This is a genomic window from Paraburkholderia sp. EG304 (assembly GCF_046543485.1).
Classification (GTDB): domain Bacteria; phylum Pseudomonadota; class Gammaproteobacteria; order Burkholderiales; family Burkholderiaceae; genus Paraburkholderia; species Paraburkholderia youngii.
Genome location: NZ_JBKGUA010000002.1, coordinates 169829 through 225905, shown reverse-complemented (window position 1 = coordinate 225905; position 56077 = coordinate 169829). Strand labels below are relative to the sequence as shown.

Annotated in this window: 53 protein-coding genes, 1 tRNA gene and 2 pseudogenes (2 of these 56 cut by a window edge); 22 read left to right on the top strand and 34 right to left on the bottom strand. The window is 63.9% G+C overall.

What is annotated here, in order from left to right:
• Positions 1–205 carry the 3' portion of a nuclear transport factor 2 family protein gene (locus tag ACLFKU_RS03645; RefSeq protein WP_013088304.1) on the top strand. Its footprint begins 179 nt before the window's first position, so the window shows 205 of its 384 coding nt (coding positions 180–384); its start codon lies off the left edge, out of view; it ends in the stop codon at positions 203–205.
• 191 nt (positions 206–396) lie between these two features.
• Here the strand turns inward: ACLFKU_RS03645 and ACLFKU_RS03640 are convergent.
• Positions 397–1383, bottom strand: a pseudogene (locus ACLFKU_RS03640) (2-isopropylmalate synthase); the annotation flags it as partial.
• Positions 1384–1760: 377 nt separating this feature from the next.
• Positions 1761–2732, bottom strand: coding sequence for a DNA-binding protein YbiB (ybiB, locus tag ACLFKU_RS03635; RefSeq protein WP_410848188.1), 972 nt, complete (start codon positions 2730–2732; stop codon positions 1761–1763).
• Positions 2733–2954: 222 nt separating this feature from the next.
• Between ybiB and ACLFKU_RS03630 the strand changes: the two genes are divergently transcribed.
• Complete coding sequence (locus ACLFKU_RS03630; RefSeq protein ID WP_368584412.1) at positions 2955–3653, top strand: fumarylacetoacetate hydrolase family protein; 699 nt, start codon at positions 2955–2957, stop codon at positions 3651–3653.
• 34 nt (positions 3654–3687) lie between these two features.
• A complete protein-coding gene (gene maiA, locus ACLFKU_RS03625) occupies positions 3688–4332 on the top strand; it encodes a maleylacetoacetate isomerase (RefSeq protein ID WP_410848187.1) in 645 nt (214 codons plus the stop codon).
• A 121-nt stretch (positions 4333–4453) separates the two neighbouring features.
• Here maiA and ftsY read toward each other — a convergent pair whose 3' ends face one another.
• Positions 4454–5596: a signal recognition particle-docking protein FtsY gene (ftsY, locus tag ACLFKU_RS03620; protein ID WP_410848186.1), complete on the bottom strand. Its 1143-nt coding sequence runs from the start codon at positions 5594–5596 to the stop codon at positions 4454–4456.
• A 249-nt stretch (positions 5597–5845) separates the two neighbouring features.
• On the opposite strand from ftsY, the gene rsmD reads away from it, so the two are divergent.
• Both rsmD and coaD read left to right on the top strand, forming a co-directional pair.
• Entirely contained in the window at positions 5846–6460 is a 615-nt protein-coding gene (gene rsmD / locus ACLFKU_RS03615; RefSeq protein ID WP_410848185.1) for a 16S rRNA (guanine(966)-N(2))-methyltransferase RsmD, read from the top strand.
• Positions 6461–6560: 100 nt separating this feature from the next.
• Positions 6561–7070: a pantetheine-phosphate adenylyltransferase gene (gene coaD, locus ACLFKU_RS03610; RefSeq protein ID WP_368584417.1), complete on the top strand. Its 510-nt coding sequence runs from the start codon at positions 6561–6563 to the stop codon at positions 7068–7070.
• A 57-nt stretch (positions 7071–7127) separates the two neighbouring features.
• Here coaD and ACLFKU_RS03605 read toward each other — a convergent pair whose 3' ends face one another.
• Positions 7128–7475, bottom strand: coding sequence for a winged helix-turn-helix domain-containing protein (locus ACLFKU_RS03605; RefSeq protein ID WP_368584418.1), 348 nt, complete (start codon positions 7473–7475; stop codon positions 7128–7130).
• Between the two features lie 982 nt (positions 7476–8457).
• Here ACLFKU_RS03605 and ACLFKU_RS03600 point away from each other — a divergent pair.
• Together ACLFKU_RS03600 and ACLFKU_RS03595 are read left to right on the top strand one after the other, a co-directional pair.
• Entirely contained in the window at positions 8458–9087 is a 630-nt protein-coding gene (locus ACLFKU_RS03600) for a hypothetical protein (protein ID WP_368584419.1), read from the top strand.
• Positions 9088–9189: 102 nt separating this feature from the next.
• Entirely contained in the window at positions 9190–9447 is a 258-nt protein-coding gene (locus ACLFKU_RS03595) for a YfhL family 4Fe-4S dicluster ferredoxin (RefSeq protein WP_090802933.1), read from the top strand.
• Positions 9448–9524: 77 nt separating this feature from the next.
• Here ACLFKU_RS03595 and hisC read toward each other — a convergent pair whose 3' ends face one another.
• The 8 genes from hisC to ACLFKU_RS03555 all read right to left on the bottom strand — a co-directional run bounded on the left by hisC (position 9525) and on the right by ACLFKU_RS03555 (position 16790).
• The gene (gene hisC, locus ACLFKU_RS03590; protein ID WP_410848184.1) at positions 9525–10604 is read right to left on the bottom strand and encodes a histidinol-phosphate transaminase; all 1080 of its coding nucleotides are present in this window, start codon (positions 10602–10604) and stop codon (positions 9525–9527) included.
• 44 nt (positions 10605–10648) lie between these two features.
• A complete protein-coding gene (pth, locus tag ACLFKU_RS03585) occupies positions 10649–11254 on the bottom strand; it encodes an aminoacyl-tRNA hydrolase (RefSeq protein WP_368588485.1) in 606 nt (201 codons plus the stop codon).
• Between the two features lie 148 nt (positions 11255–11402).
• Entirely contained in the window at positions 11403–12020 is a 618-nt protein-coding gene (locus tag ACLFKU_RS03580) for a 50S ribosomal protein L25/general stress protein Ctc (protein WP_013088318.1), read from the bottom strand.
• 163 nt (positions 12021–12183) lie between these two features.
• Entirely contained in the window at positions 12184–13140 is a 957-nt protein-coding gene (locus ACLFKU_RS03575; RefSeq protein ID WP_008921698.1) for a ribose-phosphate pyrophosphokinase, read from the bottom strand.
• Positions 13141–13216: 76 nt separating this feature from the next.
• Positions 13217–13293 (bottom strand) — tRNA-Gln (locus tag ACLFKU_RS03570).
• A gap of 52 nt (positions 13294–13345) precedes the next feature.
• A complete protein-coding gene (gene ispE, locus ACLFKU_RS03565; protein WP_410848183.1) occupies positions 13346–14227 on the bottom strand; it encodes a 4-(cytidine 5'-diphospho)-2-C-methyl-D-erythritol kinase in 882 nt (293 codons plus the stop codon).
• Between the two features lie 89 nt (positions 14228–14316).
• The gene (gene lolB, locus ACLFKU_RS03560; protein WP_368584423.1) at positions 14317–14949 is read right to left on the bottom strand and encodes a lipoprotein insertase outer membrane protein LolB; all 633 of its coding nucleotides are present in this window, start codon (positions 14947–14949) and stop codon (positions 14317–14319) included.
• Positions 14949–16790: a tetratricopeptide repeat protein gene (locus ACLFKU_RS03555; protein WP_410848182.1), complete on the bottom strand. Its 1842-nt coding sequence runs from the start codon at positions 16788–16790 to the stop codon at positions 14949–14951. Before ACLFKU_RS03555 ends, lolB begins: the two co-directional genes overlap by 1 nt.
• An 87-nt stretch (positions 16791–16877) precedes the next feature.
• On the opposite strand from ACLFKU_RS03555, the pseudogene mutM reads away from it, so the two are divergent.
• A pseudogene (gene mutM / locus ACLFKU_RS03550) lies at positions 16878–17708 on the top strand (bifunctional DNA-formamidopyrimidine glycosylase/DNA-(apurinic or apyrimidinic site) lyase).
• A gap of 7 nt (positions 17709–17715) precedes the next feature.
• Positions 17716–18849, top strand: a complete 1134-nt coding sequence (gene mutY, locus ACLFKU_RS03545; RefSeq protein ID WP_410848181.1) for an A/G-specific adenine glycosylase — start codon at positions 17716–17718, stop codon at positions 18847–18849.
• Positions 18850–18870: 21 nt separating this feature from the next.
• On the opposite strand, the gene ACLFKU_RS03540 is transcribed toward mutY, so the two are convergent.
• From ACLFKU_RS03540 to kdsD, 11 genes are all read right to left on the bottom strand, one after another.
• Positions 18871–19506: an LON peptidase substrate-binding domain-containing protein gene (locus tag ACLFKU_RS03540; protein ID WP_013088324.1), complete on the bottom strand. Its 636-nt coding sequence runs from the start codon at positions 19504–19506 to the stop codon at positions 18871–18873.
• A 39-nt stretch (positions 19507–19545) separates the two neighbouring features.
• The gene (gene rapZ, locus ACLFKU_RS03535; RefSeq protein WP_410848180.1) at positions 19546–20439 is read right to left on the bottom strand and encodes an RNase adapter RapZ; all 894 of its coding nucleotides are present in this window, start codon (positions 20437–20439) and stop codon (positions 19546–19548) included.
• 99 nt (positions 20440–20538) lie between these two features.
• A complete protein-coding gene (gene hprK, locus ACLFKU_RS03530; protein ID WP_008921706.1) occupies positions 20539–21507 on the bottom strand; it encodes an HPr(Ser) kinase/phosphatase in 969 nt (322 codons plus the stop codon).
• 80 nt (positions 21508–21587) lie between these two features.
• Positions 21588–22103 carry a PTS sugar transporter subunit IIA gene (locus tag ACLFKU_RS03525; RefSeq protein ID WP_013088326.1) on the bottom strand — a complete coding sequence of 172 codons (516 nt, stop codon included), beginning with the start codon at positions 22101–22103 and terminating at the stop codon, positions 21588–21590.
• 341 nt (positions 22104–22444) lie between these two features.
• Positions 22445–22801, bottom strand: a complete 357-nt coding sequence (gene hpf / locus ACLFKU_RS03520) for a ribosome hibernation-promoting factor, HPF/YfiA family (RefSeq protein ID WP_008921708.1) — start codon at positions 22799–22801, stop codon at positions 22445–22447.
• Between the two features lie 170 nt (positions 22802–22971).
• Positions 22972–24489 (bottom strand): RNA polymerase factor sigma-54, encoded by a 1518-nt coding sequence (locus tag ACLFKU_RS03515; RefSeq protein WP_368584512.1) that lies wholly within the window; start codon positions 24487–24489, stop codon positions 22972–22974.
• Between the two features lie 189 nt (positions 24490–24678).
• Positions 24679–25455 (bottom strand): LPS export ABC transporter ATP-binding protein, encoded by a 777-nt coding sequence (gene lptB, locus ACLFKU_RS03510; protein WP_176110652.1) that lies wholly within the window; start codon positions 25453–25455, stop codon positions 24679–24681.
• A 17-nt stretch (positions 25456–25472) separates the two neighbouring features.
• Entirely contained in the window at positions 25473–26144 is a 672-nt protein-coding gene (gene lptA, locus ACLFKU_RS03505; RefSeq protein ID WP_410848179.1) for a lipopolysaccharide transport periplasmic protein LptA, read from the bottom strand.
• Positions 26145–26183: 39 nt separating this feature from the next.
• Positions 26184–26771 (bottom strand): LPS export ABC transporter periplasmic protein LptC, encoded by a 588-nt coding sequence (gene lptC, locus ACLFKU_RS03500; RefSeq protein WP_368584428.1) that lies wholly within the window; start codon positions 26769–26771, stop codon positions 26184–26186.
• Positions 26768–27328 (bottom strand): KdsC family phosphatase, encoded by a 561-nt coding sequence (locus tag ACLFKU_RS03495; RefSeq protein ID WP_368584430.1) that lies wholly within the window; start codon positions 27326–27328, stop codon positions 26768–26770. The genes lptC and ACLFKU_RS03495 overlap by 4 nt, the downstream gene beginning before the upstream one ends.
• Positions 27328–28311, bottom strand: a complete 984-nt coding sequence (gene kdsD, locus ACLFKU_RS03490) for an arabinose 5-phosphate isomerase KdsD (protein WP_368584431.1) — start codon at positions 28309–28311, stop codon at positions 27328–27330. Before kdsD ends, ACLFKU_RS03495 begins: the two co-directional genes overlap by 1 nt.
• 205 nt (positions 28312–28516) lie before the next feature.
• Here kdsD and ACLFKU_RS03485 point away from each other — a divergent pair, with 205 nt between their 5' ends.
• From ACLFKU_RS03485 to purU, 5 genes are all read left to right on the top strand, one after another.
• A complete protein-coding gene (locus ACLFKU_RS03485; RefSeq protein ID WP_410848267.1) occupies positions 28517–30514 on the top strand; it encodes a cation:proton antiporter in 1998 nt (665 codons plus the stop codon).
• Positions 30515–30595: 81 nt separating this feature from the next.
• Complete coding sequence (locus ACLFKU_RS03480) at positions 30596–31162, top strand: adenine phosphoribosyltransferase (RefSeq protein ID WP_368584432.1); 567 nt, start codon at positions 30596–30598, stop codon at positions 31160–31162.
• Between the two features lie 171 nt (positions 31163–31333).
• Entirely contained in the window at positions 31334–31948 is a 615-nt protein-coding gene (locus ACLFKU_RS03475) for a LysE family translocator (protein WP_410848178.1), read from the top strand.
• Positions 31949–32018: 70 nt separating this feature from the next.
• On the top strand, positions 32019–32927 hold the full coding sequence (locus ACLFKU_RS03470) for an NUDIX hydrolase (protein ID WP_410848177.1): 909 nt from the start codon (positions 32019–32021) through the stop codon (positions 32925–32927).
• Between the two features lie 83 nt (positions 32928–33010).
• On the top strand, positions 33011–33880 hold the full coding sequence (purU, locus tag ACLFKU_RS03465) for a formyltetrahydrofolate deformylase (RefSeq protein WP_368584436.1): 870 nt from the start codon (positions 33011–33013) through the stop codon (positions 33878–33880).
• Between the two features lie 58 nt (positions 33881–33938).
• Here the strand turns inward: purU and ACLFKU_RS03460 are convergent, their stop codons facing one another.
• From ACLFKU_RS03460 to uvrA, 3 genes are all read right to left on the bottom strand, one after another.
• Positions 33939–35165, bottom strand: a complete 1227-nt coding sequence (locus ACLFKU_RS03460; RefSeq protein WP_410848176.1) for a PepSY-associated TM helix domain-containing protein — start codon at positions 35163–35165, stop codon at positions 33939–33941.
• 267 nt (positions 35166–35432) lie between these two features.
• Positions 35433–36518 (bottom strand): AI-2E family transporter, encoded by a 1086-nt coding sequence (locus tag ACLFKU_RS03455; RefSeq protein ID WP_368584438.1) that lies wholly within the window; start codon positions 36516–36518, stop codon positions 35433–35435.
• 34 nt (positions 36519–36552) lie between these two features.
• Positions 36553–39426: an excinuclease ABC subunit UvrA gene (gene uvrA / locus ACLFKU_RS03450; RefSeq protein WP_410848175.1), complete on the bottom strand. Its 2874-nt coding sequence runs from the start codon at positions 39424–39426 to the stop codon at positions 36553–36555.
• A 314-nt stretch (positions 39427–39740) separates the two neighbouring features.
• Here uvrA and ACLFKU_RS03445 point away from each other — a divergent pair, with 314 nt between their 5' ends.
• Together ACLFKU_RS03445 and ACLFKU_RS03440 are read left to right on the top strand one after the other, a co-directional pair.
• The gene (locus ACLFKU_RS03445) at positions 39741–40928 is read left to right on the top strand and encodes an MFS transporter (RefSeq protein WP_368584440.1); all 1188 of its coding nucleotides are present in this window, start codon (positions 39741–39743) and stop codon (positions 40926–40928) included.
• A 146-nt stretch (positions 40929–41074) separates the two neighbouring features.
• Entirely contained in the window at positions 41075–41605 is a 531-nt protein-coding gene (locus ACLFKU_RS03440; protein WP_152851823.1) for a single-stranded DNA-binding protein, read from the top strand.
• 142 nt (positions 41606–41747) lie between these two features.
• On the opposite strand, the gene ACLFKU_RS03435 is transcribed toward ACLFKU_RS03440, so the two are convergent.
• Positions 41748–42548 (bottom strand): hypothetical protein, encoded by an 801-nt coding sequence (locus ACLFKU_RS03435; protein ID WP_410848174.1) that lies wholly within the window; start codon positions 42546–42548, stop codon positions 41748–41750.
• A gap of 261 nt (positions 42549–42809) precedes the next feature.
• Between ACLFKU_RS03435 and ACLFKU_RS03430 the strand changes: the two genes are divergently transcribed.
• Positions 42810–44456, top strand: coding sequence for a methyl-accepting chemotaxis protein (locus ACLFKU_RS03430; protein WP_410848173.1), 1647 nt, complete (start codon positions 42810–42812; stop codon positions 44454–44456).
• Between the two features lie 365 nt (positions 44457–44821).
• On the opposite strand, the gene ACLFKU_RS03425 is transcribed toward ACLFKU_RS03430, so the two are convergent.
• The 7 genes from ACLFKU_RS03425 to ACLFKU_RS03395 all read right to left on the bottom strand — a co-directional run bounded on the left by ACLFKU_RS03425 (position 44822) and on the right by ACLFKU_RS03395 (position 51593).
• Positions 44822–45628, bottom strand: a complete 807-nt coding sequence (locus tag ACLFKU_RS03425; RefSeq protein WP_368584445.1) for a c-type cytochrome — start codon at positions 45626–45628, stop codon at positions 44822–44824.
• Complete coding sequence (locus ACLFKU_RS03420; RefSeq protein ID WP_368584446.1) at positions 45625–47250, bottom strand: b(o/a)3-type cytochrome-c oxidase subunit 1; 1626 nt, start codon at positions 47248–47250, stop codon at positions 45625–45627. Before ACLFKU_RS03420 ends, ACLFKU_RS03425 begins: the two co-directional genes overlap by 4 nt.
• Positions 47237–47809: a cytochrome C oxidase subunit II gene (locus tag ACLFKU_RS03415; RefSeq protein WP_410848172.1), complete on the bottom strand. Its 573-nt coding sequence runs from the start codon at positions 47807–47809 to the stop codon at positions 47237–47239. Before ACLFKU_RS03415 ends, ACLFKU_RS03420 begins: the two co-directional genes overlap by 14 nt.
• 2 nt (positions 47810–47811) lie before the next feature.
• On the bottom strand, positions 47812–47988 hold the full coding sequence (locus tag ACLFKU_RS03410; protein ID WP_410848171.1) for a hypothetical protein: 177 nt from the start codon (positions 47986–47988) through the stop codon (positions 47812–47814).
• Between the two features lie 52 nt (positions 47989–48040).
• Complete coding sequence (locus ACLFKU_RS03405; RefSeq protein ID WP_410848170.1) at positions 48041–49381, bottom strand: c-type cytochrome; 1341 nt, start codon at positions 49379–49381, stop codon at positions 48041–48043.
• A complete protein-coding gene (locus tag ACLFKU_RS03400) occupies positions 49378–50103 on the bottom strand; it encodes a c-type cytochrome (RefSeq protein WP_368584451.1) in 726 nt (241 codons plus the stop codon). The genes ACLFKU_RS03405 and ACLFKU_RS03400 overlap by 4 nt, the downstream gene beginning before the upstream one ends.
• A gap of 554 nt (positions 50104–50657) precedes the next feature.
• Positions 50658–51593 carry a LysR family transcriptional regulator gene (locus ACLFKU_RS03395; RefSeq protein WP_410848169.1) on the bottom strand — a complete coding sequence of 312 codons (936 nt, stop codon included), beginning with the start codon at positions 51591–51593 and terminating at the stop codon, positions 50658–50660.
• A 93-nt stretch (positions 51594–51686) separates the two neighbouring features.
• On the opposite strand from ACLFKU_RS03395, the gene ACLFKU_RS03390 reads away from it, so the two are divergent.
• The 5 genes from ACLFKU_RS03390 to aqpZ form a co-directional block, all read left to right on the top strand.
• Entirely contained in the window at positions 51687–53018 is a 1332-nt protein-coding gene (locus ACLFKU_RS03390; protein WP_410848168.1) for an MFS transporter, read from the top strand.
• A gap of 265 nt (positions 53019–53283) precedes the next feature.
• Positions 53284–53952, top strand: a complete 669-nt coding sequence (locus ACLFKU_RS03385) for a response regulator (protein ID WP_410848167.1) — start codon at positions 53284–53286, stop codon at positions 53950–53952.
• A gap of 136 nt (positions 53953–54088) precedes the next feature.
• The gene (locus tag ACLFKU_RS03380) at positions 54089–54778 is read left to right on the top strand and encodes a response regulator (protein WP_410848166.1); all 690 of its coding nucleotides are present in this window, start codon (positions 54089–54091) and stop codon (positions 54776–54778) included.
• Positions 54779–54886: 108 nt separating this feature from the next.
• Positions 54887–55531 carry a response regulator gene (locus tag ACLFKU_RS03375; RefSeq protein WP_368584514.1) on the top strand — a complete coding sequence of 215 codons (645 nt, stop codon included), beginning with the start codon at positions 54887–54889 and terminating at the stop codon, positions 55529–55531.
• 246 nt (positions 55532–55777) lie between these two features.
• Positions 55778–56077: the beginning of an aquaporin Z gene (gene aqpZ / locus ACLFKU_RS03370; protein WP_368584459.1), read on the top strand. The gene runs 447 nt beyond the window's last position; the window shows 300 of its 747 coding nt (coding positions 1–300); it begins with the start codon at positions 55778–55780; its stop codon lies beyond the right edge, outside the window.

The window sequence follows — 56077 nt, the reverse complement described above, 5'->3', positions numbered from 1 at the left end:
TCGTTATCGGCAAATCGAAGTGCAGTCGCAGGAAGTTTTGCCGGCCGGGCGCGAAACCTACGTGGTCACGGGCCGCGCGCTGATCGAGATGGAAGCGAACAACGGCGCGCTGCTGTTCCCGATTGCTTATACCGCGATCCACACGCACGAAGACGGCCAGTGGCGGCTGATTGCATGGCAGGCGACGCGTTGCGCGCTGGAGTGAGATTCTCATCGCGCGGGCGCGCCTCGTGAGCGCGCCCATCCTGGCGGCGGAATGCGGGGTGCGCACTCCTCCGCCGCAAGCTCAAGTCGGATTTACGCGATTACGCAATCCTCAGCTTTATCGCGGCTGTTTGCGCCGTATTCATCGCGCTCGGCATCTGCGTCGCGCGGCTCGCGTGTGCCGCGCATCGCCACTTCTCCCGCATATGGATGCCGCGCGGCCACGGGAAGCCCCGTGCAGTGCTCCGCCACACGCCGGATCGTCGCGAGATCCGAGAAATCCAGACCGCTGTCGATACCCATCGTGTCGAGATTCATCGCGAGCGTGACGAGATCGACGTTGCCGGTGCGTTCGCCATTGCCGAACAGACAGCCTTCGATGCGATCCGCGCCCGCCAGCAGCGCGAGCTGCGCCGCGGCCACCGCGGTGCCGCGATCGTTGTGCGGATGCACCGACAGCACAATGCTGTCGCGGTAGCCGAGGTTGCGGTGCATCCATTCGATCTGGTCGGCGAATACGTTCGGCGTGGCCGCTTCGACGCTCGCCGGCAGGTTGACGACCATCTTGTGATGGCGCGTCGGCCGCCACATTTGCGCGACCGCGTCGCATACCTCGCGCGCGAATGGCAGCTCGGTCGTGTTGAAGGTCTCGGGCGAGTACTGGAAGATCCAGTGTGTGCCCGGCCGCGCCTGCGCATGTTCCTTGATGACGCGCGTGCCTTCGACTGCGAGCGCCTTGATCTCGTCCTTCGATTGCTGAAACACGATGCGCCGGAACGACGGGCAGATCGCGTTATACAGATGCACGATCGCGCGCGGAGCGCCGTCGAGCGCATCGAACGTGCGTGCGATCAGCTCCGCGCGCGACGGCACGAAGACCTCGATCGTGACGTCGTCGGGAATGCGCCGCTCGTCGATCAGCTTGCGCACGAAGTCGAAATCGGTCTGCGACGCCGACGGAAAACCCACTTCGATTTCCTTGAAACCGATGGCGACCAGCATCTCGAAGTACTCGAGCTTCTGCGCGGCGTTCATCGGTTCGATCAGCGCCTGGTTGCCGTCGCGCAGGTCGGTGCTCATCCAGACGGGCGCGGCGTCGATCGTGCGACTCGGCCACTTGCGACCGGTCAGGCGCACGGCGGGAAAAGGGCGGTACTTTTCAGCGGGATTGCGCAACATGGTGAAGTGCCTCATTCGTGGTGTCGTCGGCGGAGGTTGGGACGTCGAGCGGTTGGCCGACTGTCACGCATGCACGATGCGGATGCCCGAGGCAACGTGCATTTGATCCTCTCGCTTCGTCCGCGCGGTAAACGGACGAATACAAACGACGACAAGGTTGTGGAGAACTACGACGGGGTGAAGCGAAACTGCGGGAACTACCGGGAGGACCGCCGACGGCAACCGGAGCTGCCAGCGCGCGGCGCTACGCGTGACTTACGCCAGGCGTAGCGATAGGGGCCGCGCTAGGCGGCCGGAGATAATTCGGAGGGTGTTCGGAAGGGGACGCATGGGGCCAAATGTATGACGGCGTGTGCTGGCCTGTCAACCCGCGACCGTCAGGCCGCCGTCTTCGCGATATCGACGATCAGCTCGACCTGACGTTCGATCGCGCCAGGCGCCGGTGCTTCGCCGCGCAGCACGGCGTCGATCCAGGCGGCCGTGGTCGCGGCGTCGCGCGCTTCGGGCAGCTCGACTTCGGGCGCATCGGGCGACGAGCGCTCGTGCGGCAGCCGCGTCTCGCAGATGCCGTCATGCAGCCAGTCGACCTGCACCTGGCGGCGCGTATCTGCCACCGCCTCGCCTTCGGTGCCGCGCGCGAGCAGCGCACCGCCGACGGCCGCATCGGGATGCGTGATGAACAGCTGCGTAAGGCTGTCGCGATACGGCGGATGCGTGTAATTCACGAGCCGCAGCCCCGCGGGCGCGAATGGCTGCAGCAGCTTCACCAGCGTATGCGTCGAGTTGCGCACACCCATGCGCCGGCGCAGCGCGAGCAGGCGCGCGAGCTTGGGCGCGAGTACGTCGATCGACGCGAACGCGACGCGACGCTCGGCGAGACCCGCTTCGATCTGCGCGTGCGACTGCGCATGGGCGATGCGCAGATGCGTGAAGATTTCCGCGCTCGTCACGCGACCCGGATCTTCGGTGACGCCGTGCACGAGCACCGGCACGCCTTCGCGCGCGAGCAGCAGCGCAAGCAGCGGCACGAGGTTCGGCTGCTTGCGCGCGCCGTTGTACGACGGAATCGACACGGGCCGAAACGCGCCGTGCGGCAGCCGCACCGGCTCGAACGACATATGCGCTGCGGCCAGCATCGCGGCGAGTTCGTCGGCGGTTTCGCCTTTCACGCGATACGCGAGCAGCACCGCGCCGAGCTCGAGCTCGGCGACGCGGCCGTCGAGCATCGCGGTGTAGAGCGCGCGGGTGTCGTCGGCGGTCAGCGCGCGGGCGCCGTTCGGGCCGCGGCCGATTTCCTTGATGAAGCGGGCGCAGGGGAAGGGAGAAGTCGTAGTGGTCGAGTCGGTCATCGTGCGCAGAGGGCGGGTGGCGTGCCGCGCTTGGGCGTCGGCTACGGCATTCGGGAAGCTATTCGGTGTGAGTATCGCATCTATGGCGAGCGGGCGAACAGCGGCGCAGCGGGCACGCGATGACGCGCGACCGCCCGTCTGACACGCACCCGCGCCGTGCCGCGCGTTACACTCGATCTTTCTCGCCGCCTCGGCGGCGCCCATCGAAAAACGGAGAACGGGATGAGTTACGTGTTTGCACCCGCACCGCAGGTCGCGGTGCCGGTCGTCGGGTCGAGCGAGCAGTTCGCGGTGCGCCGCATCTATTGCGTGGGGCGCAACTACGAAGCGCATGCGCGTGAAATGGGCCACGACCCGGACCGCGAACCGCCGTTCTTCTTCTCGAAGCCGGCCGATGCGGTCGTCTACGTCGCGCCGGGCACGACCGGCGAATTCCCGTATCCGTCGCAGACGAAGAACGTCCATTTCGAAATGGAAATGGTCGCGGCGATCGGCGAGGGCGGCAAAGACATCCCCGTCGAGCGCGCGCTCGACCACGTCTACGGCTATGCGCTCGGTCTCGACATGACGCGTCGCGACCTGCAAGGCGAAGCGAAGAAACTGGGCCGTCCCTGGGATACCGCCAAGGGCTTCGATCACTCGGCGCCGTTGGGCCCGATCCATCCGGCTTCAGCAGTTGGTCACATCGGCAAGGGCGCGATCTGGCTTTCGGTGAACGGCGAGGACAAGCAGCGCGCGGACGTGTCGCAACTGATCTGGTCGGTGGCCGAGACGATCGCCTATCTGTCGACGCTGTTCGAACTGCGGCCCGGCGACCTGATTTTCACCGGCACGCCGGAAGGCGTCGGCGCGGTCGTGAAGGGTGACCTGATGAAGGGCGGCGTGGACGGACTCGGCGAGTTCAGCGTGCGCGTCGTCTGAGACGGCTTGCGAGCAGGTGGAGGAGGCAGACAACATGAAGCTCTACAGCTATTTCCGTAGCTCGGCGTCGTATCGTGTGCGCATTGCGCTGAACGTGAAGAACCTGTCGTACGACTATGTGCCCGTGCACCTCGTGCGCGAAGGCGGCGAGCAGCTGAAGCCCGAGTATCGCAAGATCAACCCGGACTGCATCGTGCCGACGCTCGCCGACGGCAGTCATTTGCTGCCGCAGTCGCTCGCGATCATCGAGTATCTCGAGGAGACGCATCCGGAGCCGCCGCTGCTGCCGAAGGCGCCGCTCGATCGCGCCTATGTGCGCTCGGTGGCGCTGCAGGTCGCGTGCGAGATTCATCCGCTGAACAATCTGCGCGTGCTGCGCTATCTGAAGCACACGCTGCGAGTCGACGACGACGCGAAGGACGCGTGGTACCGGCACTGGATCGATGCAGGCTTCGCGACGCTGGAGGCGCATCTCGCCGGCGAGGCGCGCACCGGCAAACTGTGTTTCGGCGACACACCGACGCTCGCCGATGCGTGCCTGATTCCGCAGGTTTTCAACGCACAGCGCTTCAAGGTCGACACCGCAAAGTTTCCGACGATCCAGCGCATCTACGACCACGCGATGCAACTCGATGCGTTCGCGCGCGCCGCGCCGGGCGTGCAGCCGGATGCGGAGTGAGCGCGGGATCGCGTGACACGGCGACGGCCGCTCGAAACGAAAAAAGGGCACTCTGTGGAGTGCCCTTTTCCTTTTGTTCGCCGCAAGCGGCGAGCGCCGCAGCGCTCACACGTTCGCGCGATCAGTCGCCCAGCAGCGCGTCCGAAAACTCCTCCGCGCTGAACGGCTGCAGATCCTCGACCTTTTCGCCGACGCCGATGAAGTACACCGGAATCGGCCGCTGCCGCGCGATCGCCGCGAGGATACCACCCTTCGCCGTGCCGTCGAGCTTGGTGACGATCAGGCCGGTGAGGCCGAGCGCGTCGTCGAACGCCTTGACCTGCGTGAGCGCGTTCTGTCCGGTGTTGGCGTCGATCACGAGCAGCACTTCGTGCGGCGCGCCGTCCTGCGCCTTGCCGATCACGCGCTTCACCTTGCGCAGCTCTTCCATCAGATGCAGCTGCGTGGGCAGGCGGCCGGCCGTGTCGGCCATCATCACGTCGATCTTGCGCGCGCGCGCGGCGCCGACCGCATCGAAAATCACAGCGGCCGGATCGCCGCTTTCCTGCGCGACCACGGTCACGTTGTTGCGCTGGCCCCAGACGGCGAGCTGCTCGCGCGCGGCGGCGCGGAAGGTGTCGCCGGCGGCGAGCAACACCGACTGGTGAAAGCTCTGCAGATGCTTCGCGAGCTTGCCGATGCTGGTGGTTTTACCCGCGCCGTTGACGCCGGCGATCATCATCACGAGTGGCTGCGCGCGGCCGAGCATTAGCGATTTTTCGAGCGGCTTCAGCAACTCGACGAGCAGCGCGCGCAATGCGGTTTTGACCTGCTGCGGGTCCGTCAGGCGTTCGGTGCGCACTTTCTCGCGCAGCGATTCGAGCAGGAATTCGGTCGCCTCGACGCCGGCGTCCGACATCAGCAGCGCGGTTTCGAGTTCCTCGTACAAGTCCTCGTCGATCTTCGTGCCGACGAAGATGCCGGTCAGGTTCGAACTGGTTTTCGCGAGGCCGCTCTTCAGGCGCGTGAGCCACGAGCGCTTCGCGCCGGCGTCCTGCACGGGCGGCGGGACGATTTCGACGCTGTCGAGGTCGGCGTCTTGCGGTTCGGGCTCCGGCTCGATGATGGTCGTGACCACAGGCGGAGCGGGGGGCGCGGTAGGCGTGACGGGTTCGACGGGCGCAACCTCGGCCTCGTGCGTCGCGTCGTCTTGCGCCGCCAGCGTTTCGTCTGCGGCGGTATCGGACTCTTTCGAACCCTTGAATCGTTTGAAAAAGCTGAACATGATCTGACGTATGGGAGAGCGCGACGATGCGCGCAGCCGGCACGGGACCGGCGAAGCGGTGGGCAGCGCCGGGATGCGAAAGGGCGGGCGCTGGCAGCCGCACATTTTATCAGGCGTGCCGCGGCGCGTCGTATTGGCCGGTCGGCCAGGCTGGACGCGCGCCGCCCCTGTGGTAACGTGGGCGCTCCGGCCCGCGCGCATCGGCGTCGCGGGCATATTCACCACCTAGCTGAAACTGCACGATACTGCATGCCTCGTTTAGCACCTTCACGCGCCGCTGGCGCTTCGTCCAAAGGCGGCAAGCCGCATGCCATTCGCATCATCGGCGGCGACTGGAAACGCACGCCGCTGCCCGTGCTCGATCTGGACGGCTTGCGCCCGACGCCCGACCGCGTCCGCGAAACGCTGTTCAACTGGCTCGGCCAGCGCCTGGACGGCCAGCACTGTCTCGATCTGTTCGCCGGCAGCGGCGCGTTCGGCTTCGAGGCCGCGTCACGCGGCGCGGCGCGCGTGCTGATGGTGGAGCGTCATGCGCGCGCCGCCGGCCAATTGCGCGCGAACCAGCAGCGGCTCGATGCACACGTGATCGAAATTGCCGAGGCGGACGGCCTGCGTCTTGCGGCGAGCCTCGCGCCAGGCTCGTTCGACGTCGTGTTCCTCGATCCACCGTTCGATGCCGACCTGCTCGGCAAGGCGCTCGCGGTGGCCGTGCCGCTCGTGCGCGCCGACGGCTATCTTTATGTCGAGGCCGGCGAAGCGCTCGAACCGACCGCTCATCAGTCGCTCGCGGGCTGGGAGGTCGTGCGGCAGGGCAAGGCGGGCGCAGTGCACTTTCATTTGCTGCAGCGCGAAAATAAGGAATAATGCGCGTTCCAAAAAAGGGCCGGGCGGTTTATCGTCATCCGCGCCGGTGCCAAATGCGTCGCTTGGACGTGCCCTTTTGTCTGAAAAGAGGAGAAGTCTCATGGTAGTCGCCGTGTACCCGGGCACGTTCGACCCGCTGACGCGCGGTCACGAGGACCTCGTTCGGCGCGCGTCGAGCATTTTCGACACGCTGGTGGTGGGTGTGGCCGACAGCCGTGCCAAGAAGCCGTTTTTCACTCTCCAGGAGCGCCTCGCGATCGCGCACGAGGTGCTCGGCCACTACCCGAACGTCCAGGTGATGAGCTTCAAAGGGCTGCTGAAGGACTTCGTGCGGAGCAACAACGCACGGGTGATCGTCAGGGGTCTGCGCGCGGTATCGGACTTCGAGTACGAGTTCCAGATGGCGGGCATGAACCGCTATCTGCTGCCCGACGTCGAGACGATGTTCATGACGCCGTCCGATCAGTATCAGTTCATCTCGGGCACGATCGTGCGGGAGATCGCGCAACTGGGCGGCGACGTCAGCAAGTTCGTATTTCCGTCGGTCGAAAAATGGCTGAAGGAGAAGGTCGCGTCGCTGGATCCGCAGGGCGGTGCCCAGGGGGCGTGAGCCAGAGTCGCGCGAATGGCCGGTTTTGACGGATCATTTAACCGACGCAGTGCAATGTCAGCTACCCTTCGCGGCCTTGGCGAATGCCTCGGCAAGTTTGTCGAAGTGTCGGAGGGCGGCGGGCGTTAGCTCGACCTGTTTACGGCGAGCATCTTCGGTGTCGTTGAGTAGGAGCCAGCCTTTTTCGCGCATTGACGTGATGCGGGCATGCAAGGTGGCCGGAGACCCGAGCGCGCTTTGGGCCATCATGTCTCGAACCGACAGGCGTTCGTTTTTTTGCCTCATGCGAGCTACGAACTCCAGGATCTTTTCTTCGAGCGGATCGAGCGCGGGAAGTGAGGGAAGACCTCGCAGTGCCTCGGTCAATTGAAGAAATCGAAGATAGATATCAGCAGGGCGGGTCATGACCATCGCTCCAACGAAAACGCCGCTCACCCGAGCGCGAAAAGCGAACCTTTGATACTGCCCAGCGGCAACCGGGCCTCTTTATTTTATCTCCATGTCTAGCTTGGGCGGGCGCTGACGGCACTTCAGGGGCGCGATGGCGACACGCTCATATCGCCTCTCTACGGAGTGCGTATGGCCCTATGGTCGTCGACCAGGGGCGAAGGCCGTACGGTGCTACGTGCTCGTAGAGGATCGGCCAATCGACAGCGAGTAGCGGAATCGTCGGGTCTTTCCGGCACCAGTACGCGACAAACTGCGCCCAACTCCCGAGGAATATTCCTTCGCCGGAACTCAGCAGACACGGAGGGCGCGCGACCGGCGGAACCAGCATCCGCGGCATTCCCGCCGCGAGGATTTCAAGGGCGTCCGACGATTCGCGTGACGCCAGGAGACCGTCTTCGGTGGCGGACAGGTATCGACGTACTTCTTCCGCTACGCGTGTGCTGCGAAGCTCCAGGTAAGAAGCCCGGATTTCATCGAGTACGGAAGTGGGCACACGCGAATAATTGGAGTCCCCCAGTCTTTCCAATGCGGCGCGCCTGACGAAGTGAGGAAGCGCCCCCAACGTTGTTTCGCTGCCGAGCAACGCGTCCTGAAAGACGGAATAGCGCGCGAGCCATGGAGCAGGCGCGCGGCCCACGGGGCGGCGTGCAGATGCCCACTGGTTCGACCGGCTAGCGCTTTCCGTTCCAGTCTGCTCTCTCAGGTTCATTGCTATAAAAAACATATCGATATGGACGTGACTCTACACTCTTGTCGAGCCCGGCATAAAGCTATACATGGGTTTTCGGTCGCATCGCTCCGAACTTAAGGGCTCCGCGAAATTTTTCCGTGAGCGTCGCGATGACGCTGACCTAAAGCCTGCTGCCTGTCCTCGCGAAATGCCATATATGCACGCTATGATGCCTTCGGCAAAAGCAACCGAGGATGGCTCACCGCAATGTCTAGCTTACGTTTGCATTTTTGGTCGATCGTTGGGACTGTGATCGCGTTCCTGGTGTCACTGTGGATCAATCAGGAACTGTTCGCGCACACGTCTTTCGTGCGAGGAGTCAACTGGGTTTACCTGCCGTCTGGTGTTCGGCTTCTCAGCACGTTGCTGCTTGGATTCGATGGTGCGATTGGCCTGCTGCTTGCCGGACTGATTACCGACTTTCTCTACTGGTTTCCGCATGACCCGGTGCGTGCAACAGCAGGCGCTTTGCTTGGGTCTTTGGCGCCGTATCTGGTGTACCGATTTGCGCTCGAGTATTACGATCTGCGCGCATCGCTGACGAACCTGACGCCGAAGCGGCTTCTCGTTCTGGCTGTCGCCTATTCGGTGGCAAATCCGCTGTTTCATCACCTGTGGTTCGCGCTGACCGGTACGACGAAGAACTGGTTCGAGAGCTTCTTCACGATGTTCGTGGGCGATCTGACCGGCGCGCTGATCATGCTCTATGTGATGAAGTGGCTGCTGGCCTTGTTGCCGAAACAGCCCGGCAATTCCCGCATATCGAATGGCATGTTCAGCATCCAGTTGGCGTTGTACAGCGCATACGCGAACCAGTTGGCAACCAAATCGACCTAGCCAGGCAGCACAGTCGCCCATGATGCTGGCGCGGGATTGCACGACCGTGCGGAGGCGAAAAAGCTATAATGTATTGTTTTATCTAGCAAAGTTGGTGGCAGCATGGCCCTGATGATTACCGACGAGTGCATCAATTGCGACGTCTGCGAGCCCGAGTGCCCGAACGACGCGATTTCGATGGGTCCGGAAATCTATGTGATCGATCCGAAGAAGTGCACCGAGTGCGTCGGTCATTTCGACGAGCCACAGTGCATCCAGGTGTGCCCGGTCGAGTGCATCCCGCGTGACCCAAACCACCTGGAAACGCCCGAAGGTTTGATGGCGAAATATCACGCGTTGCAGGCCGCCAAGGGCACCTGACGTGCGCGGGTGACGGGCAAAAAAAAACGGCGAAGGCCCGCAGGCCTTCGCCGGTTTTTTTTGCGGCCGCGTTTCCCTTATCCGACGTAAGCGCTGAAAATACCCCGCAACGCGTCGAGCAGGATGTCGCATTCGGCGTCGGTGCCGACCGAGATCCGCAGATGCTGGTCAATCCGCGGTGCGTTGAAGTGCCGCACGAAAATTTCCTTTTCCCGCAGCCGCGACGCGAGCGTCGCTGCGTCGTACCCTTGATGCCGCGCAAACAGCAGATTCGCGGCCGACGGCACCACCTCGAAGCCGAGCGCGGTCAATTCCGCCGCGAGCCGTTCACGGCTCGCGATCACCTTCGCGCAGCATTCGCGAAACCACGCGTCGTCTTCGTACGCGGCGGTGGCGGCGGCTTGCGCGAGGCGATCGAGCGGGTACGAATTGAAGCTGTCCTTCACGCGATTGAGCGCATCGATCAGCGCCGCATCGCCGAACGCAAAGCCGACGCGCATGCCGGCGAGCGAACGTGACTTCGACACGGTCTGCACGACGAGCAGATTCGGATAGCGGTCGATCAGCGCAATCGCCGACTCGGCGCCGAAGTCGACATAGGCTTCGTCGATCACCACGACCGAATCAGGATGGCTCGCGACGAGGCGTTCGATTTCCGCCAGCGGCAGCGGCCGGCCGGTCGGCGCGTTCGGATTCGGAAACAGGATGGCGCCATTGGGCACCGCGTAGTCGTCGACGTTGATCGCGAAGTTCCCATCGAGCGGGACGGTGCGGTAGTCGACTTCGAACAGCTTCGCGTAGGTTGGATAGAAGCTGTACGTGATATCGGGAAACAGCAGCGGCTTGTCGTGCTTCAGCAAGGCCTGAAATGTCAGCGCGAGCACTTCGTCCGAGCCGTTGCCCGCGAATACCTGGTCGGCGCGGATACCGTGATACGCGGCGACCGTTTCGCGCAGCTTGCGTGCGCTCGGATCGGGATAGCGGCGCAGTGTGTCGGCCGTATCGCCAAGCTCGCGGCGGATCGCGTCGAGCACGCGCGGCGACGGCGGATACGGATTCTCATTGGTGTTCAGCTTCACCGGATGCGCGAGCGCGGGCTGCTCGCCCGGCACGTACGGCGTCAGACGGTGAACGATGTCGCTCCAGTAGCGGCTCAAGCGATTCTCCTCGCGGTTGCGGGTTTCGATGGATGTGGCGCGCGTCAGCTGTTGTTGCGATGCAGTTGCATCATTGCGCGTTCGAGCTCGCCTTTGATGATCTGCGGCATCACCGCGAGCGCGCGCTCGATCGACGCGTCGATGACCTCTTGCTCTTCTCGCCGCGGCGGCTTCAGCACATAGTTCGCGACGTCCGGCTTCGCGCCAGCGCGCGCGCTTTCTGGGATCAGGTCGCGTGGATGGCCGATGCCGATCCGCAGCCGCCAGTATTGCTGCGACGACAGATGCGCGCTGATGTCCTTCAGGCCATTATGCCCGCCGCTGCCGCCGCCGAGCTTCAGCTTGACGCTGCCGGGCGGCATGTCGAGCTCGTCGTGCGCGACGAGTATCTCGTCGGGAAGAATCTTGAAGAATTGCGCAAGCGCGACGACCGATTGACCAGAACGGTTCATGTAGGTCTGCGGCTCGAGCAGATGCACTTCCTCGCCATGCAACCGCGCCTTCGCGTAAAAGCCGTGAAAGCGCCGTTCGTCGCGCAGCGTTGTGCCAGCCTCGCGCGCGAGTTGATCGACCAGCCAGAAGCCGGCATTGTGACGCGTCGCGGTGTATTCGGCGCCCGGATTGCCGAGCCCGACGATCAGCTTGATCATGATTGCGTGAGTCCACCAGGTCCGGAAGTGAAACGCTCCGGACTAAAAAAGCCGAAAAAAAACCCGCCAGGGCGAACCTCGGCGGGTCACATCGACCGTTTCATCGGAAACGGATCGAGAGGATTGCTTGCTTCGAACCGAAAGGCTCTTAAGCAGCCGGCGTTTCGCCGCCTTCAGCAGCAGCAGCGTCTTCAGCGATGGCGCCAGCCGGGATCGTTGCAGCAGCGACCACCGGGTTTTCCGCGTCGACGTGGGCGACGAGCGCCACACCTGCCGGCAGCGGGATGTCCTTCGCGTGAACCGATTGACCGGCTTCGATCTTCGCGAGGTCGACTTCGATGAATTCCGGCAGTGCCGACGGCAGGCACTCGATTTCGATTTCGTTGATGACGTGCGAGATCACCGCGCTCGACAGCTTCACTGCCGGGTTGGTTTCCTGGTTCAGGAAGTGCAGCGGCACCTTGGTGTGCAGCTTCTTCGACGCGTCGACGCGCTGGAAGTCCACGTGCAGCACGAGCTGACGGAACGGGTGGTATTGCACGTCGCGCAGCAGAACCTGTTGCGACTTGCCTGCCACTTCCAGATCGAGGATCGACGAGTGGAAAACTTCTTTCTTCAGCGCGTGCCACAGGGCGTTGTGATCGAGTTCGATCAGTTGCGTGTCAGCACCAGCGCCATAAACGATACCCGGGGTCTTGCCCGAGTTACGCAGGCGGCGGCTCGCACCCGTACCTTGCTGGGAACGCTCGAAAGCGACTACTTTCATGTTGAATCTCCAATGCACTGCCCGCGACCAGGCAGTAAAAACAGGGCCTCGAAGCCGTAATGGCTGAGGCCCGGGACAGCGGCAAGAACCTTCGTCCGTTCATGCCGATTGTGCAAAAACGCCGCGTGTCGCATGAAGCGGTACGCGGCGTCTTCGCAAATGCTTAACTTTCAGCGAACAGCGACATCACCGAATCGCCGCGGCGGATGCGGGAGAACGTTTCGGCCAACAAACCGGCGCTCGTCAGCGAACGGATCTTCGCGCACGAACGGGCTTCTTCGCCGAGCGGGATCGTGTCCGTGACTACGAGTTCGTCGAGTGCGGAGGCGGCGATACGCTCGCCCGCGCCGCCCGACAGAACCGGGTGGGTGGCGTAAGCGAATACCTGCTTCGCGCCGCGTTCCTTCAGAACCTGCGCGGCCTTACACAGCGTGCCTGCGGTGTCGACCATGTCGTCCATGATCACGCAGGTGCGGCCTTCGACTTCACCGATGATGTTCATCACTTCGGCGACATTCGCCTTCGGACGACGCTTGTCAATGATCGCGAGATCGCAATTGAGTTGCTTCGCCAATGCACGGGCGCGGACCACACCGCCGACGTCCGGCGAAACAACCATCAGGTTGTCGTAGTTCTGCTTGCGCAGATCGCCAAGCAGCACGGGCGTTGCGTAGATGTTGTCGACCGGGATGTCGAAGAAGCCTTGAATCTGGTCGGCGTGCAGATCCATCGTGATGATCCGCTCGACGCCGGCGATTTCCAGCATGTTCGCCACGACCTTCGCCGAGATGGCGACACGCGCCGAACGCGGGCGACGATCCTGGCGGGCATAACCGAAGTAGGGGATGGCTGCGGTGATCCGGCCAGCGGATGCGCGCTTGAGCGCATCGACCATGATCATCAGTTCCATCAGATTATCGTTAGTCGGCGCGCACGTGGATTGCAGGACGAAGACATCCTTGCCGCGCACGTTTTCCTGAATCTCGACCTGGATTTCACCGTCCGAGAAACGGCTAACCATTGCTTTGCCGAGGGGGATACCGAGGTTTTTGACGACTTCCTGTGCAAGCGCGGGATTTGCGTTGCCAGTAAAAACCATCAGGCCGTCATGGCTGCTCATCATGCACCTACTTCAGGCTGGGGGGCGGGAGAATGTGAATTACTGCGGCGAACTACAGCGAACCACGAGAATTTTTTGGCAGGGGAGAAAGGATTCGAACCTTTGCATGCCGGAATCAAAATCCGGTGCCTTAACCAGCTTGGCGACTCCCCTACACTGACTTTGAGCTCCGCTGAACGTGGAGTTTCGTTCGACGATGCAAAACTTATGACGCGAAAGCAAAGAGTGGATGCTGATCCAAGCCCGCGGCTACTGCACTGTTCCATTCGCCGGGCAGCTTGGCTTGCGCCGCTTCTGCTTCAGCTTTGCTACGGAACGCTGCAAAAACACTGGCACCCGACCCGGACATCCGCGCTGGCGCGATGTTCTCAAACCACCGCAACACTTGCGCTACTTCCGCGTACTTTCCTACTACAACCTGCTGCATGTCATTCCGACCGAAGCTTTCTGGCCAATCGGTGTTGCAGCTGTGTTCTGCAGGAAAGTCCGTGATTATGAGAGGCTTTGTATCTCTTGTCAACGCTTTTTCGGAAAAAATCGCTGCAGTTGGAACCTGCACCCTCGGCGTCACTACCAGAAAGTGACGCGGCGGCAATTGTACAACGTCTAATGATTCTCCGACACCCTCTGCGAACGCATTTTTTCCAAATACAAAGAAGGGCACGTCCGCGCCGAGCTTCAACGCAAGATCCTGCAACTCCTGACGCCGCAGATCGAGCTTCCACAGACGATTGAGCGCGAGCAGCGTCGTCGCCGCGTCGGAACTGCCGCCACCGAGGCCCGCGCCCATCGGCAGGCGCTTGTCGATTTCGATATCGACACCTTCGCGAGAGCCCGTATGCGACTTCAGCAACGTCGCGGCCCGTACCGTCAGGTCATGCTCGGGCGGCACGTCGGCGATTTCGGTGCGGCGCGTGATGAGACCGTCATCGCGTCGTGTGAAGTGCAGCGTGTCACCCCAGTCGAGCAACTGGAAGACCGTTTGCAGCGTGTGATAACCATCCGGCCGACGGCCGGTGATGTGCAGGAAGAGATTGAGTTTCGCTGGCGCGAGACAGTCGCGCAGCGAATCGGTTGTTTCGATCATGAGTGAAGGCTACATGCGCCACGGTGGCGCCAAACGGGTAGCAAGGTTACGTGAGCGGATGCCGGGACAAAAGCCCCAGCAACGACGACTCACTGATCCAGCACGAGCTTGATGTCGAGCGGCGGCTCCGAGCGACTCAGATTGACGCGCTTCACGCCGGTGGCTGGTGCATCGGCATAGGCGACATAGTCGATCGTCCAGCCATCCTGGGTGATCTGCTTCAGGCGCGACGGTTGATCCGGATCCTTCTCGGTCTGCGCGCGCGAGGTCGGCGCCGGCGACGGCTGCAGCCAGTAGCGTAATCCTTCGACCGGCAGCGCGAAGCCGAGCGCGTTCTGCATCAGCGTCGACACGTTATCGGCGGTGAGCGGCTGGCGGTTCGGCAACTCGAGCGTCGCCGAAGCCGGCGACGAGGTCACGATGGCCAGCGTCTGGCCGAGCGGATTGCGCAATTGCAGCGTGACGGTGTCGCCGGTTTCCTGCCACGAGAAATTGCCGTAGGCGTTGCGCTGCTGGCCGTTCTGATCGTTGTACTGAACCGCGAAGCGGCCCTGATACGAGCGGCTCGTCTGCGCGGTGACTTCGGTCGCGGCGTTCGATGTGGACGGCCCCTGCGGCTTTACCGACGCGCAGCCGGCCAACGCGACAACCGCTGCCGCCGCGCAACCAAGCGCGATGCCGCGCGGCGCCATGGAAAAAGAAATCAAACGGGAAAGACGCATCAAAGATCGTTTACCTGAAGACGTTGCAACGTTTTGACGAGAGTCTCGTTGTTGGGTTCGAGCTTGCGCGCCTCGCGGAACGCGGCGCGCGCCTGTTCCTGTTCGCCGGCTTTCCACAGCACTTCGCCGAGGTGCGCGCCGATCTCTGCGTTCGGCTGGAGGCTGTATGCCTTGCGCAGCAGCTTGATCGCATCAGCCGAATTACCCATCCGGTACTTGACCCAGCCGACGCTGTCCATGATGAACGCATCGTTCGGGGCAAGCGCCGAGGCCTTCTCGACCAGCATGTCCGCCTCCGGCAGGCGCTGGTTGCGATCGGCGAGCGAATAGCCGAGCGCGTTATATGCCTGCGGATTGTCCGGCTGCGTCTGGATCAGCTTGCGCAACTGCGCTTCCATGACGTCGTAATGGCCGGTTTTTTCGGCGGCCATCGCGTAGTCGTAGGTGAGGTCGGGGTCGTCGGGAAAGTTCGCCGTGGCTTGCTGCAGACGCGCTTCGGCCTCCGGGTAGCGCTTCGCGTCGAACAGGATCGCTGCATCGGTGCGTGCGATTAGCGCCACGTCACGCGGATCCGAGGTCTGCAAGTTGGCGAGCAACTGGCGCGCCTCTTCGGTCTTGCCCTGCTTCGCGAGCAGTTGGGCGCGCGTGATCTGCGCGGCCAGATATTGCTGACTCGCCGGCGAGATCTTGTTCAGCCAGTCGCTCGCGGCCGCCTCATTCTTCTGTTCGAGCGCTAGCTGCGCGAGATAGATGTAGGCCTGGCCCGCATCGGCGCCCGGCGTCTTCTCGGCCTGCTGCGCGTATTGGATCAAATAGGCCTGCGCGTCGGGGAGATTCTTCTGCTGGATCTTGATCAGTGCGAGCGCCATCAACGGCGTCAGGTCGTTGGCGTTTGCCTTGCGCATGATCTCGAACTGCTTCTGCGCGTCGTCGAGACGGTCGCTCGCGAGATACATCTGCGCGAGCGCGAGCCGCGCGTCATGCGATTTCGGATTCTGCTGCACGTACTTTTCGAGCGACGCGATGCCTTCCTTGCGCTCCTCCGGGCCCATTTGCGACAGCACCAACGCTGCGGGCAGATAGTCGGGCTTGATCGTGAGCGCCTGCTCGAGCGACTTTCGCGCACCCGGCGCGTCGTCGGCCAGCAGCTGCTGGCGCGCGACGGCCAGTTGCGCTTCCGGCCGCTTCATATCGTTCTTCAGCAGGTCCTGCAACACGTGCAGGCCACCGACGCGGTTCGGGCCGCGCGACAACAGCAATTGCAGCGCGAGGATCGCGCTGCCGCGATTTTCCTCAGGTACCTTCGCGAGTTCCTGCGACAGGATCGGCGACGCATCGTCGGGCCTGCCGGACAGCACGAGCAGCGACGCGTCGAGTTGCGCGGCGCGTTCCGAACCGGGCGCGTACTGTTGCCACAGTTGCGCGGCGGCGAGCGCGTCCGACGGGCTCTGCGCGGCCAGCGCGATTTCGGTGGCGCGTTGCGCCATGCGCGGGTCGTGCGTGTCGCGCGCGAGCGCGAGGTAGGTCTGATAGGCCGGCGCCGGCTGATCGCGCTGCAGCGCGATCTCGGCGGCCAGCACCTGGAAGACGATCTGGCTTGACAGCGGCACCCCGGGCAGCGACTTTTCGTCTTCCGGGGTTGACGGACCCAGCGGGTCCGGCATCGTGACCGACGTGTCGTCGGAATCTGGCGACTGGTCCTGCGCATGCGCGGGCACGGCGGCCAGCGCCCACAATGCGAGCGCACCTGCACCAAGGATCCGGCGCGCGGACACGGCGAGCGGCACGTTGGACACACGCGCGCGGCGCTTTGAAAGCAGCTTCACGAAGGACACGTTCATGGAAATCCGTTCAATGTTTCAGTCGATTGTAACGCGCTCGCTACAATACGCGCACAACCACTCACGCAAGTAGCAGACCAATCAGCCATGCCAGAGTTGCCAGAAGTCGAGGTTACCCGACGAGGGATCGAACCGTATGTGTCCGGGCGCAAGGTTGAGCGCGTGGATGTGCGGACGACTGCGCTGCGCTGGCCGATTCCGGCCGACCTTGCGAAAACCTTGCGTGGCCATGTGGTGCGCAAAGTCGAGCGACGCGGCAAGTATCTGCTGTTCGAAATCGACGCAGGGTGGTTCATCGTGCACCTCGGCATGACGGGCACGTTGCGCGTTCTGCGTCATGTGCCGCATCCGCCGGCCGCGGCGAAGCACGATCATGTGGACTGGATCTTCGACGACTTCATCTTGCGCTATCGTGATCCGCGCCGCTTCGGCGCGGTGCTGTGGCATCCGCGCGAGGAAGGCGACATCCTAGAGCATCCGCTGCTCGCGAGCCTTGGCGTCGAGCCTTTCTCGCCGGCGTTTTCGGGCGCGCTGATGCATCGGTTGACGCGCGGGCGCAAGGTGTCGGTGAAGCAGGCTCTGCTGGCGGGCGACATCGTGGTGGGCGTGGGCAATATCTACGCGTCGGAAAGTCTCTTTCGCGCGGGCATCCGGCCGACCACCGCGGCGGGCCGCGTGTCGCTCGTGCGTTATGAACTGCTGGCCGATGCCGTGCGCGTGACACTCGCCGCCGCGATCGACAAGGGCGGCAGCACGCTGCGCGATTTCGTCGGCAGCAACGGCGAAAGCGGCTAGTTCCAGCTCGACTACTTCGTCTATGATCGCGCGGGCCTGCCATGCCGTGTGTGTGGAACGCCAATCAAACAGATCGTGCAGGGACAACGCTCCACGTACTTCTGTCCCACTTGCCAGCGTTAAATTCTCGATGCCTTCCCGCCTGACTCCAACGACCGCCGCGCGCTCCAGCGCGTCCGGCGCCACGTCCGCTTTCACGCCGATGCCTGATTTTTCCGCGCGTCTGATCGCCTGGCAGCGCCAGCATGGCCGCCACGATCTCCCGTGGCAGAACACGCGTGACCCGTATCGGATCTGGCTGTCCGAAATCATGCTGCAGCAGACCCAGGTCTCGACGGTAATACCGTACTACGCGAAATTTCTCGCGCGATTCCAGGATGTCGCCGCGCTCGCCGCGGCGCCGTCCGATGACGTGATGGCACTGTGGGCCGGCCTCGGTTACTACACGCGCGCGCGCAATCTGCATCGCTGCGCGCAGGTCGTCGTCGAGCAGCATGGCGGCGCGTTTCCCGCGTCGGTCGACGAGCTCGCCGAGTTGCCCGGCATTGGCCGCTCGACGGCCGCGGCGATCGCGTCGTTCGCGTTCGGCGCGCGCGCGACGATTCTCGATGGCAACGTGAAGCGGGTGCTCGCGCGGGTGTTCGGCGTCGAAGGTTTCCCGGGCGAGAAGAAAGTCGAGAACGCGATGTGGACGCTCGCGGAATCACTATTGCCGTCGAATGCGTCGAACGCGGAGGTCAGCGCCTACACGCAGGGCTTGATGGATCTCGGCGCGACCTTGTGTGCGCGCGGCAAACCCGACTGTACGCGCTGTCCGTTCGCGCCGGACTGCGTCGCCAACGTCAGCGGACGTCAGCGGGAATTGCCGACCGCGCGCCCGAAAAAAGCGGTGCCGACGCGACGCACATGGATGCTGGTGCTGCGCGACGGCAATGCGGTGATGCTCGAGCGACGGCCGCCGTCGGGCATCTGGGGCGGTCTATGGAGTCTGCCCGAAGCCGCCGACGAAGCGACGCTCGCCGAGCGGGCGCGCTCGTTCGGCAGCGATGGCGAAGTGTCGGCGCTTGCGTCGTTCTCGCACGTGTTCACGCATTTCAAGCTCGACATCGAACCGCGGCTTGCCGAGCTCGATCGCGGTGTCGGCGCTCTCGCCGCGCTCAACGATGCGGACACCGCCTGGGTTGCGCTCAGCGATCTGGATTCGTTCGGCGTGCCGGCGCCGGTGCGCAAGCTGCTCGCCAGTCTGCATGGTTCCTTGATCTAGCGGAAGGACGACTTCAGGATTTCACAGCAATTGATGCTGCTGCATGTAGTGATGCACGACGTCGATGCGCGCGCCGGCGTCGGTCAGTTCCATCAGCTTTTGCCGCGCGCGCAACGCGATTGGCAGCACCTCCGCGAGACGGTTGGACACCCACGACGGATCGTCCAGCCGGAACGGTTCCGCGAACGGCAGGCTGTCCGGATCGCGTTCGCGGATCGTCGCGATAATCCGCTCGAGCACTTCCGCGCACGCGCCGAATTTGGCCAATAGCTCATTGCCTTCGAGCGGCAGGTCGTCGGCGAGCGGCTCGGCCATGCCGACCAGCAGACCGCTCGCTTCGACGCGATGCGACAACAGGCGAAAGCGCTTCGTGCCGCGTGCGCGAATTAGCAACATGCCGAAAGCCTCGACGTCGCATTCGTCGATTTCGGCGAGACAGCCGATCGTTTCGGGCACCGAAGGTTCTTCCTCACGCGCGACTTCGGCGCCGCTTTTCAGCATACACACGCCGAACGGTGTTTTTTCGCGCAGGCAGTCACGCGCCATGTCGAGGTAGCGCGCTTCGAAGATCTTTAGCGGCAGCAAGCCATCGGGAAATAGCACCGTATGCAGCGGAAACAGCGGCAAATCGGCGTACACAGTAGGCGTAGAGGACATGGCGCAACGCTTCGGGTTAAGGCCGCGCGATGCGGCCGGTTAAGCCACCAGCTTCGATGATTCGCCGACGTCGACCGGCGCATCGCGGTGCCGCACGATCACATTCGCCGATGTTGCGAGACGCGCGGCGAGCGTCTCCGCGATGAATACCGAGCGGTGCTGGCCGCCCGTGCAACCGATTGCGACGGTCAGATAACTGCGATTGTCGTCGCGGAAATACGGCAGCCACTTGGACAGATACTTCTCGATGTCGTCGATCATCTCGTGGACGACCGGCTGAGCATCGAGAAAGTCCATTACAGGTTTGTCGAGGCCGGTGAGCGGCCTCAATTCATGATCGTAGTATGGGTTCGGCAGCGTGCGTACGTCGAATACGAAATCCGCGTCGAGCGGTACGCCGCGCTTGAAGCCAAACGACTCGAACATCAGTACGAGCCCTGCGTCCTCCTGTTCGATGAAGCGCTTGACCCATGCGCGCAGCACGTTCGCGCGCAGATTGCTCGTGTCGATCTGATGGCCGAATTCGGCAAGTCCCGCGACCAGTTCACGCTCGCGTTCGATCGCTTCGGCGAGCGACGTGAGCAGGCCGACGTCCGCGTCGTGCGCGGGCGAGCCGGACAACGGATGGCGGCGACGCGTTTCGGAAAAGCGTTGAATCAGCGACTGCGTGCTCGCGCTCAGAAACAGCACGCGCACGTCATGCGAGCGCTTGAGGTCGCGGATCATTGCGGGCATTTCGTCGAGCGACGAACCGGAGCGCGCGTCGATCGCGACCGCGAGACGGTCCTGGCCGTCAGCGGCGAGGTAGGTGGCGAGTTGCTGCAGAAAACGCGGCGGCAGATTGTCGACGCAGTAATAACCCGCGTCTTCGAGCGCGTTCAGGGCAACCGATTTGCCGGAGCCGGAGATACCGGTGATCAGGATTATGCGCATGGAGTCGTCGAAAGCGTAGATTTCATCATAGCATCTGGCCTCCATGCGCGTGCCCGCGTCCTGCCTTCCGCCGGGCGCTTCATGGCGCTGTGATCGGCTTCAGATCAGCTTGCCGGGAAACTGGCTATCGGGATCCTGCATGGCGAGACGTTGCCGATCCATGAAATCGCGCAGCGTGTCGATACCGCGCAACTGCAGGATCGTATTGCGCACGGCCGCTTCAACCAGAACCGCGAGGTTGCGGCCTGCGGCCACCTGGATCGTCACCTTGCTGATCGGCAGGCCGAGCACGTCGACGGTCTGGCTTTCCAGCGGCAGTCGCTGGAATTCGCCGTCGGGGCGGCGCACCAGTTGCACGATCAGCTTCAGTTTCATTTTCCGGCGCACCGCCGTTTCGCCGAAGATCGTCTTGATGTCGAGCAGTCCGAGGCCGCGCACTTCCAGCAGGTTCTGCAGCAGCGGCGGGCAGCGTCCTTCGACGAAGTCCGGGCCGAGGCGTACGAAGTCGACTGCGTCGTCGGCGACGAGACCGTGGCCGCGGCTGATCAGTTCGAGCCCGAGCTCACTCTTGCCGAGACCCGAGTCGCCGGTCAGCAGCACACCCATGCCGAGGATGTCGAGAAACACGCCGTGCAGCGTCGCGCGCGGCGCGAGAATGCGCGACATGTAAAGTCGCAGACTGTCGATCACCGCGGCCGCCGAGGTCGGAGTCGTGAACAGCGGCGTCGACGAGCGCGTGCAGCGCAGCACAAGCTCAGGCGGCGCAGCGACGCCGCCCGCGACGACGAGAAACGGTGGCTCGAGCGCAATCAGCTCGGCCATGTGGCGCGAGCGGTCTTCATCGGTCTGACGTTTGTAGTAGTCGATTTCCGCATCGCCGAGCACCTGGATCCGATTCGGGTGGATCAGGTTCAGGTGGCCGACGAGGTCGGCGCTCGAGGTGGCATTGGCGACCGATTCCGAAGAGAAGCCGCGCTCCCAGCCTTCATGCCCCGTGAGCCAGCTGAGCTTCAGCATGGCGGCGTTGTCGTCGAAAATGCTCTGGGCGTTGATGCTGGACGTATCCATGAGTCAGTGACTCCAGTGTTAGCCGCTTGCCGGGCCTTACCTGCGTGTGTGCGCGCGTATGTACTACCGCCGCCGTTGCATCAAGGTTGCCACTGAGTAAGCAGGCGATGCAACGATTCGCGGTCTTCTTCGGTGTGCAGCCGCTCGCGGGCGTCGCGATCGGACAGCAATTGCGCGATCTCGGAAAGAATTTCGAGGTGCTGTTGAGTGGCCTGCTCGGGGACGAGCAGGAAGATCAGCAGCGAGACCGGCTGGCCGTCCGGCGCTTCGAAGGGGATGGGTTCCGCGAGTCTGACGAATGCGGCGAGCGGTTGCTTGAGGCCCTTGATCCGCCCGTGCGGAATCGCGACGCCTTCGCCGAGCCCGGTCGAGCCGAGTCGTTCTCGCGCAAAAAGATTGTCTGTGACGGTACTGCGGGCGATGCCGTTCTGGTTCTCGAAGATCAGGCCCGCTTGCTCGAACACGCGTTTCTTGCTGGTGACCGATAGTCCGATGACGACGTTCTCGAGGGGAAGAAATTTGGCTAAACGATTCATGTTGACAGGCGAAAACGTGGCCTGAGTTCTCCCCAACGGGGCGGTTGAGTGACGTTCCATTCGTTCGATGCTGGCGAAGACGGACGGTGGAGTCGATCGCGAAAGCGTGAGATTTCGACCGGCCGTACTTCATCAGAACTGGCTTGACCCCGATGGTAACCGGAACATTATAGAACAGGGTGACAGCCGATGGTGCGGCGCGCCATCTATGCATATCAGGTTTTTCACCGCTTGCGGTGCGGAATATGTCGCGCTGCGCAAACGTCTGCGGGAATGGTTGAGCCTGGCTGCGGCGACGGGGCGCCGGCGCAGCGCGCAAGCCGGGCGCTGAAACGAAAAACCGCCCGGTTGTGGGCGGCTTGACGAGTCCCAGAGAAATCAGCAATTCCCTCTAGTTTCTCCTATTGCGGCGGTACGTCCAGTTGCGGCGCCGGCTGATACTTGATCGCTTCGTGCTGATGGCCTTGCAGGCGATCCTTGTGGCGTATCACCTGTCTGTCGAGCTTGTCGATCATCAGATCGATTGCAGCGTACAAATCACTGTCACAACTCTCGACGAAAATATCCTTGCCCTTCAGGTGGAGGTTGATTTCCACCTTTTGGCGCTTCTCCTTTTCCTTATGGTTGTCGACCGAGAGGACCACACTGCCGTCGATGACCTGATCGAAATGTCTTAGCACCCTGTCCAGTTTGGTGATCACGTATTCGCGCAACGCAGGCGTTACTTCGAGGTGGTGTCCACTGATCTTGAGATTCATAGTGCTTCTCCAAGCTAATGGCCGCTTAGTCCGCACAATGACAAAGGTCCGGTCGATCTGACGGCTTGCCTGTGTCGCCCCCCGGTGACGGACATCTGGCAGGTCGCAGCGGCCGGCCTGTCCGCCAGGTGCGGAGCGGCCGGTAAATGCCCGCTGCAAAACGCGGCGGGCTACAGAGACTTGCGCAGGTTGACTGCCGGGATTTTGAGCGCCTCACGGTATTTCGCAACGGTACGACGTGCGACCACGAAGCCCTGTTCCGCCAGCAGTTCGGCTATGCGACTGTCTGAAAGTGGCGATTTCGGGTTTTCCGCTCCTATCAGTTGTTTGATCAGCGCGCGAATGGCCGTGGAGGAGGCCGCGCCGCCGGTGTCCGTCGAAACGTGTGAGCCGAAAAAGTACTTGAATTCCAGCGTCCCGAAAGGGGTCAGCATGTATTTACCGGTTGTCACACGCGAGACAGTCGACTCGTGTAGGCCCAGCGTATCAGCTATTTCCCGCAAAACCAAGGGGCGCATGGCGATTTCGCCGTGCACAAAAAAGCTCTTTTGACGCTCGACAATCGCCTGCGCAACTCGCAGGATCGTCTCGAAACGCTGCTGGATGTTTTTGATCAGCCAGCGTGCTTCCTGGAGTTGCTGGCGCAACGATCCGCTGCCCGGATCGCCCCGATTGTTGCGCAGAATATTCGCGTACAGATGGTTGATGCGCAGCTTCGGCACCACCTCGGGATTCAGCTCCGCCTGCCAACCCTGTGCCGTTTTCCGCACCATGATGTCGGGCACCACGTAGTCCGCTTCAGCCTTGCCGTAGGCGGCGCCAGGAAATGGTTCAAGCGAGCGGATGAGCATGTGCGCGTCACGCAGCTCGTCGTCGCTGGCCTTTAGGTGCTTGCGCAGCCGCGTGAAATCGCGCGCGGCGAGCAGTTCCAGGTAATGGCCGACAATGTCTAGCGCGAGCGCGCGCGTGGGCGATGGATCGAGCCGCAGCAACTGCAGCTTCAGACATTCGGATGCCGAGCGCGCGCCGACGCCGGGCGGGTCGAAGCTATGCAGCAGCGCAAGCGCGGCGTTCAGTTCGTCGACATCGACCTCGAGTTCTTCGGGCAGGTCGGCCAGCACTTCTTCGAGCGTGGCGGCGAGATAGCCGTCGTCGTCGAGCGATTCGATCAGGAACGTGATGAGCGCACGGTCTCGCGGGCTCGCCTGGGTGACGCGCAGTTGCGCCATCAGGTGGTCGCGCAGCGAAGTGCTCGATTCGTGGATTTGCAGCGGGGGCAGGTCGTCGTCATCCGACGCGGTGCCGGAGCGGCCGTAGTCGTCGAGGTTCCATTGCGACGAATCGCCGCCGCCGTCGCCCGAGAGACCGTTGTATTCGTCGACACCCTGCGGCTCGCCGCTTTCGGCGCGCTCGCCGTTGCCCTCGGAGGAGGCCGAACCGTTGCCGGCCATCGGATCGGCTGGCGCCGAGGAGCCAGGCGTCTGGGCAATCACGGAACCGTCGGCCGCAACCCGCAACGGGCTCGCGATCCACTCGTCTTCGTTTTCGAGGAGCGGATTCTGCGAGATCGCCATGGCGACTTCCTGCTGCAATTCGAGCGTCGACAACTGCAGTAGCCGGATGGACTGTTGCAGTTGCGGCGTCAGCGCAAGATGCTGCGATAGGCGGAGTTGGAGGCTGGCTTTCATGGCAAGTTGAGATTCATTGTAGAGAGTTTGCCACGACCGCGATACCTTGCGGCACACGCAATTTTTGGGTACGCCGAAATGGCGCGCCGCGCGGCGCCAGCCTGCGCCGCCGGAAAACGGATGTGAGGGTGCCGCAAAAACGGCGTTCCCGGTCCCGCGAGCTCGCGAGACCGCGAACGCCGTGTGTGCTTACATGCGGAAGTGCTCGCCCAGATAGACGCGCCGCACGCTTTCGTTTTCGATGATGTCGCTGGGCGCGCCGGCGGCTAGCACGCTGCCGTCGCTGATGATGTACGCGTGATCGCAGATGCCGAGCGTTTCGCGCACGTTGTGGTCGGTAATCAGGACGCCGATATTGCGCTGCTTCAAGAACTTGACGATTTTCTGGATTTCCAGCACGGCGATCGGGTCGACGCCGGCGAACGGTTCGTCGAGCAGAATGAAGCTCGGATTGGTTGCCAGCGCGCGCGCAATTTCAACCCGACGACGCTCGCCGCCGGACAGCGACAGCGCCGGATTTTCGCGCAGATGCGCGATCTGAAGCTCGTCGAGCAGCGCTTCGGTGCGCGACGTGATCGCGTCTTTGCCGAGACGCTTGCCATTTTCGTCGTGCTGCAATTCCAGCACCGCGCGGATATTCTGCTCGACGGTCAACTTGCGGAACACCGACGCTTCCTGTGGCAGATACGACAGGCCGAGCGACGCGCGCTTGTGAATGGGCAGCAGGCTGATCGACTTGCCGTCCAGATCGATTTCGCCGGCGTCGAGCGGCACGAGTCCGACGATCATGTAGAACGACGTGGTCTTGCCGGCACCGTTCGGGCCGAGCAGGCCGACCACTTCGCCGCTCTTCACGTCGAGCGACACGTCCTTGACGACCGTGCGCGAGCCATAGCGCTTTTTCAGATTACGCACGACCAGCGAACTGCTGGTGCCGGCCGGCTTGCGATGGGGGAGCGGCGTGATTGTGCTGCTGACGGTGCTCACTGGTTCGGCGCTCCCTGGATCGAGTTGGACGGCGTGAGCGTGGCCGACGCGCCGGTCAGCGGCGCGGCGCCGGCGTTGCGCGGCGACAGCATCGCGCGCACGCGGCCGGTCGGGTTGCCCGGACCGGCGACGTCCTTGCCCGCCTTGGCGGTGTAAAAGTCGTTCTGGCCGTCGTAGGTGATCACGCTGCCGTGCACCTGGTCGAGCAGCGTCGTCATGCTCTGCAGGCGGCGCACCGTCGCGTTGGTGGTCAGGGTGGTCAGGTCCTGCTTGCCGTCGTAGTCGATGCGGATGGCCGTACCCTCGATGTATTCGTCGAGCCCTTCGCGCTTCTGGCGGAAATACGACAGATTGTTGCCGCTCGAGGTGCCGGTCGCGAACTGGTAGCCCTGCGGGTCTTGCGACACTTCGACGCGATCGGCCTTGATCAGGATCGTTCCTTTGGTCGCCACCACGTGGCCGGTAAAGATGCTGACCTGCCGCAGGTCGTCGTAAGTCATGTTGTCAGCTTCGATGTTCAGCGGCTTGTCCTTGTCGGCGCGGTCCGCGTGCGCGAGCGGCGCGAAGCCGACGAGCGGCAGCGCGACGACGAGCGCAGCAAGTGCGGCGCGGCACGCGCAAAGCGCGCGCGAACGGCCGGTATCAAAACGGGGGAGCGATTCGTTCATGCAGTCACGCCTGGAATGGATTACCCGGTATGCGTTGGCTTAGTGGCCGGAATCGGACGCGGCGATTGCGCCTCTTACATTGCCGAACAATTGCATAAACCGGGTGACATTGTTGTATTTCATGCCACTGGCAGTCATCACCGACATGCCGCGCTGAAGTTTAACTGGCTTTTCAGTCTCGATCACATCGTCGTTGACGAGGACCCTGAAATGCTCGGAGTCGGCCTGCATCTGCGGATCGCCGCCGCCGGGCGCGCGCAGGATGCGGGCGTTCTGGTACAGATTGACGATCGACGCATCCGCGTTGACCGTGCCGGTATCGCCGGTCGCGGTCACGATCGGCTTGCCGGGCTGGAACGCGCGCATCGCCGGCTTGACGAGGTCGCTCATTTCGTCGTCCTCGTAATGGATCAGCGACTGCGCGGTCAGCCGGTACTGCGTCGCGCCCGACTGGTCGAGCTCGGACACCGAGAAGTTGTCCGCGAAGTAGTCCGGCGTGTGCTCTTTCGGGCGCGCCTCGTTGTCGGTCTTGCGCGGCAACGTGGCTTGCAGCAGCCACCACGTGATGCCGGCGAGCGCCGCCATCGCGATGAGCGGGATCAGCGAGGTCAGGCGAAACTGGTTCATCCCACGAGGCCCCGTTGCTCGCCGCTGCACGCCGCCGCAAGCAGTGCTTCATATTTGTGCTGCGCGCGCAGCAGCGTGTCGACCACTTCGCGTGCCGCGCCGTGGCCGCCGCGCGCTTCGCTGACCCAATGCGCACGCGCGATCACTTCGGGATGCGAATTGGCCGGCGCAGCCGCGAAGCCGACGCGCAGCATTACCGCGAGATCGACCCAGTCGTCGCCCATGTAACCGCATTCCTCGGCGGTGAGGCCGGTTTTCCGCAGCAGGTCGGCGAACGCCTGCGGCTTGTCCTGCACGCCCTGATAGACGTGCGTGATGTTCAATTCTTTCACCCGCGCCGCCACGATGCCGGACTGGCGCCCCGTGATGATGGCCGTTTCGATGCCGGCCTGGCGCAGCAGCTTCATGCCGTGGCCGTCCATCGAGTTGAAGCCTTTCATCGTGTCGCCTTCCGCCGTGAACAGCAGGCCGCCGTCGGTCAGTACGCCGTCGACGTCGAAAATCATCAGCTTCACGCGGCTCGCGCGTTCGGTAGCGGTAGGGGGAGCAACTGCCATCAGATCACCTTCTTCGAAAACAGGTCGTGCATGTTGAGCGCGCCGATTAGCTTGCCCGATTCGTCGACGACCAGCATCTGATTGATGCGATAGCGCTCCATCAGTTCCACGGCTTCGACCGCGAGTTGATCCGGCCCGATCGTGCGCGGGCCCGCGGTCATCACCGAACCGATCGGCAACTGGCGAAAATCGCCGTCGCGTTCGAGCACGCGGCGCAGGTCGCCATCCGTGAAGATGCCCGTCACACGGCCTTCCTGGTCAACAACCGAGGTCATGCCCATGCGTTTCGCGGTCAGCTGGAAGAGGGCATCGCTGACGGTCGCCTCGGGTGTGACCTGCGGCAACTGGTCGCCGGTGCGCATGACGTCGCGCACATAGGTAAGCAGGCGTCGGCCGAGCGCGCCGCCCGGATGCGAGCGCGCGAAGTCGTCACGGCCGAAGCCGCGCGCGTCGAGCACCGCGACTGCCAGCGCGTCGCCGAGCGCGAGCGCGGCGGTGGTGCTGGCGGTGGGTGCGAGATTCATCGGACAGGCTTCCTTCGCGACGCCGGAATTCAGATGCACGTCCGCGAGTTGCGCGAGGCTGGAGCCCGGGCGGCCCGTCATCGCGATCAGCTTCGCGCCGATCCGCTTGATGAGCGGCAGGATTGCCATCAGCTCTTCGGTTTCGCCAGAATTGGAGAGCGCGAGGAACACGTCGTCGGCGGTGACCATGCCGAGGTCGCCGTGGCTCGCTTCCGCCGGATGCACGAAGAACGCGGGTGTGCCGGTGCTTGCCAGCGTGGCCGCCAGCTTGCGGGCTATGTGGCCTGATTTGCCGATGCCGGAGACGACCACGCGTCCACGGCAGCCCAGGATGAAATCGACCGCGCCGACAAAACTGCCGTCGAGCTGGTCGCGAAGCGCGCGCACGGCGTCCGCTTCGATGTCGAGTACGTCGCGAGCAAGCGTGAGTGCCCTGTCGCCATTGATTTTCGCTATCATGCGCGGAGTATAGCAAAGGCGCCTGTTCGCCGCGCCGGGCCTACTGTGCCGGGCCGCTGTCTTCGTCGGCCTGCCGATAGTCTCATTTGCAGCTGCTTTGGCGTTCGTTAGCAGCTTTTTGCCGGCCCTATCCATCATGTCGCACGGTGTTCTCGTGCGCGGTTCCGCTGACGAACGAGGACGCTTCACCCATGCGTTTTTGCCGATGATTTCCCCGCTCGAAATGACGCTGTTTCTGTTGCTGGCATCGGTGGCGGGCGTGGTGATCTTTCGCTTCCTGAATCTGCCGCCGATGCTCGGCTATCTGACGGTCGGCATCGTCGTCGGGCCGCATGCGTTCGGGTTGATTCCCGATTCGGCGGGCGCGCAGAACCTCGCGGAATTCGGCGTCGTGTTCCTGATGTTCTCGATCGGGCTGGAGTTTTCGCTGGCCAAGTTGCGCACGATGCGCCGGCTCGTGTTCGGACTCGGCTTGCTGCAGGTGATCGGCACGGTCGCGGTGGCGGTGTCGCTCGGCTTCGTGCTGGAGCGCTGGGTACATATCACGTGGCAGGCGTGCGTCGCGCTGGGCGGCGCGCTGGCGATGTCGTCGACGGCGATCGTCAGCAAGATGCTCGCGGAGCGGCTCGAGATCGAAACCGAGCACGGCCGCAATATTTTCGGCGTGCTGCTGTTCCAGGATCTCGCGGTGGTGCCGCTGTTGATCATCATTTCGGCGCTCGGCGGGCGCTCGGAGAATCTGGCCAGCGCGCTCGGCATAGCGGCGATCAAGATCGTCGTGGCCCTCGCGCTGCTGCTGATCGTCGGCCAGCGCTTCATGACGCGCTGGTTCAACGTGGTCGCGCGGCGCCGCTCGCAGGAACTGTTCATCCTCAATCTGCTGCTGGTGACGCTCGGCGCCGCGTTCATCACCGACAAATTCGGGCTGTCGCTCGCGCTCGGCGCGTTCATCGCCGGCATGCTGATCGCCGAGACGCCGTACCGGCATCAGGTGGAAGAGGACATCAAGCCGTTTCGCGACGTGCTGCTCGGGCTCTTCTTCGTGACCACCGGCATGCTGCTCAATCCGCGCGTGATCTGGGAGCATCCGCTCGTCGTGCTGGCGTTTTTCGTCGGCCCCGTGTTGCTGAAGATGGTCATGATTACCGGCCTCGCGCGGCTTTTCGGCGCGACCCCGGGCGTGGCGATGCGCACCGGCATCGGTCTCGCGCAGGCGGGTGAGTTCGGATTCGTGCTGTTGAACCTGATCCTCGACCGGCATCTGGTCGACGCGACCCTGTTGCAGACGATTCTTGCCGCGATGCTGCTGTCGATGCTCGCCGCGCCGTTCATGATCCAGAACGCGGACCGCGTCGTGCTGCGGCTGTCGTCGACCGAATGGATGATGCAGTCGTTGCAGATGACGCGCATCGCGACCCAGAGCCTGAAGCAGAGCGGCCACGTGATTATCTGCGGCTATGGGCGCGCCGGGCAGAACCTCGCGCGCATGCTCGAGCATGAAGGGCTCTCGTATGTCGCGCTCGACCTCGATCCCGACCGCGTCGCGGCGGCAGCGGCGGCTGGTGAATCGGTCGTGTTCGGCGACGCGGGGCGGCGCGAGTCGCTGCTGGCCGCGGGCCTGCATCGCGCGGCCGCGATCGCGATCACCTACGCGAACACGCCGTCGGCACTGCGCGTGCTGCACAACATTCACGAGATGGAGCCGACGCTGCCGGTCATCGTGCGTACCGTCGACGACGCCGATCTGGAGAAACTGCTCGCCGCCGGCGCGACCGAGGTGATTCCGGAGATCGTCGAGGGCAGCCTGATGCTCGCGTCGCATACGCTCGTCGTGATGGGCGTGCCGATGCGCCGCGTGGTGCGACGCGTCGAGGAGATGCGCGACGAACGCTACTCGCTGTTGCGCGGCTATTTCCACGGTGCCGACGACATCGACGACGACGACGGTCACGAGCAGGTGCGGCTACAATCGGTGCCGGTCGACGAGAGCTCCGACGCGGTGGGCCGTACGCTCGCCGAGGTGGGCCTGTACGAACTCGGTGTCGAAGTGACCGCGATCCGCCGGCACGGCATCCGCGGCGTCGAACCGGACCCGTCGACGAAACTGCGCGCGAGCGACATCGTGGTGCTGCGCGGTCTGCCCGAGCAACTGGCGCAAGCCGAGGAGCGGCTGTCGCAGCATCGCCGCGCCGCCGCGGCCTGAACCCGTGAACCCGGACCGTTCTGGCGGGCGACCCTGATTCAAGCTTTTCACCGGACCTGCCGAGGTCCATCCGGAGACATCATGTCCAACGCGCTCGCGAGCGCGCCGCTCGATGCGGCCGACTACCTCAGAAGCCACATTCGCACGGTGCCCGACTGGCCGCAGCCGGGCGTGCAGTTCCGCGACATCACGCCGCTGCTGCGCGAGCCGAAGTCGCTGCGCGTGCTGATCGACCTGTTCGTGCAGCGCTATATCGATGCGAAGCTCGACTACATCGCCGGGCTCGATGCGCGCGGCTTCATCATCGGGCCGATCGTCGCGCACGAACTGAGCCTTGGCTTCATCCCGATTCGCAAGGCGGGCAAGCTGCCGTACAAGCGGATCTCGCAATCGTATGAACTGGAATACGGCACCGCGACCGTGGAGATTCACGAGGATGCGTGCGAGCCGGGCGACCGCGTCGTGATCATCGACGACCTGATCGCGACCGGCGGCACGATGATGGCCGGCAAGCTGCTGCTCGAGCGGCTCGGCGCGGTCGTCGTGGAAGGCGCGGCGATCGTCGACCTGCCGGACCTGGGCGGTTCGAAGCTGCTGTGCGAGGGCGGTCTTGCCCTCTATACAGTGACGAGTTTCGGCGGTCACTGAGCCGGGAGGCCGTTACGGCGTGCGCCGTGACGCGCGGTCGGGTTTCTCGCCCTACCAGCTGTTAAAGCCGTACGAGCCGCGCAAGCTCCGTTGGCCGCACCAGGCCAACCGGGTTCCACGACATGGCTCACCGCCAGGGCTCATCAGCCGCCCAACCAGAAGGCCACCACGATGCCCAATTTCCTGCTGTTTCTCGCCACTTCGATTGCGATCACCGTGGCGCCCGGCCCCGACAATCTGCAGGTGCTCGCGCGCGGCATCTCCCAGGGCCGCGCGGCCGGCCTCGTCGCCGCGCTCGGCTTTGCCGCCGGCATCACCTTTCATACGACGCTCGCGGCGCTCGGCGTTGCCGCGCTGCTGCGTTCGTCGCCGCTCGCGTTCGAAGCGATCAAGCTCGCCGGCGCCGCGTATCTGGTGTGGATCGGCATCAAGGCGTTGCGCAGCCAGGGCCTCGCGACCGCCCACGAGCGTGCGCCGCAGCCGCTTTCGGCGGTGTTTCGCCAGAGCGTCCTCGGCAATCTGATGAATCCGAAGGTCACGCTGTTCTTCGTCGTGTTTCTGCCGCAGTTCGTGCAGCCCGGCGGCGCGCAGAGCGTGACCGTGCAGATGCTGGAGCTCGGCGCGCTATTCATGCTGCAGACCGTCGTGGTGTTTTCGCTGTTCGGCGTGTGCGCGGGGATCATCGGCAGCTGGCTCAGACGGCGGCCGCGTGTCGGCCTGTGGCTCGATCGCTTGGCTGGCGCGACGTTCATCGCGATCGGGATTCGCGTCGCGCTGCGCGACTGACGCGCGTCACGCGACCCCCTGTTTCCGCTTTGCCAGGTTCGCCACGACGGCGGACAGTTTGGAGTTTTCGATGACTTTGCCTTGCATCACCGCCGCGCGCCGCTTCGACGCGAACGCGCATCGGCCGTTTCTGATCGGCGCCGAACCGGTCGGCTGGATTCGCGAGCGCGACGTGCCGCTGCTCGCGCGCTGGCCCGACGTGTTCGAGATTGCGAACAACGGCGTGACGCTCTGCGCCACCTTCGATACCGTCGATTTGCGCAGCGCGGCGCTCGCTTCCGTGATCGGCGCGCTCGCCGCCGATGGCCGCATCCCCGGCTGGCGCAACGAAACCTACGCGATCCGCAACGCGTTCGACGCGCCGCCGCTCGCGTATATCGAGCGCGCGGCGTCGCGCTTCTTCGGCACGATGACGTACGCGGTGCATCTGAACGGCGTCGTAGAATATGCGGATGGCGGGGCGTCCTTTGGCGGTGCGCCCTTTGGCGGTGCGCCCTCTGGCGGAGCGCCCCGTGGCGCGCCGCAATTGTGGATCGCGCGCCGCAGCGACACCAAGGCCACCGATCCCGGCATGCTCGACAACGTCGTCGCGGGCGGGATCGGCTGGGGCTTCGGCATCGCCGAAACGATCGTCAAGGAGTGCTGGGAAGAAGCGGGCATTCCAGCGGAGATCGCGGCGAGCGCGGTCGCGGGCCGCACCGCGCATGTGCTGCAATCGCTGCCGGAAGGCACGCAGGCCGAGCAGATTTTCATCTACGACCTCGCGCTGCCAGCCGACTTCGCGCCGCGCAACCAGGACGGCGAAGTGGGCGAACACCGGCTCGCGCGCATTGACGAAGTCGCGCGCTGGATCGAGGAAGGCGCGCTGACCGTCGATGCCAGCCTCGCGACGCTCGATTGCCTGCTGCGCCGCCGCTGGATCGACGAGGACGCGTGCGAGGGCATCGACGCGCTGTTCGCGCCGCCGTCGCTGGGCTAACTGACGCTCATCGGTCAGGCCCGCCCGCGCAGCCAGTACCCACTGAAACAAACCACGCATTGAAGAAGGGAGTCACCGAGGTCATGTCGACCGATCACAGCTTTATCCTCAAACTGTCGTGCGCCGACCGGCCCGGCATCGTTCACGCCGTGTCGGGCTTTCTGTTCGAGCGGGGCAGCAATATTCTCGACTCCGCGCAGTTCGGCGACAGCCGCACCGGCGAGTTCTTCATGCGCGTGCATTTTCAGCAGGTGGGCGGCGATCCGGGACTGGACGCGCTGCGCGCGTCGTTCGTGGCCCTCGCCGAGCAGTTCGGCATGAGCTGGGAGTTGCACGACGCGAACGTGAAGCCGCGCGTCGTGATCATGGTGTCGAAGATCGGCCACTGCCTGAACGATCTGCTGTTCCGCTACCGCACCGGTCAACTCAACATCGAGATCCCGGCGATCATCTCGAACCACAAGGAGTTCTACCAGCTCGCCGCGAGCTACGACATCCCGTTCCATCACTTCCCGCTGCTCGGCGGCACACCCGAAGCGAAAACCGCGCAGGAAGCGCGCGTGCTCGAAGTGATCAACGAGCATCAGGCCGACCTCGTGGTGCTCGCGCGCTACATGCAGATCCTGTCGCCGAACCTGTGTGAGGCGCTCGCCGGCCGCGCGATCAACATCCACCATTCGTTCCTGCCGAGCTTCAAGGGCGCGAAGCCGTACTACCAGGCGTTCGACCGCGGCGTGAAGCTGATCGGCGCGACGGCTCACTATGTGACGACCGATCTCGACGAAGGTCCGATCATCGAGCAGGAAGTCGAGCGCGTCGACCACAGCATGACGCCGGAGCAACTGACGGCGATCGGCCGCGACGTCGAGTGCGTGACGCTCGCGCGCGCGGTGAAGTGGCACGTCGAGCACCGTGTCGTGCTGAACGGCAGCAAGACGGTGGTGTTCCGCTAAAAATTGCGCCGGTAACACCGCGCCGGTCGAGGCCGGCGTGGCGCTTTTCCCGCTTGTATTACGAACGCGCTGCCGCGCTGCCCGTGCTTTTCCCGGGATTCGCGTTTTGCGCGGAACGGCGGCGCGCGCTCAGTTTCTTCAGCCAGATCAGAAGGCCCGTGACGCTCAGCACGGCCACCGCTAACCCCACCGCGCTGATCAGAATCCGCCCGCCGAGTCCGAGAATGCGCCCCGAGTGCAGCGGATACTGCATCTGCAGGAAGATGTCGCCGGCCGTACCGTGGCCGGGAATCCGCGTGGCGAGCCGCTTGCCGGTGGCGGCGTCCCAATACATCCATGGGTTGCCGAGGCCGGTGTCGCCGTGGTCGTTGCCGGCCGTGTAGAAGCCGACGCCGTACGTATGCATGAATTCGGCGTAGTAGAGCCCGCCCGGTGGCGCGGCGACATGCATCTCCTTGCCGGCTTGCTCGGCGAGCTCGACGATGCGCTCGCGGCTCAGCACCTGATCGCCCGGTTGCGGCGTGCGCAGGATTTCGGGGTCGCTGAACGGATCGGGCGTCACTGTCGACAGTCGTGACACGATCGGCCGCACCACCTGCGACGACAGATTCATCGAAATCGACGTCAGCGCGACGATCGCCAGCAGGCCCCAGATCCATACGCCGCCGGAGCGGTGCAGATCGAACGTCAACGCATAGCCGCCACGTTTCAGGCGGAACGCGAACGACTTGCGCCAGGCCTTCAGGCTCGGAAACGACAGGCACAGCGCAATCACGCTATCGAACAGCCACACGATGCCGACGATCCCCATCAGCCACGTGCCGATGTCAACGCCGCCGGTGAACGGCAACTGCAGCGTGTAGTGCAGCTTGTAGATGAACGGAATCAGGTTGAGCCGCGCGAGCGACATGGCGCCCCATTCACGGCGTCCCTGGATCTCGCCGGTGACGGGATCGACGGCGATCTGATTGAAGTCGAGCGGGTAGGGCTGCTTCGTCGCCGGGTCGGTGCGCGGCAGCACCATCATTTGCAGGGCGTGACCCGGTTCGACCTCGAGCGGCAGATAGGTCACCCGAAGACGCGGATCGGCCGCTTCGACGCGATTCGCCAGTTCGAGCCCGGACAGCGTCGGTCCGGCCGTGCGAGCCAGGTAGAACGACGGGTTCAGCGCGGCATCGAGCTCGTGGTCCCACGCGATGATCGCGCCCGTAAGTCCCGCGACAAACAGAAACAGTGCGGTCGCGACGCCGAACCAGCGGTGCAGGCGGACGAGCTGGCGTCTCATGCGAGAGCCAGGCGGAATCGCGGGCGGGAAACCAGGTGAAACGTCACGATGCGGACTGATTGTAAATAGGAATTGTTCGCATCTTAGGGGGTAGTGCCGTCGGCTGCAAGTTTTCTGTCAGCAGCAGGCGACGATGCCGTGTCGCGGGAAGCATAAAAAAAGCGGCACCGAAGTGCCGCTTCGCTTTCGTCGCCTGACTGGACTGCTGGGCGGTGCGTGCTGAGGAGCGTTAGTGAGTGCTGACTTTGAAGCTCACCCTAGTCCCGCTCACACCAACCGCAAATAAATCAGCTCCCGCTTGATGTACGCATAAAAAATCGGCGCGGCGATGACCCCGGCGATACCGAACGCTGCTTCCATCACCAGCATCGCGATCAGCAGTTCCCACGCGCGCGCCTCGATTTGACCGCCGACGATCCGCGCGTTCAGAAAGTACTCGAGCTTGTGAATCAGGATCAGGAACACGAGCGACATGATCGCCGCCGGAAAACTCACCGACAGCGCGACCGCGACGATGATGGTGTTCGAGATCAGATTGCCGATCACCGGCAGCAGACCCACGATGAACGTGACGAGCACCAGCGTTTTCGACAGCGGCAGCCGGTCGTGGAAGGTCGGCAGGATCACGAGCAGGAAGATCGCCGTGAATACCGCGTTGAGTGCGGAAATCTTCACCTGCGCGAACACGATGCGGCGAAACGCGTCGGCAAAACGCGTGACGCGCGTGACGAACGCGGTGGACAGCGGCAGCCGCTGCATATGCTTCTGGGCGCCGACCGCGATGATTGCGCCGATGATCATGCCGATCAGCACGTGCGTGAACGCGCGCGCCGCGGTCGTGCCGCTTTGCTGCAGCATGTTCGCGTGCGTGTGCATCAGTTCCGCGGCCTTCGTCTTCATCTGCTCGGTGTCGACCGGCAGATAGTTCGCGACGAATTGCGGAATCCTGCCGCGCGCCTGGTCGATCAGTTGCATGGCCTGATCGAGCAGCGCCTGCACGCTGGGCACGTCGTTCTCGAAATGCGAGATGATGCCGAGCGTGAGCCCCGTCAGCGCGCCGACGATCACCGTCGACAGGAGCACCACCGCGAGCCAGCGCGCCCGCCTGCTCGACATGTGACGTTCGATGCGCGGCGCGATCATTTGCACGAGCTGAAACACCAGCAGCCCGGCGAGCAGCGCGCCGAGCAGCTTCAGTTCGATGACCGCCCACATGCCGAACAGCATCACGACGTAGCTGCCGATCTCGACCGCCGACAGCTTCGGCAAACTCATGTCGCTGGTCAGCCTGACCGGGCGCGGGCGCAGGTCCTGCACCCGATCTTCTTCGCGCGCCTGATTACGCTTGGTCATGGCTTATCCCGTCTCCAACCTCGATAGTGCAGCGTTATTTTGTACTGGCGGCGCGCTTGAGCAGCGGCGCCAGATATTTTCCGGTAAAACTGGCCTTCGACTTCGCAACTTGCTCGGGCGTGCCTTGGGCGATGATCTGCCCGCCGCCGGCGCCGCCTTCGGGGCCAAGATCGATGACCCAGTCCGCGGTTTTGATTACATCGAGATTATGTTCGATGATCACGACGGTATTACCCTGGTCACGTAACCGGTGTATGACTTCCAGCAACAGCGCGATATCGTGAAAGTGCAGGCCGGTGGTCGGTTCGTCAAGGATGTATAGTGTGCGACCGGTATCGCGTTTGCTCAGTTCCAGCGACAGTTTCACCCGCTGTGCCTCGCCGCCCGACAGTGTGGTGGCCGACTGCCCAAGGCGAATATAGCCGAGACCGACGTCCAGCAGGGTTTTCAGCTTGCGCGCGACGACCGGCACGGCCTTGAAGAACTCGTACGCGTGCTCGACCGTCATGTCGAGCACTTCGCTGATGTTGCTGCCTTTGTACTCGATGTCGAGCGTTTCGCGGTTGTAACGCTTGCCGTGGCAGACGTCGCACGGCACGTACACGTCGGGCAGGAAGTGCATTTCGACCTTCAGCACGCCGTCGCCCTGGCACGATTCGCAGCGCCCGCCCTTGACGTTGAACGAGAAGCGGCCCGGATCGTAGCCGCGCTCCTTGGCGGCCGGCACGCCCGCGAACAGCTCGCGGATCGGCGTGAACAGGCCGGTGTAGGTTGCCGGATTCGAGCGCGGCGTGCGGCCGATCGGCGACTGGTCGACGTTGATCACCTTGTCGAAGTGTTCGAGGCCCTCGATCGACTCGTACGGCGCCGGCTCCGTGGCCGAGCCGTACAGATGATGCGCGACCGCCTGATACAGCGTGTCGTTGATCAGCGTCGACTTGCCCGAGCCGGACACGCCGGTCACGCAGGTCAGCAAACCGACTGGCAGATCGAGCGTCACGTTGTGCAGATTGTTGCCGTACGCTTCGACGATGCGCAGGTGCCGCTCGTCGGGTTCCTTGCGCTCGTCCGGGTATTCGATCGTGCGCGCGCCCGACATGTACTGGCCCGTCAGCGACGCCGCGTTCTTCTGTATCTCTTTGGGCGTGCCCTCTGCGATCACCATGCCGCCATGTTCGCCGGCACCCGGGCCCATGTCGACCACGTAGTCGGCCATGCGGATCATGTCCTCGTCGTGCTCGACGACGATCACCGAGTTGCCGAGGTCGCGCAGATGCTTGAGCGTCGAGATCAGCCGGTCGTTGTCGCGCTGATGCAGGCCGATCGACGGTTCATCGAGCACGTACATCACGCCGGTCAGCCCCGAGCCGATCTGCGAGGCGAGGCGAATGCGCTGCGCTTCACCGCCCGACAGCGTTTCCGCGCTGCGCTCGAGCGACAGGTAATCGAGCCCGACGTTGTTCAGGAACATCAGTCGCGCGACGATTTCCTTCACGACCTTGTCGGCAATCTCGCGCTTCGAGCCTTCGAGGCGCAGCGTCTGGAAGTAGCCGAGCGCATCGCGCAACGGCCAGCCGCTGATCTCGAAGATGCCGCGCGCGTCGCTGTCGGCGCCGATGCGCACGAACCGCGCCTCGCGACGCAGCCGGGTGCCCGCGCACGCCGGGCACGGCTGGTTGTTCTGATACTTGGCGAGTTCTTCGCGTACCGCGGACGAATCGGTTTCGCGGTAGCGCCGCTCCAGATTCGGGATGATTCCTTCGAACACGTGCTCGCGCACCGACGTGCGGCCGCGCTCGTTGATGTACGAGAACGGAATCTCCTGCTTGCCCGAACCGTACAGCAAGATCTTGCGGACTTTTTCCGGCAGGTCCTCGAATGCGGTGTCGATGTCGAAGTCGTAGAACGCCGCGAGGCTCTGCAGCATCTGGAAGTAGAACTGGTTGCGCCGGTCCCAACCTTTGACGGCCCCCGCCGCGAGCGACAGCGACGGATGCGCGACCACCCGCTTCGGATCGAAGAACGTGATCTGGCCGAGGCCGTCGCACTCGGGGCACGCACCCATCGGGTTGTTGAACGAGAACAGCCGCGGCTCGAGTTCCTGCAGCGAATACGAGCAGATCGGGCAGGCGAACTTCGAGCTGAACAGGTGCTCCTTGTCCGTGTCCATTTCGAGCGCGATCGCGCGGCCATCGGCGAGACGCAGCGCCGTTTCGAACGATTCGGCGAGACGCTGCTTCATGTCGGGACGCACGCGCAAACGGTCGATCACGACGTCGATCGTGTGCTTGTCGTTTTTCTTCAGCTTCGGCAGCGAGTCGACTTCGTAGATTTTCGCGCTGCCTTCGTTGGCGGTGCCGCCGCCCGAGCGCACGCGAAAGCGCACGAAGCCTTGCGCCTGCATGTCCTCGAACAGATCGGTGTGCTCGCCCTTGCGATCGCTGACGACGGGCGCGAGGATCATCACGCGCGTTTCTTCAGGCAGTGCGAGCGCCGCGTCGACCATCTGGGACACGCTTTGCGCTTCGAGCGGAATTTCGTGATCGGGGCAGTAGGGCGTGCCGACGCGCGCGAACAGCAGACGCAGATAATCGTGGATTTCGGTGACGGTGCCGACCGTCGAGCGCGGATTGTGCGAGGTCGCCTTCTGTTCGATCGAGATAGCCGGCGACAACCCTTCGATCAGGTCGACGTCGGGCTTTTCCATCAGTTGCAGGAACTGCCGTGCATAGGCGGACAGACTTTCGACGTAGCGCCGCTGCCCTTCCGCGTACAGCGTATCGAACGCCAGCGACGATTTGCCGGAGCCCGAAAGCCCCGTGATAACGACGAGCTTGTGACGCGGTAGGTCGAGATTGACGTTCTTCAGGTTGTGGGTGCGAGCCCCACGAATACGGATTTGTTCCACGGATTTATTCCATGAACTGCGGAAAGGGAAAGAGGCCAAACCTGCTACTATAACGACTTTTCCAGACCGCCGTTACGGCGTGCTGACAGCGGGAAAGAGGCGTAGCTGGGGCCGTTTTCCGCGAGTACAAGATGCCGCGAGCATCGGCGGGGACGGTAGGGCACGGGCTTTGCGCGTCGCTTTGCGACGTCTCCTCGGCGCGGACCTGCCGATATGCCGGAGCTAGCCGCCCGCCTGTTCGTCCTGCTCCACTGTGCTGGCGCTCGAGGCTGTCGCCACGGGCTCGCCGCCCGGTTCATTCAAACAACGCTTCGATGTCCAATCCGTCCGCCATCTCCACACGCATGAGCGCGCCCGAATTGCGCGCGACCGTGTCGCTTGCCGCCATCTTCGCGCTGCGCATGCTGGGTCTCTTCATGATCATGCCGGTGTTCTCGATCTACGCGAAGACCATCCCGGGTGGCGAGAACGTGCTGCTCGTCGGCATCGCGCTCGGCGCGTACGGCGTCACGCAGTCGATGCTCTACATCTTCTACGGCTGGATCTCCGACAAGATCGGCCGCAAGCCGGTGATCGCGACGGGCCTGCTGATCTTCGCGATCGGCAGCTTCGTCGCGGCGGCCGCGCACGACATGACGTGGATCATCGTCGGCCGGGTGATTCAGGGGATGGGCGCGGTGTCGTCGGCGGTGATTGCTTTCATCGCCGATCTGACCGCGGAGGAACATCGCACGAAGGCGATGGCGATGGTCGGCGGCAGCATCGGTGTGTCGTTCGCGGTCGCGATCGTCGGCGCGCCGATCGTGTTCCATTGGCTCGGCATGAGCGGACTCTTCACGCTGGTCGGCGTGTTCGCGATCCTCGCGATTGGGGTGGTGCTGTGGGTCGTGCCCGATGCGCCGAAGCCGGTGCACGTGCGCGCGCCGTTCGCCGAAGTGCTCCACAACGTCGAGCTGCTGCGCTTGAATTTCGGCGTGCTCGTGCTGCACGCGACGCAAACCGCGCTGTTCCTCGTCGTCCCGCGCATTCTCGAAGCAGGCGGGCTGCCGGTCGCGTCGCACTGGAAGGTGTATCTGCCGGTGATGGGGCTGTCGTTCGTGATGATGGTGCCGGCGATCATCGCCGCCGAGAAGCGCGGCAAGATGAAGATCGTGCTGTTGTCGGCGATCGCCCTTATCCTGATCGGCCAGTTGTTATTGGGCGTTGCTCCGCATACGATTCTAAGTGTGGCGGCGATCCTGTTCGTGTACTTCCTCGGCTTCAATATTCTCGAAGCCTCGCAGCCTTCGCTGGTGTCGAAGCTCGCGCCCGGTACCCGCAAGGGAGCCGCGGCCGGCGTGTACAACACCACGCAGTCGATCGGTCTTGCGCTGGGCGGGATGGTCGGCGGCTGGCTGCTGAAGATGAACGGCCAGAGCGCGGTTTTCTTCGCCTGCTCCGGGCTGGTATTTTGCTGGCTTATAATCGCCGCAAAGATGAAACAGCCGCCGCGCAAGGCATAACGCAGCGTACTCGGGGCACTTCCCGAATCATCCAGAACTCACCCGGCGGCGGGCAGAGGCGCTCTTCTGGTCTCGGGCCTGCCGGCCATGAGACGCGAACCGCGTAGTGCCGCGCCGCCTGCAACAGGAATCAACAGGAGAAATTCATGGCATCCGTGAACAAGGTCATTCTGGTCGGCAACCTCGGCGCCGACCCGGAAGTTCGCTATCTTCCGAGCGGCGACGCAGTGGCGAACATCCGCCTTGCGACGACGGACCGCTACAAGGACAAGGCGTCGGGCGAGATGAAGGAAGCCACCGAGTGGCACCGCGTCGCGTTCTTCGGCCGCCTCGCGGAAATCGTGGCGGAATATCTGAAGAAGGGCTCGTCGGTGTACCTCGAAGGGCGCATCCGCACGCGTAAGTGGCAAGCCCAGGACGGTACCGATCGTTACTCGACCGAAATCGTCGCGGAACAAATGCAGATGCTCGGCGGCCGTGGCGGCGCATCGATGGGTGGCGGCGACGAAGGCGGTTATAGCCGTGGCGAGCCGTCGGAGCGTAGCGGCGGCGGTGGTGGCCGCGGCATGTCGTCGGGCGGCGGCTCGCGCGGCGGCAGCGGCGGTGGCGGCGCGAGCCGTCCGAGCGCGCCGGCTGGTGGCGGCTTCGACGAGATGGACGACGATATTCCGTTCTGACCGTTCCGGCTCCATGCCGACCCGACCAGCGTCCCGCTGATCGATACAACGAGAAAGGCCCGCTTTCTGCGAGGAAAGCGGGCCTTTCTATTTGGCGGCATTTTTTACGTCACACGCGCGCACGGAGCCTTTCCGCCGAAAATCACCGGCTCAAATGCTCCAGTGCATCCCGCAACGGCAGACTCGAAATCACGATCGGCCCGGTGAACGGCGTATCCAGATCGACGATCACATAAACGGCCGAAGCAATCGACACCGCTCCCAGCGTGATCGTCACCAGCGCCAACGCATTGCGCGGCGCGATCAACCCGAAGCTCAGAAAGATCACGCCTAGCCAGAACGTCAGCGTCTTGAAGAACGGCTGCGAAATCGAGCTGTGCGCTTCCTCGATGATCTTCCAGCGCGCGTCGATGACGCGGCGGTACTGAATCAGCGCGTCATCGAGCGCGCGTTGCTGCAACGCATCCTGCGTGCGCAGTTGTCGCAATTGCCGCCCCACCGTGGTCAGCATGTCGCCCAGACGCACGTTTTCGAGTTGCTGCGAACTGTCGGGCGAACCGAGATCGCGCGGGTAGTCGCCGCTCGGCGTGGGCTCGCGCGGCCACGTCGACGCGATCGCCGCCGCTGTGTACTGGCGCAACAGGCGTCGCGACCCGTCGGCCGCGCTGCCGAGCTCGCGCAGCGTCGTGTCGAATTCGATCAGTTCGGCCGCATAGGTGCGCAGATCGTTCGACGCGGTGTCGAAGCTCGATTTCGCCGATGCCGTCATCAAACCCAGCACCAGCGCGGCGAACGTCACCAGCATGCCGATCACGAGCTGCACCAGCTGTACGGTCTCGTGCGCCTTGTGCTCCTCCGGCAGCAGCGGCCGCACCCCGACGCCGAGGCCGGTGGCGATCAGCAGCAGCGCGAACACGAGTACGGCCGAACCGATTTCCGACATAGGCGCGCTCCGGGCAGGAAGGGGCTTCGACAGAAGGGCTGCAGCAAACGGGCTTCGAGACTCCATTGATGTAACGCAAGCGGGGCGAGCGATCAACCATAAAGTTTTCCACCGATGCGCCGTTGTCCTCAATGTGCTGTTTGCTTAATTTTCAGACAAGTTGCGGACCGGGCCGAACGGCGTGGGCGCAGCCTGCGTGGCCATGCAGCTATCGTCAACGATACGGAACCATCGGCCGGGCAGCCCAAGGAGACCAGTCCGATGTTGAAAAAGCTGTCGATTCGCACCAGCCTCACCCTGATGATCGTGTTCTTCGGCATCGTGCTGCTGCTCGGCGCGGCCGCGGGATTGTTGTCGCTGCGCTCGTCGAACGCGTCGCTGCAGCAGATGTACACGGTCGACACGCCCGCCGTCGCCGACCTCGAAGGCAGCTCCGGCCAGCTGCTGCGGCTGCGTCTGGCGCTTGCGACCTACGCGTCGCTCGTCGCGCTGAACGATCAGGACGGCGCGAGCGCGGTGCTCAAGCGCTTCGATCAGTACCGCAAAGCCTCCGACGAGCGGCTTGCCCACTATTTGAGCCATGCGGGCACGGATGCCGATGAGCAGCGTCTGATCGCCGACATGCAGCAAAAACGCGACGCGTTTCTGCGCGATGGCGTCGATCCGACGCTCGCCGCGCTGAGGTCGAGCGACACCAACGCCTTCCAGCAATTGCAGGCGCATAAGCTGCCATCGCTGTACAGCGCGTACGAGAAGGCAATGCTCGCGCTCGAGCAGTTGCAGCTCGATCATGGCGCCCAGCGCTATAAGGATGCTCAGGACCTGTTCTACGCGATCAGCACCGCGGTGGCGATCGGCATTGCGCTGTCGCTGGTCGGCGGCTTGCTCGCCCGCTTCGTGCTCGTGCGCGCGATCGTCACGCCGGTCGATGCGACGATCGCGCAGTTCCAGCGCATCGCCAATGGCGACCTGAGCGGCCGCGTCGAAGTGCTCGGCGACAACGAAATGGGTCGTCTCGCCGCTGCGCTGCGCAAGATGCAGGAGTCGCTGATCGCGACCGTCAACGCGGTTCGTCAAGGCACCGAATCGATCGATACCGGCGTCAGCGAGATCGCAGCGGGCAACGCCGATCTGTCGCAACGTACCGAGGAGCAAGCCGCGGCGCTCGAGGAAACGGCCGCGAGCATCGAAGAGCTGACCTCGACGGTCAAACAGACGGCCGACAACGCGAAGCAGGCGAGCACGCTCGCGCAGGGCGCCTCGACGCTGGCCGCGCAGGGTGGCGAGTTGACCGACAAGGTGGTCGGCACGATGCACGGCATCGTCGACGATTCGCGACAGATTGCCGATATCGTCGGTGTGATTGAGGGGATTGCGTTTCAGACCAACATCCTCGCGCTGAACGCCGCGGTCGAGGCGGCGCGCGCCGGCGAGCAGGGACGCGGCTTCGCGGTCGTCGCGAGCGAAGTGCGCTCGCTCGCCCAGCGCAGTGCGGCGGCGGCCAAGGAGATCAAGGGCTTGATCGATGCGTCTACCGCGCGCGTGGAGCAGGGCTCGCAGCTCGTCGAACGCTCGGGTACGACGATGAACGACATCGTCGGCGCGATCGCGCGCGTCAGTTCGATCATGAACGAGATCGCGGCGGCGGCGCTCGAACAGAGCACCGGCATCGATCAGGTCAATCGCGCGGTCGGTCAGATGGACGAGGTCACGCAGCAGAACGCGGCGCTCGTCGAGCAGGCGGCCGCGGCGGCGAGTTCGCTGGAAGATCAGGCACGGCGCCTGTCGGCGGCGGTGGCGGTGTTCCAGACCGGCAGCGAGTCGCGCGGCGGTGTTGCGGCGCCGGGCGCGAAGCGGGCCGGAGTTGTCCGCGAGCGCAGCCTGGATAGCGAGTTCGTCGCGGCGTGATGCGAACCGTTGCGCGGGATCACCGCGCAACTTATCCAGTCTCTCTATTGGATGGCTACGTAATACCTCACCACGGCGTCGACTTCCTCGAGCGCCATCGGCGGTGCGAGGTTGCACATCTGCTAGTTGATGTTGTTGCGCCGCGCCCTTAGCGAACGCCTGCATCTGCGCGGTCAGATAAGCCGTTGATTGTCGCCGAGCCACGGCGCCGGGATCTTGAGATCGAGTTGGCCGTGACGCGCGGCGCACGGTCCGATATTGCGTTGCGGATGGGCCTGCATCACGAGCCCGGTTGCGATAGCGAATAGCTCACGGCGTGACGCGAGCCACTGCGCTGCGTCACCGCGCGACTTCCCACCTTCCCACTACTGCATGGCCGCGTAATACCTCGCCGCGGCGTCCATTTCCTCGGGCGTCATCTGCCGCGCGACGTTGCGCATCTGCTCGTTGATGTCGTTGGCCCGAGCGCCCGAAGCGAACGCCTGCAACTGCGCGGTCAGATAAGCCGCCGACAGTCCGCCGAGCCACGGTGCCGCGCCCTTGCGATCGAGCTGGCCATGGCACGCCGCGCACGGCGCGATATTGCGCTGCGGATCGCCCTGCATCACGAGCCTGACAGCAATCGGATCGGGGCCTTCGCCGGCCCGGGTTTTCTCGGCCGCCGGAGCGAGCGGGAGCGACGCGTAGTAGGCGGCCAGATCGTGCAGATCCTGGTCGCTGCGTCCGGCGATGATCGCCTGCATGACCGCGCTTGGCCGCTGGCCGCTCTGAAAGTCGCGCAGTTCCTTGTAGATCGCGTCGGCGTACTGTCCGGCTAGCGGCGGCGCGGTGACCTGCACGGTAGCGAGCACGCCGTGGCACATCGAGCAGTGCTGATTCGCAAGCGTCGCGCCGCGGCCGATCGAATCCGCCAACGGGTGATTCGCGCCCGAAGGCGGCAATACGACGACGTCGCTCGGCACCTGGCTCTTCTCGTTGCCGCTGTACCAGCTCGACGGCACGCCGGCGGCGCCGCAAATCCGCGCCCACAGGCTGAGGTCGCCGAATGCGGTGCTCGCCGACGGCAGCCATACGAAGCCGATCAGGATCGCGACGATCGCGATCGCAACCGTGCCGCCGACGCTCCAGACGAACCACGGATTGCGCAGGGTGAACAGGCGTTCTTCGTTCATCGCGGCGCTCCGACGACGACTGCCGGCACCGAAGTCTGCGGCAGTTTGAGCAACTGGACGATCGGGAAGCTGTAGTTGACGACCGTGAGCCCGATCATCAGCGCGACCCACAGGCCGAAGCCGTTGAGCGCGACCGGCACGCGCTCGACCGGGTGCGCCGCGACCGCGAAACGGAACGCCGGCGGTTCTTCCACGGGGCCGAACTGCGATTTCGCGAGGATATAAACGAACTGCAGGCCGGACACCAGCAGGATCAGGCCGCCCACCGCCGACATGACGACCCACACGCCCTGTCCCTGCACGCCGGGCATCGCGTAGTCGTAATAGGCCATGCGGCGCGGCGCGCCGAGCAGGCCGACCCAATGCCACGGTATCGTGACCACCATCATGCCGATGAACCACAGCCACAATTGCGTACGCATCAGTTTCACCGACACGATCGCGCGGCCGGTCAGATGCGGCCACAGTTCGTATGCGATCACGAAGTACATGATGACGATCGCGCCGCCGAAAATCAGGTGGAAGTGGCCGGTCACCCACTGCGTGTTGTGCACGGTCGAGTTCAACTGATAGCTCATGTTGATGAGGCCGCCCGCGCCGCCGAAGCCGAGCATCACGAACGAGAACGCGACCGCCAGCATGATCGGGTTGCTCCACGGCAACGCGGTCAGCCAGCCGAGCGCGCCCTTGCCGCCGCGCAGCCGACCGGCGATTTCCACCGACGCGCAGATCGTGAACACGGTCAGCAGCGTCGGCACCGACACCATGCCGGTGAACACCGCGTGCACGAACTTGAAGCCAGCGCCGACTTGCGGGTCGACGAACAGGTGATGGATGCCGATCGGCATCGCGAACACGAGGAACAGGATGAACGACACCCGCGCCATCGAGTCGCTGTAGAGCCGTCCGCCGATCGAGCGTGGCACCAGCGTGTAGAACGCGATGTAAGCCGGAAACAGCCAGAAGTAGACGATCGCGTGCAGCGTCCACGAGAACAGCACGCGGGCGAGGCCGGCGTCGATCGTATGGGCGAAGCCTAGCGCGACCGGCAGGATCTGGAACAGGATTTCGAGCGCCGCGCCGACCGCGGTCCAGGCCCACAGGTACGCGCCCGCGACGTTCGCGAACATCGCGAGCGGCACGGGTTTGCCCGGGTTCGCACGCTTCCAGATGCGCAGGTTCACATGCATCAGCGCGACCCAGATCCACGAGCCGACCACTACCAGCACGACGCCGAGGTAGTAGAACGGGCTGCCGATCATCGGCGGATAGAACGTGTAGAGCACTGAGGCGCGGCCGAGCGCGACCGGCACCATCGCCATCACCGCGCCGACCAGCAGCATGATGAGCGCGGCCCACGCCCATTTGAGGCCGACGAGGCGCTGCCCGAGCGAGAGTTCGACGATCGCGTAGCCGAAGGCCATCGCGACCAGCGTCGGCATCACGTAGGCCATCACGGTGCCGTGCGCGGTGACCGAACGGTAGTACAGCTCAGGATCGCCGATCCACGGCAACAGGGGACTGCGCACCAGCATCTGCCATGCGCCGAGGCAGAGCGCGATCGCGAACGTGATGAAGGCGAGCCAGAAATGCGCGAGTACGAGTCGCTTAGCGTGGAACACAGCTCAGTCTCCGTGATTGTCGTGCCTGCTCGAAGAAGGCGGCTTTGTCGATCACCTTCACGTGCGCCCACATGGTCTGATGGCCGAAGCCGCAGAATTCGTGGCACGGCATCGCGTGATCGGCGGGATGGTCGAACTGCGTGTTCAGCGTCGCGACGTAGCCGGGCACGATCATCGTGTTGATGTTGGTGTCGGTGACGAGCAGGCCGTGCACGACGTCGGCGCTGGTGGTGCGGATCGTGATCGGCGTATCGGCGGGCACCAGCAGACATTGCGGCGTGAACGAGTACTGCTGCGCGACGAAGCGCACGATCACCGAGCCGTCCGGCTGCACCGCGCTGCCTAGGTTGTCTTCGGCGAATTCGCCGGATAGCTGCAGGCGCGACGGATCGATCGTCTCGACGCGCGACGGCGGCATCATCGACCAATGCACGCCCACGAACACGATCACGGCGAGCATCAGCACGATCAGCGCGACCGCGAAGATCGCCCAGCGCCGCTCGGCGCGCAGTGCGACCGCGTGGCCGCTTCCGGGTTGATGTGAGGAGTCGGTCGACATGGTCAGTGGATGATGCCGCGCGGCAGAAACGCGAAAAAGTAGAAGGCGAACCAAATCAGCATCACGATGACGGTGGCGACGCCGGCCAGCGCGATCGCGCCGCGCGGACCGGACGCGACGACGTGTTCGACTTCGTCGTCGGTCGGCGGAGCGGCGCTGGGCGGGTCGTTCGCTTTCATGTCGATGGTTCTCCTATGCGACGCTTCGGTGTGGCCCTTTCGGGACGGCGACTCAATGCAGCGGCGCCTTGCGCAGTTCGTTGACCTCGCGGGCCGTCACCGGCAGCCCGTGATTGCCCCACGCGGTGCGGATGAACGTGACGACGGCGGCCGCTTCGGCGTCGTTCAGCTCCTGGCCGAACGGCGGCATGCCGAACGGCTGCGGATTGCGTTTGGTGCCCGGCGGGAAGCCGCCGTTCAGCACGATGCGGATCGGATTGACGGCCGAGTCCATTTCGATCGACTGGTTTCCCGCCAGAGGCGGGTAGTGCGGCAGCTGTCCTTCGCCGTGGTCGCCGTGGCAGATCGCGCACTTGTCCGCATAGATCTGCTTGCCGAGCGCGAACACCTTCGGGTTCGGGTTCGCGCTCGGGCCGGTCTTGCGGCCGCCCTGGTCGGGCAGCGACTTCAGATAGACGGCCATTGCGCGGATGTCTTCCTCGCTCAGATGCTGCAGGCTGTGATAAGTGACCTCGGCCATCGGGCCGTAGACGGCGCCACGATTGGAGATCCCCGCCTGCAGCAGATCGACGATGTCCTGGATGCTCCAGTCGCCGAGGCCGCCGTCCTTGTCCGAAGTGAGCGACGGCGCATACCAGTTCTGCACCGGAATCAGCCCGCCCGCGAACTGCTCGCGCGGCGACGAACCGCCCAGCATATTGATGCGCGTGTGGCACATCGTGCAGTGCCCGAGCCCCTCGACCAGATACGCGCCGCGATTCCATTCGACCGATTTGGTCGGGTCGGGCTTGAATTCGCCCTCGTGGAAATACAGCGTGCGCCAGCCGTACAGCAGATCGCGCTGATTGAACGGGAAGCGCAGCGTGTGCGGGTGATTCGGCTGACGCACCGGCTCGACGGTCTTCAGGAACGCGAAGATCGCGTCCGAGTCCTCGCGCGTGACTTTCGTGTACTGGGCGACCGGCATTGCCGGATAAATCGGCGCGCCGTCCGGCTTGCGGCCGGTGCGCATCATCTTGAAGAACGCTTCCTCGCTCCACGTGCCGATGCCGTACTGCGGGTCCGGCGTGATGTTCGGCGAGTACAGCGTGCCGAACGGCGTTTCCATCGCGAGGCCGCCGGCGAACAGCCGGCCGCGCGGCGCGGTGTGGCACGCAATGCAGTCGCCCGCGCGCGCAAGATATTCGCCGCGTCTGACGATCTCGGGGCGAGTGTCGGGACTGGTTCCAGCCGTGGTAGTTGCTTCCGCGCCTTGGGGCGCCGCGGTCGCGGCATGCGCCGTCGTCGTGAGCGGTCCATGGACCAGCAACGCGAGCGCGAAGCTGCCGATCGCAAGGACGCTAGCCATGCCTGCCGGGCGCAGCCAACCGGACGGGCGGAGTGTCGGCTTCATTGCGGTTGGCTCCCGCAAGCGAGGGGTAGCCGCTCGGCGGATGCCGGTGCGGGCCGGGGATCGGCGGGACGCGGCTGGCGCGCGAGCCAGTTCGATACCGCGGCGATGTCGTTGTCGTTCAGCTTGAGCGCGATCGTGCGCATGCAGTCCGGCGCGAGCGCGTGGCGGGTGCCCGAGCGCCACGTGCCCATCTGTCCGGCGATATAGCTCGCGTGCAAGCCGAGCAGGCCCGGAATGCCCGGCTGCGTGCCGGTCATGCGCGCGCCGTGACAGGCGATGCACGCCGGTATGCCGCGCGCCGGGTCGCCATGCGTCACGAGCTTTTCACCGGCGGCAAGCAGCTTCGGCGACAGGGCGGCGCGCTCGGATTCGGGATAGGGCGGCTGCAGGGCCGCGAAGTACTCGCTGATCTGACGCAGGTAGTCGTCGGGCAGGAACGCTAGCAGATAGCCCATCGGCGGATAGGTGCGGCCGCCGTCGCGAAACGCGATCAGCTGATTGAACAGGTACTCGGCCGGCTTGCCGGCGATGCGCGGGAAGTAGTCGTTTTTGCGTCCCTGGCCCTGCTCGCCGTGACACGACGTGCAGGCTCGTACGCGCTGGTCCATCGATGGTGGCATCGCGACGGACGTGTCGGTGGCCGCTAACGCCGCGCCGCTCCATAGCGCATGAAGCGCGCACAGCACGGACAGGACCGCAGAGCCGATAGTTTTGCGATACACACCGGGCCTCGTCGTGGAACGTTCTTATCGCTCGATTTATATACCCGGCGCGAGTGTGCGGATTGACTCATGAATCCGGAAACGACGCATCTCGGGACTAGCTGCTTTTAATTGACTGCTATTAACCGCTATTCGGAACGGGCTTGTTCGGCAACGCGAACTACAGAAGCGCAATGATGATGCAATTGTCCGGCAAAAACTTTGATCTGCGACAATGATCCGCGCTGGATGCGCCTGGGACGGCGACTTTCGGGCTCCAATGAGCGACGCATGAGGCGCTGAAAAGCGCGTGATATCCGTTAGCAGCCTGCAACAATTTATCGGACTCGTCAATAGAGAATACAAAGGTAAACAGGCGCTTCGATAATCACGGAATGGCACGGATGCCGGCCCCAGCGCGGTGGATTTTGTTGCGCTGCGGTTTATCGATGTCAATGCATCAGGTGAATGTGATTAGCTGATGTCGATCCATAAATTTTGCTGTGAATTTTATTTGTGCCTGGCTCTGCGTCTCATTCGTGTGGTTTCACGTTTTGCGCGAATGCCGGTGGGCTTCATGCGAAGAGCCGCACGAGCGCATCACGTGCATTGCTGACCAGTTCGCTTTCGCCCGTACGCCCCGGCAGCAGATGAAACTCGATGGCGGGCAGGGGCGGCAAGCCGATGTTCGCCGCGCACGCCACCACGCCGCCGCCGAGCGACGACTCGTTCAGACAGGAAATCCCGAGCCCCGCCTTCAAGGCGAGTTGCAGCCCCGCGACGCCCGACGCCGAATGCGACACCACGTACGCTACCTTGTGTTCGTCGAGCAGCTTGACGACGAAGCGCTGCAACTGACAGGTCGTCGGCAGCAGCACTAGTTGATACGGCGCGGCGGGGCGGGTGGGGGCATCGGCGCAACTGGCCCATAGCAGCTTTTCGCGCCGCACGACGATGCTCGCGCCACCGGCACCGGCACCGGCACCGGCACCGGCACCGGCACCGGCACCGGCGCCGGCGCCGGCGCCGCGTGCCCGCGGCTGGCCTAGGACGAGCCGCGCCGACAAACCGATGTCGAACGACGCGTGATCGTCCGCGCCGCTGTCGATCACCGCGCTCGGCAGCACCGTCACGTGCAGCTTCACCCGCGGATGCTGTTCCGAAAACGTCTTGAGGATGCGCGCGATGTCGTGCGGACGGTAGTAATCGGTGATCGCGATGCGCAGTTCGCCGTCGAGCGAGCGGCCTTGCAGGTCGTCGAAGGCCGCTTCGCTCATCGCGATGATGCGGCGCGCGTGCTCGAGCAGGCGCTCGCCCGCGGGTGTCGGGCTCACGCCCTGGCGGCGGCGCACGAGGAGCGGCTGGCCGGCGCGCTCCTCGAGCTTCTTCAACTGCTCGCTTACCGACGACTGCGATAGGAACACGCGCTCGGCGCCCGCCGACACCCCGCCCGATTCAGCGACGGCGACGAAGGTCCGCAACTGTGAAAGGTCGAAACCACGCTGGCTCATGATTCGGTTTTTCCGATGGAGACGATCTAAATTTCCGGCTTTTCCGATGCAATGCCCAGCCGTAGCATACCCCGAATACACACGGAGGGTGGGATGGAAAACGGATCTATGACAGCGTCGCGCGGCATCGGCCAGCGCGGCGCGCGGCATCGCTGGAAGGTGCTGGGCATGGGCTTCGCCGCGAACGCGAGCTTTTCGGCGGCATTTTCGGGAATTCCGACGACGGCGGTGTTCCTGCGCTCGGACTACCACCTCGGCAACCACGGGCTCGGCCTCGTGCTGGGCATGCTCGGGCTCGGCATTGCGGTCAGCGAATTGCCGTGGGGACTGTTGACCGACCGCTGGGGCGATCGTCGCGTGCTGCTGCTCGGCTTGCTGTCGACCGCGGCCGCGCTCGCCGGTCTCGCGCTGTTCGTGTCGCCGGGCGACGCTCAGGTGCCCGGCATCGTCCCGCTCGCGCTCGGGCTGCTGCTGGTCGGATTGCTGGGCGGCAGCGTCAACGGATCGAGCGGCCGAGCGGTGATGGCGTGGTTTCGCGAAGGCGAGCGTGGCCTCGCGATGAGCATCCGGCAAACCGCCGTGCCGGCGGGCGGTGGACTTGGCGCATTGGTGCTGCCGGTGCTCGCCTCGCACTTCGGTTTTGCGAGCGCCTATGCGGTGCTGGCATTGGCATGCGCGATCACCGCGTGGTTCGCGTGGCGCTGGCTGCACGAGCCCGCGCAGGCGGCTGCGACGGCCGGTGCAGGGGCGGCCAGTGGGCGGGGCGTAGACGCTTCGAACGCCGGCGCGCCTTTGCCGATGCGTTCGCCATTGCGCGACATTGCGATCTGGCGCGTCGCGCTCGGCGCGGGCGCGCTGTGCGTGCCGCAGATTGCCGTGATCACGTTCGGCACGGTGTTTCTGCACGACTTCGGGCGTGCCGGCGTGTTCGCGATCAGCGTGACGATGGCCGCGGTGCAGACCGGCGCCGCGGTCGCGCGGGTCTGGAGCGGCGCGTGGACCGACCGGCGCGGCAACCGTCGCGCGTATATGCGGGCCTGCAGTCTATTGACCGCCGTGCTGTTCGTGCTGCTCGCGCTCGCGACCGGGCTCGTCGGCATGCATCGCGCCGGGGCGGTTGCGCTGTTCGCGCTGATGATCGTGTTCGGCGGAGTTAGCGCGTCGGCGTGGCACGGCGTCGCGTTCACCGAACTCGCGTCCCTTGCCGGTACCCGCCGCGCGGGCACCGCGCTCGCGATGGGCAACACCTGCGTGTTCCTCACGCTGTTCGTGACGCCGCTCGCGATTCCCGCGCTGCTGTCCATCGGAGGATGGCCGCTGGTGTGGAGCGTGGCGAGCGCGTGCGCGTTGCTCGCGTTGCCGGTGTTTCCGCGCGCCGCGTCGACGCGTGCGATGCGCGCGACGCGTGCCTGTGATGCGGCGTGAGACATGATTTGAACAGCGCGCGCCTTGCGTTTTCGAATGGATTTGATTCGATTCGAATAACGGTGCGCATTTTGCTCGGTAGGACTATAAATTATCCCGATCATTTAACCGGATTAGGAACGCTCCGATTGTCGTGAATTTGCGAGGGTGATCAGATGGCTTTTCCGGCACGTCGCGTGATTGACGCGGCGAAGGTCGACGCCCGCCGCCCGCACAGCCACCCCCGCACGCATTCCGACCATTCCGACAACGAGCGAGACTAATCGTGACAAATCTTCGAATCATTCTGGCGGACGATCATCCGTTCGTCCTGCTTGGCCTGAAATCGACGCTGGAGGCGCACGAAGGTCTGACTGTCGTCGGTCAGGCGCAGATGCCGACTGCGTTGATCGCGTTGCTTCAACACACACCGTGCGACGTGCTCGTCGTCGATCTGTCCATGCCGGAGCCCGCCGGCGAGATTAGCGACGGACTCGGCCTGATCCAGCGCATTCGCGGCGAGTGGCCGTCATTGCGCGTCGTCGTCGTGACCGGGCAGACGAATGCCGCGATGTTGCGCGTCGTCGCCGCCGATGCCGCAATCAGCGTGGTCGGCAAAGCCGATTCGCTCGAGGAACTGCCGCAAGCCGTCTGCGACAGTGTGCGCGGCGCGCGCTACCTGGGCCGCTCGGTGGTCGAAACGCTCGAGCGTTCGCAGCCGGACAACGGTCGGTTCGTGTCGGCCCTGATGCTGTCGAAGCGGCAGACCGACATCGTGCGCAGGCTCGTGAGCGGCGAGTCCATCGTGCAGATCGCGGCGGCGCTCGGCTGCCATCGCCGCACGGTGAGTCGGCAAAAGCGTGAAGCGATGGCACGACTGGGCGTGAGCGACGACCCCGCGCTCTTTTCCTGTGTACGCGCGTGCGGCTCGCTCCTCCTCGAAGTGGAAAACTAAGCATCGGGCACGCGGTCGTTCGGTCCATTTCAGAGCGCTCTGATGTTTGTCGCAAAAGAAATGCTCGACCATTGCGTGAGCGCCGGTCACGCATAACAAGGTGTCGAGAAATGAAAGTATCGAGGAGCGCCAGAAGATGAACCTCATGGCTGCATCAGGCACGCCTGTTCGAACGATCATTGCGGACGATCATCCGCTGGTCCTGCTGGCTATAGAAAATCTGATTGGCAACTATCCCAACCTGAAGGTGGTCGGCCGTGCGGCGGATGTCGCCGAACTGTTGATTGAAGTCGATCGCTGTCCTTGCGATCTCGTGCTGATGGATCTTTACATGCCAGGAGGGAGCAACGAAAACCGGTTCGACGTCGTCAGGCAGTTAAAGGAACGCTATCCCAACATGGCGCTCGTCATCCTGACAATGGAAACGGAAGCGGCGACGCTGCGCAAGGTGATGTCGCTTGGCGTGGACGGGCTGCTGAGCAAACGTGATCGTATCGATCTGATCCACGTGGCGCTGGTCATGGCGCTGGCGCGCGAATGTTATGTCGGTCCGGCGGTGCGCGCCATGTTGGCCGACGTAACGCTGACGCAACGTCTCGACTTCGTGCGCGCCACCCTTTCTCGCCGCGAGCTCGAGGTATTTACGCAGTACGCGTCAGGGCTCGGCGTCACGGAAATCGCCACGCGCTTGGGACGTAGTGTGAAGACAATCAGCGCGCAGAAGTGCATGGCCATGCGCAAGCTCTCGCTGAATAGCGACGCCGAACTGTTTCGCTTCGCAGTCGAGCACGGGGTGGTTCCAGAACGACTTGATCAGGTCCGCTAACCGGGCGGCAACCTGCTGCGCATAGGCGCGGCGACTAGATCGGCATAACCGGGGAGACACATTTCGTGCGGTATGCCGATCGACACCATAAAAAAGTCACTGAACAGAATGACAAACAAGATTCACGTCGTCGTGGCGGACGATCACGACTCCATTCGCGCGGGCGTCCGAACGCTGCTGCGCGACAAGCCGAATATCGAGATTGTCGGCGAAGCTGCCGACACCCGCGGTCTCGCGAAGCTGCTCGAAGCTTGCGCATGCGACGTCGTCGTGTCGGACATCGGCATGCCGGGACTCGACGGAGACACCAGCGCGGTGCCGCTATTGCGTCGGCTGCTTCGGCGCACGCCGCATCCCCACGTGGTGGTGCTGACCATGATTGGGCGCGCGCATGTGTTGGCCGGCTTGCGCAATATCGGCGTGACGGGAATCGTCGACAAGCGCGACGCCGTGGACGCATTGATCGACGCGATCGAAGCCGTTGCCGCCGGGGGCACCCATCTATCGGAACAGGTTCGTGCCGCACTCGCTGCCGCGGAGCCTGCGCCGCCCCGGCGCGGCGGTGCGATGAGCGCACGCGAGTGGGAGGTGTTTCAACTCTATGTGCGAGGCCTCGCGGTGCACGAGATCGCCACACGTCTGCGACGGAGTGACAAAACGATCAGCACGCAAAAACGCAGCGCGATGCGCAAGCTCGGACTGGAAACAGAAGCCGACCTGATCAACTACGCCGCTCAGATTGGGCTGATATGAGGCGACGCGATGGTCATATTTTCTTGCTTTCGACGGCTTTGACGTAGCCCTTATCAGACTTATCTGATTGGCATGGCTCGGGGGGCACCCAATAATCCTGGCCGCCGCCGGTCGTTGCGCGCCTTGCGCCGCAACTGCCGCTGTGGTTAGTTCGTGATCCGATTAGATGGATCAGGGGAATCCGGTGCAGACCTCTTCGCGCGATCGTTCGGTGTCTGTACCTCGTACTTGACGGATGGGGTAGAGATGGTGGCACTAGGCAAGCGATTATGGAGCGAGGGTGTGGGTACGGCATGGCTCGTGTTCGTCGGCTGCGGCAGTACGGTGTTGGACACCACGGGCATATTGCAGGCTAGTAGCGCGTTGCAGATGTCGTTGGCGTTCGGGCTTGCGCTCGCTACTGGCAGCTATGCGTTCGGCAAGATCTCCGGCGCGCATTTCAATCCTGCTGTCACCATCGGCTTGACCGTCGCGCAGCGCTTTCCCGTGCGTGATCTGTTGCCCTATATCTCCGTGCAAATCGGCGGCGCAATAGTCGCCGCGGCG

Coding starts and splice junctions, on each gene's coding strand:
- ybiB (WP_410848188.1), bottom strand. CDS start 2,732: ATGACCGACTCGACCACTACGACTTCTCCCTTCCCCTGCGCCCGCTTC.
- ACLFKU_RS03630 (WP_368584412.1), top strand. CDS start 2,955: ATGAGTTACGTGTTTGCACCCGCACCGCAGGTCGCGGTGCCGGTCGTC.
- maiA (WP_410848187.1), top strand. CDS start 3,688: ATGAAGCTCTACAGCTATTTCCGTAGCTCGGCGTCGTATCGTGTGCGC.
- ftsY (WP_410848186.1), bottom strand. CDS start 5,596: ATGTTCAGCTTTTTCAAACGATTCAAGGGTTCGAAAGAGTCCGATACC.
- rsmD (WP_410848185.1), top strand. CDS start 5,846: ATGCCTCGTTTAGCACCTTCACGCGCCGCTGGCGCTTCGTCCAAAGGC.
- coaD (WP_368584417.1), top strand. CDS start 6,561: ATGGTAGTCGCCGTGTACCCGGGCACGTTCGACCCGCTGACGCGCGGT.
- ACLFKU_RS03605 (WP_368584418.1), bottom strand. CDS start 7,475: ATGACCCGCCCTGCTGATATCTATCTTCGATTTCTTCAATTGACCGAG.
- ACLFKU_RS03600 (WP_368584419.1), top strand. CDS start 8,458: ATGTCTAGCTTACGTTTGCATTTTTGGTCGATCGTTGGGACTGTGATC.
- ACLFKU_RS03595 (WP_090802933.1), top strand. CDS start 9,190: ATGGCCCTGATGATTACCGACGAGTGCATCAATTGCGACGTCTGCGAG.
- pth (WP_368588485.1), bottom strand. CDS start 11,254: ATGATCAAGCTGATCGTCGGGCTCGGCAATCCGGGCGCCGAATACACC.
- ACLFKU_RS03580 (WP_013088318.1), bottom strand. CDS start 12,020: ATGAAAGTAGTCGCTTTCGAGCGTTCCCAGCAAGGTACGGGTGCGAGC.
- ACLFKU_RS03575 (WP_008921698.1), bottom strand. CDS start 13,140: ATGAGCAGCCATGACGGCCTGATGGTTTTTACTGGCAACGCAAATCCC.
- ispE (WP_410848183.1), bottom strand. CDS start 14,227: ATGATCGAAACAACCGATTCGCTGCGCGACTGTCTCGCGCCAGCGAAA.
- lolB (WP_368584423.1), bottom strand. CDS start 14,949: ATGCGTCTTTCCCGTTTGATTTCTTTTTCCATGGCGCCGCGCGGCATC.
- ACLFKU_RS03555 (WP_410848182.1), bottom strand. CDS start 16,790: ATGAACGTGTCCTTCGTGAAGCTGCTTTCAAAGCGCCGCGCGCGTGTG.
- mutY (WP_410848181.1), top strand. CDS start 17,716: ATGCCTTCCCGCCTGACTCCAACGACCGCCGCGCGCTCCAGCGCGTCC.
- ACLFKU_RS03540 (WP_013088324.1), bottom strand. CDS start 19,506: ATGTCCTCTACGCCTACTGTGTACGCCGATTTGCCGCTGTTTCCGCTG.
- rapZ (WP_410848180.1), bottom strand. CDS start 20,439: ATGCGCATAATCCTGATCACCGGTATCTCCGGCTCCGGCAAATCGGTT.
- hprK (WP_008921706.1), bottom strand. CDS start 21,507: ATGGATACGTCCAGCATCAACGCCCAGAGCATTTTCGACGACAACGCC.
- ACLFKU_RS03525 (WP_013088326.1), bottom strand. CDS start 22,103: ATGGAACGTCACTCAACCGCCCCGTTGGGGAGAACTCAGGCCACGTTT.
- hpf (WP_008921708.1), bottom strand. CDS start 22,801: ATGAATCTCAAGATCAGTGGACACCACCTCGAAGTAACGCCTGCGTTG.
- ACLFKU_RS03515 (WP_368584512.1), bottom strand. CDS start 24,489: ATGAAAGCCAGCCTCCAACTCCGCCTATCGCAGCATCTTGCGCTGACG.
- lptA (WP_410848179.1), bottom strand. CDS start 26,144: ATGAACGAATCGCTCCCCCGTTTTGATACCGGCCGTTCGCGCGCGCTT.
- lptC (WP_368584428.1), bottom strand. CDS start 26,771: ATGAACCAGTTTCGCCTGACCTCGCTGATCCCGCTCATCGCGATGGCG.
- ACLFKU_RS03495 (WP_368584430.1), bottom strand. CDS start 27,328: ATGGCAGTTGCTCCCCCTACCGCTACCGAACGCGCGAGCCGCGTGAAG.
- kdsD (WP_368584431.1), bottom strand. CDS start 28,311: ATGATAGCGAAAATCAATGGCGACAGGGCACTCACGCTTGCTCGCGAC.
- ACLFKU_RS03485 (WP_410848267.1), top strand. CDS start 28,517: ATGATTTCCCCGCTCGAAATGACGCTGTTTCTGTTGCTGGCATCGGTG.
- ACLFKU_RS03480 (WP_368584432.1), top strand. CDS start 30,596: ATGTCCAACGCGCTCGCGAGCGCGCCGCTCGATGCGGCCGACTACCTC.
- ACLFKU_RS03475 (WP_410848178.1), top strand. CDS start 31,334: ATGCCCAATTTCCTGCTGTTTCTCGCCACTTCGATTGCGATCACCGTG.
- ACLFKU_RS03470 (WP_410848177.1), top strand. CDS start 32,019: ATGACTTTGCCTTGCATCACCGCCGCGCGCCGCTTCGACGCGAACGCG.
- purU (WP_368584436.1), top strand. CDS start 33,011: ATGTCGACCGATCACAGCTTTATCCTCAAACTGTCGTGCGCCGACCGG.
- ACLFKU_RS03460 (WP_410848176.1), bottom strand. CDS start 35,165: ATGAGACGCCAGCTCGTCCGCCTGCACCGCTGGTTCGGCGTCGCGACC.
- ACLFKU_RS03455 (WP_368584438.1), bottom strand. CDS start 36,518: ATGACCAAGCGTAATCAGGCGCGCGAAGAAGATCGGGTGCAGGACCTG.
- ACLFKU_RS03445 (WP_368584440.1), top strand. CDS start 39,741: ATGTCCAATCCGTCCGCCATCTCCACACGCATGAGCGCGCCCGAATTG.
- ACLFKU_RS03440 (WP_152851823.1), top strand. CDS start 41,075: ATGGCATCCGTGAACAAGGTCATTCTGGTCGGCAACCTCGGCGCCGAC.
- ACLFKU_RS03435 (WP_410848174.1), bottom strand. CDS start 42,548: ATGTCGGAAATCGGTTCGGCCGTACTCGTGTTCGCGCTGCTGCTGATC.
- ACLFKU_RS03430 (WP_410848173.1), top strand. CDS start 42,810: ATGTTGAAAAAGCTGTCGATTCGCACCAGCCTCACCCTGATGATCGTG.
- ACLFKU_RS03425 (WP_368584445.1), bottom strand. CDS start 45,628: ATGAACGAAGAACGCCTGTTCACCCTGCGCAATCCGTGGTTCGTCTGG.
- ACLFKU_RS03415 (WP_410848172.1), bottom strand. CDS start 47,809: ATGTCGACCGACTCCTCACATCAACCCGGAAGCGGCCACGCGGTCGCA.
- ACLFKU_RS03410 (WP_410848171.1), bottom strand. CDS start 47,988: ATGAAAGCGAACGACCCGCCCAGCGCCGCTCCGCCGACCGACGACGAA.
- ACLFKU_RS03405 (WP_410848170.1), bottom strand. CDS start 49,381: ATGAAGCCGACACTCCGCCCGTCCGGTTGGCTGCGCCCGGCAGGCATG.
- ACLFKU_RS03395 (WP_410848169.1), bottom strand. CDS start 51,593: ATGAGCCAGCGTGGTTTCGACCTTTCACAGTTGCGGACCTTCGTCGCC.
- ACLFKU_RS03390 (WP_410848168.1), top strand. CDS start 51,687: ATGGAAAACGGATCTATGACAGCGTCGCGCGGCATCGGCCAGCGCGGC.
- ACLFKU_RS03380 (WP_410848166.1), top strand. CDS start 54,089: ATGAACCTCATGGCTGCATCAGGCACGCCTGTTCGAACGATCATTGCG.
- ACLFKU_RS03375 (WP_368584514.1), top strand. CDS start 54,887: ATGACAAACAAGATTCACGTCGTCGTGGCGGACGATCACGACTCCATT.